Raw genomic sequence first — 57671 nt, 5'->3', positions numbered from 1 at the left:
GGGTCGGGCTCCTGCAGCAGGACGCGTGTCCCGGCGCGCTCGCTGCCGAGCACGGCGAGGAAGCTGCGCCGGCGGATCACCTCGTGGCCGCGGGAGCTTCCGGTCGCGGCCCAGAACGCGGCGGAGTTGCGGGCCTGGCGTATCACCGCGTCGTCGAAGGCTGCGGGGTGATCCGGATGGTCCTGCCTGCTTCGACCCTCGACACGGACGTCGGGGGTGGTCTGCCGGGTGTTGGCCACGGGTGGCTCCTGTTCAGTGACTGTGCGGTGATCCGGGCGAAGGAGCAGACGGGGCCCGAGTGGAAGTCGACTCGGGTCTTCGTCGCGCCTCCGGCCCAACCACGTAATGTCTCTGATGGCTGAACAGATCTCAACCGAGATTTGCTGAGCACGGCGCTGTCGTGGACGGAGGAGGGCCGGGGCGCGCCCCGACCCTCCAGCCGGGTTCTGCTACGGCCAGCCCTGCAGCACCTTGGCGGGGGCGGTGTTCCAGCTCTTGGGTATGAACGTGATCATGTAGGTTCCGCGGTCGAAGTCGGCGTACCCGGCGGACCAGTTCCGGAACTTGCTCTCGTATACGTGCATGGGGCCCAGGCCACTATTGGGCGAGTGATAGTGGTCGCCGTGGGTCCATACCGTCTTGTCGGCATCCGCTTCCGTTTGGGCCCCGAACCAGCCGTAGTCGAAATTGACCCAGCTCTCGCCGGGGTTGGCGGGGCTGCGCGGGATGCTCCTGTCCTTCGACATGTCGACCAGGCCGGTACGCTGGTCGGGGCGGAAGGCGTCCGGGTCGCCGTACTTCCTCTTGTCGGAGGGGCCCTGTTGGTTCTGCCCGCTCCAGAAGTGCTTCGAGTAGATCACCGCCTTCATCCTGGACGGGTCGTAGTTGCCTCCGTCTCTTTCTTTGAAGGACGGTGTGTTCCTCAGTGCCGAGTAGAAGTTCGAGCGGCTGTCCTCGTGGAGCAGAGCGTCATTGCTGTTCGTGAGCTCCGTCTTGAGGTTGTCGATGTACGTCCCCTCGTCGTGGGCGCTTTCCAGGGCCTTGTTGAGGAGGGACGCCACATCGCGCGCCCGCTTGAACCCCTTCCCCTCGTCGAAACTGTCCTTGGCGATGCGACCCTCGAACTCCGCCCGGGTTTCGTCGCGTCGGGGGCTGGTGTTCTTGAGGTCGTTCTTGTACTTGTTCTCATCGAAGAACGCGAACGCCAGTTTGTTCGCCGGGTAGGGACCCGAGTTGACCCAGGTGACGCCGACGCAGCCGTAGGACAGCTTTTCTCTCTGCTCTTCGGTCATCTGCTGCTTCTTGCCGTCGCGGTGGCTGTAGACCTGCTGCCACTTGCGTATGTAGTTGTTGATGACCGTGGTGGCCCTGCCTCCGTAGGCCCGGTACGCGTCGGGCATCCTTTCGAGCGGCTCGGCCGGCGGGGTTTCCCTGTCGTCGGTGGAGCCGGGGGCCCGGAAGGACGGGCCGGCGCTCGGAGGCAGGGCGCTTTCGTTGAGCGCGTTGATGTTCTTGACGTCGTCCGCCGTCAGCCCGTGCGTTTCGGCGTAGGACCCCTTCTCTTCCCTGTCGCCGTTGCCGGCGGCCTGGCTGACCGACGGGATGAATCCGGCGGTGCATATGACTGCGCCCGCGGTGGCGAAGGTGAGGATTCTCAGGCGTTTTTGCATGGAAATCAGCAACTCCCTTGTGGTGAATGTCGGGAAACGAGGGCATGCGAGAGCGCGGCGCAATGGAGGGGGAGGGGGATTGCGGCGATCTGCCGACGGCAGGAAGGCCGCCGCCGCGAGGCGGAAGGGGCGGCAGCAGGCGGCCCGGTCGGGCGGGGCCGGGCCCGGTCGGGCGGGGCCGGCGCTACATCAAGGTCGTCGCCGAGGCGACGACGCGGGCCCGGCCCGGGTGGTCGGGGTTGCCGTAGCGGACCTCGACGCGCGGGTGGGAGCGCATGAACTCGGTGTCGACCAGGCGGACCTGGCCGGGGTGGTCGACCGTGCGCACGGCGATGTCCGTGTCGAGGAAGAAGCTGAACTCACCCGTGGCCGGGGCGTAGACGAAGAACTTACCGCCCTTGAACTTCTGCTGCGCGATGTCGTCCGTCAGGACCAGAGACCAGAAGCCCGCGCAGCGGCCTGCGGGACACATGAACCGGAAGTCGGCCCGCAGGCCTTCCAGTTCCATCCAGCGGAAGGGGTTGTCGTCCCTCGCGCCGGTCGTGGCGGGGGTGGCGGCGGTCGCCGGGGCGGTCGTGGCCGGGGCGGCGGCCTGGGCACCCTGGGCGAGGGGCAGGGCGAGGGCCGCGGTCACGGCGACGGTGGTGAGGGTGCGGAGAACGGTTCTGCGTATCACTTCTCGTCTCCTGGATGAGTGATCAGGCTGATACGAGCAGTGATCATGTCTCCGTGTTAACTTCCCGGCAACATCATGGCTTTGAAACCGGCCAATCTGCTGATAAGGCGGTATCTGGCCATGCGTCTGATCCGGCTGGGTGTGGGGGGAAGCGATGTTCGGCCGGATTCTGTCAGGGTTCGCCGACGGGTGTGCACCCTGCTGCGGTCCGGAGCGGGCGGGGGCGGGGCGGGCGCCGTGGACGAGTGCCGCGGACGAGTGCCACGGCGGGGGTGGCTGTACGTGTGGGCGGTGCGGGCGGTCGGCGCCCTTGCCACTGCGAGCGGAGACAGCGAACCGTACGCCGGCGGCAAGGGCGCCGGGGCCTCCCACGTGATGCAGCGCCCGTCGAGAGCGTGTTCCAGCCTGCGCCGGGCAGTGGCCGGGTCGCCTCAGCGACGGTGGCCGGGGTGATGCCGGGGGAGGTGCCGCGGGCCCGGGCGTTTTCGGTGGCCGCAGAGCCCGGCAAGGTGCCGACGACCTCCGCCGGTGCGGAGACCGGGGCTGTGGCGCGCCGCAACAGGTCACTGACGGGAGTTTCGCAGGCCGCGATGGTCGACTTGATGTCACCTTCGCCGTAATGGTTGAAAAGGACGTGCAGGGTGAGAGATTTGTGGCCGGCACGCTTGGACGGCGAGGTGGAGAAGGACGGCCCTGAGCAGGGTGCTTCCCGGTCGGCACGGGCAGGGCAGCGCTCCTGACCGGCGCGCCCGAAGCCGACGGCGTGGAACCGCAGAAGGACGCGGGGGAGGAGAGGCCTCGGGCTACCGCCCCGCGATCAGCGGCAGCAGCAGCGCCGCGGACCAGCTGAAATTGGGCGAGTTGAGGGCGGCTCCGCTCAGTGGGTCGTAATTCTCCATGATCGGCCCGTCGCCGGTCAGACCGGCCGCTTGCCCCGTCAGTCTCGTGGCCAGTGCGTCCGCGTCACGGCCGAATCCGTAACGGCGCAACCCGGCGATCGCGAAGTACGCCTGGTCGAGCCAGACGGGGCCGCGCCAGTACTGCCGCGCGGCGAAGTACGGCGAGCTCCTGGAGACCGTCGGCAGGGGCATCTCGGTGGCGAATTCGGAGGGATCCAGGAGCCGTCCGCGTACGGCGGCGGCCTGCGCCCGGGTCGCGACGCCACCCCACAGGGGGATCGCGCCCTCGATGCCCCGGCCCCGGTCCGTCAGCCGGGTGCCGGAGCCGACCGCGGTGTCGTAGAACCAGCCGGTCGCCGGGTCGTACATCCTCTCCCGTACGGCCCTGCCGGTCGCGGCAGCCTTGGCCCGCCAGCCGTCGGCGGCCGCCCGCTTCCCCAGCTCCGCGGCGACCCTGCCCAGATGCTCCTGGTCGACGGCGAGATAGGCATTGAGGTCCACGGACTCCTGGGTCAGCGAGTAGCCGATCACCTGCCCCGAGCCGTCCCGGTTCGGCACGACAGCGGTGCCCAATGCGGCGTCGAACCGGGGCGCGTCGTCCATGCCGCTCTCCCAGGCCGCGGCCAGCCGCCGCTGCCCGGGCGAGCTGTTGGCGGGGTCCACGGTCGCGCCGTACTCCGCGAGCCCGTTGTGGTCGTGGTCCCGGTTCCGGTACCACCACTCCTCGTACGCGGCCAGCTTCGGGTACACCTCCCGCAGGAAGTCCTTGTTCCCGCTCCGCTCGTAGACCTGCCACACCGACCAGGCGCCCAGCGGCGGCTTGCTGTTCCGCTCGTTCCAGTTGGTCCCGCCCCGCTGCGGGTCGTTGTAGAAGACGGCGTCCGGGATCATCCCCGCGTCCTGCGGGCGGGTCGTGGAGCCGGGACGTATCTGGTGGTCGAGCACCGAGCGGATCTGTGCCTCGGCGAGCCCCGTGTCGAAGCGTGCCGTGCCGACCGCCTGCTTCCAGGTGTCCCAGGCCCAGAATCCACCCGCGAACCACTTGTAGGAGAGGGACGGCGTGATCCCGTCGTGCGCGAGGCCGCCTGCGGCGCTGCGCCAGTTGGTCACCAGCGTCTCCAGCGCCTTGACGGCAAGCCGCCGCCGGCCGGCCGGGACCCCGGCGGTTACCCCGTCGACGTACCCGCGCCAGCGCGCGTCGCCCGCCCGGACCGTCCGCACCGGATCGGCGAGCACCCGCCGTGCCTCACCGGCTTCCGCGGCGCGCTCGGCCTCCGTGAAGGTGTAGCTCTCGGTCCGGTCCAGGGCGCGCGCCGCGCCGGGTGCGAGGGTGAAGGGCGCGGCCAGTTCCGTACGGTAGGAGTCCCCGTCTTCCGACACCGTCGTACGCACCGGGTCCCGGTGCCGGACCTCGAACCGTTCGGTGCCGTCGGTGAGGAAATCGTCCGCCGCACGCACCCTGGCGAAGCCGACGGCGACGCCCCGGGACGTGACGGCCAGCGATGGCGCCTGTCTCATGGGCGCCTCGGCAGGTCGCAGCAGACTTCCGGTCCAGGCGGCGCCGAGGGTGCGCGGGGTGCGGCCGGTGTTGCGCACCACGGCCCTCACCAGCGCGGTGCGGTGCGTGGCGTACCGAAGCTCAAGGGTGAGCCGAAGGCCGCCGCCGAGGTCGTAGGCCTGGCACAGGGATCCGGGCCGGGAGGTGAAGCGCGGCGGGCCGCCGCCGGCGAGGTCGAGCGCGTGGCCGCCCTCGCTCAGCCGGATGCGGCTGAAGGAGGTGCTCAACCACCAGGGGTACTCCTGCGCGATGTAGAGGGGGCCGGTGAATCCGCCGTAGCCGCCCGGGGCGTCGGCCGCCGGCAGGGCGTAGGCGTGCCAAGCCCCCCGGTCGGCGAAGACGTTGACGGGGTTGTTGTCCTTCTCGTGTCCGGGAAGTGCTGTCGTCGGGGCGCCCCGTAGATCGAGCACGTTGCCGTAGCCGTAGCCGTAGCCGTAGCCGGCACAGTCACAGTCGCGGCCGTGGTCGTGGTTCAGGGAGGCGGCCCGCCACGGTGGGGCGGCATCCGGCGGCTGGAAGGAGGTGGTGGCCACGGCCAGAAGAAGAGCGAGGGCGAACGGGGCGAACAGGGCGCACGAGCGAGGGAGCATCGGCGAACTCCAGTTCTTCCAAGGGGCTGGGGCCGGGAGGGACGGCATGCCGCGTTCCGGCTCTCAGGAGTGGACGGCCAGCGGGTTGGGGACGGGGACGTAGCAGGGGGCGGTGCCGTCCGCGTCGATCCAGCGGGACAGGAGGTTGGCCTTGCACGGGACCGTCGCCGCGGCCAGCAGTGCCTTGATCTCCGGGAGGCCGTGCTCTTTGCCGCACCGCTGGAACTCCCGCCGCGCCGCCGGCCACAGGGAACCGGCGGAGCGGGGGAAGCGGTGGGCGAGGACGTTCGCGATTTCGGTCAGGTTGTTGACGACAAGGCAGTACACCAGGCGCTGCCAGGCGCCCTCGCGGGGCGTCGCGGGGATCGCCCTGGCGCCTTCGGTGTCGCGGAAGACGGCCTGGACGGGGGCGCCGTCCGAGTCGACGGCGATCAGCGTGTTCTGGAGATGGCACTCGACGGCGATGCCGTGGCGGGCGTAGGCGTCCAGTACGGGCGGGACGACGCGGTCCAGGTAGGCCGACCACCACGGCAGCGGGTCGGTGAGGCGATCGAGCGGATCGCCGTCGAAGCCCTCGGTGAGGGCTGCGGCCAGTATCGCGGTGGCGCCCGGGAGCACGTGGTCGTCCAGACCGTCGCGGACGAGGACGGGGAAGGTCTCGTCGAGGCCGCGAACCGTACGGTGCCCGCGTTCGCTCAGCCATGCCGCGGGGCCGTCCACGGCCCGGAAGGCCGCAGTGATCAGCGGGTCGGTGCGGCGCACATGGCGGAGCTCGTGCCGGCGGATCCGCCGGACGTCGTTGGTGATCTGCACTTCCAGGCTGAACTTCAGGAACAGGTCCCCGGGCGCTCCGGGGCGCTCGGGGCCGCCGGGGACGTGGACCGTGCGCACCGAGGCCGTGGCCCGGGCGTCCCAGGGGGTGCGGCCCAGGTGGACGAGGCGGCCCTCGGCAAAGGCGGCGCGCACGGCGGGCAAGTGGCGGGTGAGGTCGAACTGCCAGGGATGGACGGGTAACAGCCGGTAGCCGTCAGGTGCCCGGCCCAGGGTGTCGAGGGCGCGGGTGTCGCCGTCGTCGACTGCCGCGTCCTCGCGCACGCCCAGCAGGACGAGGGGGAAGCGGGCGTACGTCTCCGGCGCGTAGCGCAGCCAGGTGCTGGGCGGGCCGCCCCCGCTGCGGGCCTTGGGGGCCGGGTGGTAGGGGTGGCCCATGACCAGGGCCTGTTCGGAGCGCAGCCACGGGCTGTCGGGCGGGGTGGCGTGGGCGCGGGCGGCGAGGAGGGCCTCGACGGCTTCGCGGCCGGCGGTCATCTCGGCGGGCAGGGCGGCATTGGAGCGTCCGGTGACGGCACGCATCTCCTGGGCGGCGAGGTCGATGAGGCCGCTGTGGCGCATGGGTTGCCAGGTGGTGCCGGTCCAGAGCTCGGGTGCTCCGGGCCGGTGGCCGGTGCGGACGCTCAGGAGCCTGCCGGTGGCGTGCAGGAGGTGGACTGCGCGGCCGGCGACCGGCTCCCCGGCCGGTGCGGAGGCTTCCCTCAGCAGGCAGTTGAGCAGAGGCACCATGGCCAGGGCGTCGGCTTCGCGGGCGATGGCATTCATCGATCACCAGTATGTGTGACGTGCGTTCGCCTGCGGTAGGACATACGCGTGTGCGACACACCCGCCGAGCGCGAGCTCGCCGAGGAACTGGAGAGCGTTCGCCGCGAGTCGGCGTCCGCCTACCTCGCTGCCCTGCCGGGGGCCCGGGCGGCGGTGCTGGCGCGGCTGTGGCGCGGGCTGGTCCATGAACCGCTGCCCTGGATCGCGGCCCGTGTCTCCGGGCGTGACGGGATCGTCCTGCGCCTCGTCGACGGGCGACGGCTGCACGGTCCGCCGTCCGATCCGTGGGCGACGGGAACGGCGGTCGCCGCCGTGGAGCTGGACGGCGTCCCGTACGGTCATCCCGCACTGCTGATGGCGGCGCTGCGCGTACCGGGCGGCGCGCCGTTCGCCGCCGAGCTCGACCACAGCGTCGCCTCCTTGGCCCTGTCCCGGACAGCTCCTCGTCCGGCCGGGCCTCCGGCGGAGCCCTGGGAGTGGGAGCAGCGGTCACCGGACGGCCACCCGTACCATCCCACCTGCCGCTCCCGGCCCGGCTTCTCGGCCGCCGAGCAGCTGGCCTACGCGCCCGAGCACCGGCCGGTGGTGGGTCTGCGGCTCGCTCCCGTGACGGGAGCGACGGTGCGGGGGCCGTGGCCTGCGGAGTGGCGGGACGGGGATGCCGTGCTGGTCCCGGTGCATCCCTGGCAGGCCGGGCACGTCCTCGGCGGCCGGAGGACGCTGCCCGGGCCGCCGGCTCATCCGCTGCTGTCCCTGCGGACGCTCGACCTCGGCGCCCGAATGCACGTCAAGACCGCGCTGAGCACACGGCTCACTTCCCAAGTGCGGGATATATCGGCCTATTCGGTGGAATATGCCTTGGCTACTTCCGAGGTGGCCGAGCGAGTCGCGAACGGTCTGGGCGGCCGGCTGCACATCGCGCGGACGCTGGCGGCGGCGGGGGCGGGCACGCCGGACCTGGCGGCGGTACTGCGCGAATCACCGTACGTCCACGCCGGAACGGGGGAACAGGTGATCCCCGTGGCCGAGCTGCCCGGGCACTACGCCTCCCACAGCCCTCACGAGAGACTGGAGCGCATCACCGAGTTCGCGCGACTGGCCGTCAGCGTCTGCCTGGACCTGCTCGACGTGGGGGTGGTCCTGGAAGCGCACGGGCAGAACCTCCTGGCGGTCGTCGACGGGGAGGGACGGCCCCAGCGGCTCGTCTACCGGGACCTCGCCGACATCCGCATCAGCCCTGCCCGGCTGGCCCGGCACGGCCTCCCGCCACCGCCGCTGACCGGCCGGCTCCTCAACGACGACCCCACCGCACTCCGCCGCAAGGCTCTCAGCTGTCTGATCACGGGTGCACTGGGCCCCCTGGCCGGGAACACCACGACGCTGGGCACCCTTCTCGAAGCCGCCACCCGCGACCTCCCCCCTACCCCGGACCTGCGGGCACTGCGGACGGAGGAACTTCCGGTCAAAGCACTGACACTGATGCGGCTGTCATCAAAGGACGACCAGTGGGCGCTGCTGCCCAACCCCATGTCCGTCAAGAGGCGCCGCGGAAAGGTGAGCGGATGACCCAGCCCGCCCCGCTCGAAGCACTCACGGCATGGAACGGCGAAGCCCTCGACGAGGCGGACTGGCTGATGCAGTTGCCACCCGCCTGCTCACACGCACTGGACGACCGGGACCGGAGAGAGGACACGGGACCCGCTGGAGCACTCACCAGGGCGGCACTGGCGGACCTGACCACGGGTGTCGCCCAGCGCCTACGGAACAGCCGCGGGTTCGTCGTGATCCGCGGCCTGCCGGTGGATGGCCGCACCGACCAGGAGTGCGCCGCGATGTGCCGGCAATTCGCCGCCTCGCTGGGCACTCCGCGGCCGGCGGACCCGGGCGGCCTCGTCACCGTGACCGACAACGCCGGACTGGGCAAGACCAACCTCGCTCTGGCCCCGCACACGGACCGGACCCCGGCACCCCATCCGCCAAGACTGCTGGGGCTGCTGTGCGTGCGACAGGCGGCACAAGGCGGGGAGACGCTGCTGGCCAGCGGCCACACCGTGCACAACAGGCTGCTCACCGACAACCCCTGGGCCCTGCCCCGCCTCTACCAGGACTTCCACTTCGGCCGGGGAACCGGCTTCGACCGGCTCCGCCCCGTCTTCCAGCGGCACGACGCCGACCTGCGCGTGCACTACAACAGGCGCGGCATCGAACGCGCCCACCACGAAGCCGGCGTCCCCCTGACCCCCGATGAGCAGGCGGCCCTGGACGCTGTCGACCAGATCCTGTCCGACCCGCGCACCGTCCTGCGTATCGCCCTGCGCCCGGGAGACCTTCTCTGGCTGGACAACACCATCGTGCTGCACGGCCGCACCGCCTTCACCGACCCGCCCGCCCCGTACGGCCGGAGGTGCCTGGCCCGCGTGTGGGCGGACTGAAGCACCTCCAGCACCCGGCCTTACTGGTCAGGACGAACCGCCGGCCCCGGTCCGCGAGGGCACGCGGCAGCGCGGCCGCCCCGCCCGCCGTGCGTACGCCGATCGGGCGCGTCGCGCCTCAGTAGTCGAGTCCGGCGAACCACTCGCCCCGGCCGCGGGTGGTGAGGTCGAGGACGTGCCACACCGGGCTCATCAGGTCGATGCCGCGCTGGTCGATGTCGTCGGCCATCCGGGGGTGCGCCGAGTAGAAGTGGCGTACGGCGCCTTCGCCGTCGCGGGTGAACACCGAGACCGTCGAGTCCTGATTGCCCTCGGCGTCCTCGCTCCCGAGGTCGTACTTGAAGGTCCCGGACCCGGCGCTGAGCAGGCGCAGGTTCGTCCACTGCCGCTTCCGCGCGTACGCGCGGAGCGTGGGCAGGTCGGCGGCGGCGACGATCGCGAAGTCGACGTTCTGGGCGATGTGGCGCGCCACGCCGTTGATCCCGTCGATCCACATGGTGCACATGGGACACGCCGTGGTCTGCCGCTTGCCGAACATGAAGTGGTAGACGACCAGGTCGCGGCCGGGCCCGGTGAACAGTTCGCTCAGCCGGACCGTCGTCGCCGGTGTGTCACCGTCCTGCAGGTCGGCGGGGCCCTCCTCGAAGACGTAGTCGTCGAGGACCGGTCCGAGCGGCAGCCGGCGGCGCTGCTCGGCGACCCGTTCGCGGTGACGCATCAGCTCGATCTCGGCCTGCCGCAGCTCTTCCCGGGCGCGGACGTACTCCTCCGGCTCGTCGCTGAGGTTGGTCATCCGCATGGCAGCCTCCCTGTGCTCTCGCCGTCATTGTCCGCTCGGGCCGGAAGGGCCGCCACGCGGCACGGTGCGGTGGTGTCGTGGATGACTCGTAGCCGCAGGTCCTGGCCCTGTCCGCGTCCGTTTCCCGGCGGCTTGCGGCCTGATGAGTCACGGGCACGACTCCTGGTCAGCCGCCTGCCGGTCCGCTGGTGAGTGCCGGCTCCAGGACGGACGGACGGGAACGGCAGAGGGCGTTCCGCCGCGGCGTGCCGGGCGGCTCCGCAGCCGGGTCGCGTCTCGCGGGCCGGCAGCCCCGCTGACTCCGGCCGCGCTGGATGCGACGGCCGCCGCTAGTCGGCCCCGCCGCCCCACGGCCGCAGTTTTTCCGGGTTGCGGATGACCCAGATCCGGGTGACGCGCCGGTCGGAGATGTCGAACGAGGCTACGGTCACGACGGCGCCGGCACGCTGGGCCACCAGGCCCGGCACACCGTTGACCGACCGCTCCAGGAGTTCGAGCCCCGGAGCCTTCTCGGCCATGGCGACCATGTACTGGGCGATGCGCGCGCCGCCCTCGAGCGGGCGCAGGATGGTGCCGACCATGCCGCCGCCGTCAGCAGTCATCACGGCAGCCGGGTTGAGGAGACCGACGAGGGCTGTGATGTCTTTGGATTCCCATGCTTCTTTGACGCGCCTCACCACGGCGGCCCCGCCGGTCGCCGTCACCGGAGGGCGTGCGTCGCTCACCCGCCGCCGGGCGGAGGCCGCCAGTTGCTTGCAGGCCGCAGGGGTCCGGCCGAGTACGCCGGCGATCTCGGCGTACGGGTACCGGAAGACCTCGTGCAGCACGAATGCCACCCGCTCGGCGGGCGTCATCGTCTCCAGGACGACGAGGAAGGCCATGCCCACCGACTCGTCCAGAATGATCTGGTCGGCCGGGTCTGCGGGGCCGGTGGGGTCGGCGCCGCCCGCCCGGTCCCACTCGGTGCGGTCGGGCAGCGGCTCGGGCAGCCACGCGCCGACATAGTGTTCACGGCGGGCCCGCGCGGACCCGAGCAGGTCCAGACAGATGCGGCTGGTCACCGTCGTCAGCCAGGCGCCGGGGGAAAGGATCTCCTCCCGCCGGCTTCGCGGCAGTCCGTACCAGCGCGCGTAGGCAGCCTGTACGGCATCCTCCGCCTCGGTCACCGAACCGAGCAACCGGTACGCGACGTTGATCAGTTGACGCCGCTCGCCGGCTAACTCCTCTGCTCCGGCCCCGCCCGTCCCCATGCTTCCGGCCGCCCCCTTGCCTTACCTTTCGCAAGCCCGCGTCGTCGGACTGGTGAGACCTTATCGAGCTTCTGCCCGCGGGCGGAGAAGGGAGACCGTGACATGGCCACCCAGGAGATGGCGAAGACACGACGCGGCTTCTCGTTCCTGAAGATCGCGATCACCTTGCAGACCCTGACCGTCTTCCTTCAGGCGGTATCCGCCGGCCTGCTGCTGACCTCGTCCTACGGAGAGACGCTGCACAGCGTCGGAGCACGCGTGATGTACGGGGCGTCGATGCTGTACGTGCTCGCGGCGGTGCTGGCGTGGAAGCCGGGCGGCGGCTCGCCCCGGCCTGTCCGGCACGCGTCAGGGTTTCTCGTGCTCGCCTCGGTCCAGGTCGTGCTGGGCATCGCGCATGTCCCAGCGGTTCATGTTCCCCTGGGCGTATTGATCTTCGGTCTGAGCGTGCTGGCGCTGGCCCGGCGTTGAGGTCCGATGAGTGATGAGTGATGAGTGTGGCGAAGGGCGTGTACGCCGCGGTCAGGGGCCGGTCCGGCGCGATGGGGAGCTGTCCTCCCGCATCATTTACTCGAAGTGAACGCCACCTTCCGGACCGCGGACACCCCGCCGGAGCTCACCTCGCCCCGCGGCGACGCCTACCGCTACCTCGCCACGCACGAGTCCACCGGCGGCGAGTACGGCCTGTACCAGGTGGACCTGGCAGCGCGGGCCGCCGGTGCCAAGACCCACTTCCACAAGGCGATGTCGGAGGCCTTTTACATCCTCTCCGGCGAGCTGGAGCTCTTCAACGGCGACAAGCGGGTGACGGGCCGCACCGGCGACTTCCCGTACGTTCCGCCCGGCGGCCTGCACGCCTTCAAGAACGTGACGGACGAGCCCATGCCGATGCTCATGCTCTTCACCCGGGGGCCCCGCGCGAGGAGTTCTTCGAAAGGGTCGCGGAGATGTCGCAGCGCGGCGGCGAGGAGCTCAAGCAGTTCCGTGTGCGGCACGACAGCTACTTCGAGGAGGACCTCGGGCCCGGGGCGTCGTAGCGGAGGCACTGCGGGCACCCGAACGGACGCACGCACGGCGACCAGAGCCGCCTCGGGTCGTTGCCCATGCCATGACGGATTTCACTGAGTGGATGACCGAGGTGGCAGCGCAACCCGGCCCGGGCGAAGAACGCCTCGACCAGCTGCGCGCCGGGGGCAATCTGACAGACGCCGAGGCCGCGGCCTGGCTGGTGCAGGTCATGGCCGACTACCACCGGCAGCCCGTCGGCTGGAAGGTGGACGTGGCGGTGGGGCGGCGCGAGGGACCGGAACGCACCCGGTCCGTCTCGGTCGACGGCCGGCTCCCGCAGATCGTCGCCGGCGTCATGGACCAGGCGCAGACCCTCGCCAACACGACGCGCCGGCCCGTGAAAGTGATCCATGGCGTGGACAGCAAGCCGGAGCACTTCCTGCGCACGCTGGCCGAGTACGGCGACGGCATGGGCACCTTCACCTCGCCGGTCTGGGTAGCGCTCCCCGAACCGCTGTCTCCCGACGACGAGCGCACCACCACGCCGGCCTTCCGGGGCCCTGCTCCGGCGGCGGAATGACCGTCCGCGGGCCGGTCCCCGGATGCGGCAGCCCGGCCTGATCCCGGCAGCGGGATCAGGCCCCGGCCGTCCCGGCGCCGCACCGGGCGCCACCGTAGAAGGCGGGCCGGTTTCCCTGTTTCTCTGAGCGGCGTACCGTCCACCGGGCGGGCCCGGCCGGAGACGGAGGGCTGCCGGCCAGTCGGGAGACGGCCGCTGTTTCGGCCACGCAGGCGCCCGATGGCGCGCGATGCCGTGTTGCCCGGCGTGGAGGCTTCGGTTCGACTGACCGGTATGGCCCCCAGAGAACTGGTCCTGATGACCGATCACAGCTCGACCGAAGGCAGCCGGGAGATGCTCGTCGCCGCAGCGCGCACGCTCACCGGCCGGGATCCGGTCCTGATGGATGCGCGGCACTTCATGAGCGGCGGGAGCGGCCGGATCGCAGCGGATGACGACGGGCTGCTCCTGGAGGCCGGCGGGCTGATGGTGGCCACGGACACCGTGCTGGTCTACGAGATACCACCCCACCGGCGCCGGGACTTCGAGGGCTTCCAGCGTCTGCTGCACACCTACGGCGCCCGGTCGCTGGGCACTGACGAGCGGGCGTGGCGGGTGGCGACCGAGAAGGACCTCACCACGGAGTGCTTCGTTCGCGACGGCATTGCGCACATGCCCACCGTCGCCTTTTCACGGCCCACCGCGAACGAGGCCGCCGAGGCGTTCGAGCACCTCGGCCGTGATGTCTGGGCCCGGCCGGCCATCGGCATGGGCGGCCACGACGTCTTCCACATCACCACCCGCACCCAGCTCGCCGCCGCCGCACAGCATTACGCCGCCGTCGGAGCCGACTGGCTGATCTCCCGCGACGCCGCCAACTTCCTCCCGGACGGACGACGCCACCAGTACCGGGTCGTGGTACTCGGCGGGCGCGTGCTGCGCGCGGTCGAGCACGTTCAGCCGGACCCCGACGCGCCCTGCAACGAGAGCCGGGGCGCCATTTCCACCCTCCTCCACGAGGAAGACCTGCCGCCCGGTCTGGCCGAGCTCGCGGTGTCCGCGGCCAAGTCGCTCGGCCTGCCCTTCGCGGGAGTGGACCTGGCGGCCGAAAGCGGCGGCGTGGTCTTCGAAGTCAACGTCCACCCCATGTTCGGCACCGTCCGCGGCCTGGAGACCGTCGCGATACCGTACGTCGCCGCCCACCTCGACCCGGCCTGACCCTCTCCTCATCCACACGGTGCGCGAGGCGTCGTACGAGCCCTGCCCTTCGTTCCTGCTCGGCGGGCTGCAGAGCAGAGTAGAGCAGAGCGGGGCTGGTCGTGCCGGGCCAGCCCGTGACGGTACGGGCCGGGTGCTCCAGCGCCGAGGCTTCGATGACTTCCTCGACGTCGCGCAGCGTTTCGTAGCTGCCCGGCCGCCGCACGGTGACGGCGAGGCCGGAAAGGTCGACGACGCGCCCGGCCCCTGCGTCGGCGGCGCGTTCCATGAAAGCGCGTGCCTGACGTACCGCACGTTCCGGGTCGAGCGCTCCGGACAGGTAATAGTCGAGCACCCCGGACAGGTAGTAGACGCCGTCCACTCCGCCGGGTGCCGCCGCGGCTCCCGTACGTTCGGTGAGGACGCCCGCCACCACCTCGACGGCATCGGGGAACCGCGCTCTTCCGGGTGGCAGGGCCGCGGCTGACGCGCGCCGCGCCTACCGCTGAGAAACTCACCGAACGAGACATGGCACTGCTTCCGGCGTGCGTCGCCTCCGGGGCGTCGGCCGGTCGTTGAGGGGCGCTGTCCATCGAGTGTTGAACTCGTCCGCCTACGGTCCGGGCATCACCACCCGCACTCGTAGAGGGATGGAGCATCCGTTGCACAGACATGTCGTCACGCCGGCGCCCGCTCCGGGCCACGGCCGGTGACGACCAGGGTGTTTCTCCCCGTCCTCCTCTCCGACCTCGCCGAAAGGCCCGTTCATGCGCATCCGCAACCTCTCCAGCACGGCCGCCGTACTGGCCGCCGTCGCCGGCCTCACCGGAGGCCTCACCGCCACGGCGGCCCACGCCGCCGAACCCCTGCCGGAATCCGGCGGCACCTACCGGATATCCAGTTACGCGGGCGGAGCCCTGCAGTGGGACGGCCCCCGCAACGGCGCCGGCGTGCGCGTCAAGGACTGGAACGAGAGCCTGACCGAGCAGACCTGGACCGTCACCGACGACGGCACCGGGAACTGGAGCGTCAGGATCCCCGGCACCAACTACGCCGTCGACCGCGACCTGGGCAACAACTCCGTCGCCGCCTGGAACGACATCAGCAGACCCAACCAGCGGTGGTGGCTGCAGAACCTCGCCGACAGCCGCGCCTGGCTTCTGCACAGCAGCGACCGCACCGGCGGCGACACCTGCCTGACCAGGCTCCCCGACCTGGCCACCGCGGCCCGGCCCTGCAACGCCGGCGACAAGGCGCAGCAGTGGAACCTCGACAAGGTCACTGCTCAACCGCCCACGCCCACCGTTCCCGTCACGCTGCAGATGGTCGACTCCGGCGGCTACGACCCCAACGCCCTGCGCTCGTGGTTCGACAGGAGCAGAGGCCTCCTCCAGGACCAGTACGGGAAGATCAAGCAGTTTATGACCGGCGGCGCGTACGAGGTGAAGCCCGGCATCAACGTCGTCTTCGACGCCCGGCACCCGAGCTTCGGCAACCCCGGCGTCGCGGCCGTGTTCGATCCCAACGCCAAACCCCAGTACAACAACGAGAAGTCGATTATCCTTCGCCCCGACTACGTGATGAGGAACCCGGGCGACGTCGGGTCGCTCATCCACGAACTCACCCACCAGGTGCAGGACGCCGCCAACGGCGGCTGGCTGAACGAGGGCCAGGCCGACTACTACCGCAAGTACGTCTACAACGTGAAGGAGAAGCCGGGCGTCGACCGCATCCGCGGCACCGACTACAACCGCGGCTACGACTCCACCGCCTTCCTGCTCAACTACATCGCCCACAAGCACCCGGCGGGCGAGAACGTCATCCAGAGGATCAACAACGAGGTGCACCGGCAGGGCTTCGGTGCCGACGGCGACCGCGTCCTGACCGAGATCACGGGTAAGGGCGGCCGGCAGTGGTGGACCGAGATGTGGAACGACATTCAGGCCAACCCGACCAGGTGGACCAACCCGGCCTTCCGCGACTAGAGGACCGGTGACGGTCCACGGTTCCGGCCCCGCCGGGTGAGTGGCGGGGCCGGAACCGTGCCGGCGGGGAGCCTCGACCGGCCCCGGCCTCAGCGCACGAACTTCCAGGTGATGCCGTTGACCACGCCGCGGTCGAGCGGTGCCAGCTTCTGGAAGGCCGGCCGGCCGAGGTCGATGTGGTTGCGGTCGCACGAGAGGCACTTGTCCCTGACCGGCACCCTGATGGTCTTGCCGTTGTAGCTGACCTCGACCGATATGCCCTTGCAGAGCGGGTCGTTGTTGGGATTGGCGGAGGTCCACCACGAGGGCGAGACCGCGACCAGGTCCTGGGAGTTCGCGTCGATGTCCGTCCCGCAGGCGCCGAATCCCCTGTCGGTGTAGTAGGTCATTTTTCCGTTCATCGGCCGGCCGATCGGCACGTCGGCGGCCGCCGGGCCCGCGGCGACGGCAATTCCGGTGGCTGCGGCGGCCAGGACGACGGCCGCGGCGCGCGCAGTTCTGTTTCCACGCATGGTCTCTCCTCAGTTCAGAGGTAAGTAACGCGGGCGGATGAGCTCCACGGACCGACCGTGGAGCGAGCGCCCCGGAAACCGGCATCAGGGAGCCGTCACGGCTCGCCGGTCAGGAAGACGAAGGACAACGGCATTTCTTCGGCACGCGTCCGTCTGTCGATCCATGATTGCCATGCGGGACGACGCCTACGCAAGTCCCTGCAGCGACAGTTGTCCGGAACCGGTTGCCGAATGCGCCTGGTTCGGCCGCCCCCGACGCGTGTCGTTGACAACGAAGTTGAAGGGTTATTCACTGCGCAAGGGTGATGGCCGCAGCGCTTCCGCCTTCCGCCCTCTGTCTTCTGCCTTCCGTCGGCCCGGCCTCGGCCCCGGCCCCGTCGCCGTCGCGCTTCGAGTGAGCGAGCGTCACCTCGCCGATCACCCGCTGATCGCTCACCGATCGCTCACCGATCGCTCATGGATCACCTCACCGATCGCCTCAGCGATCCGACTCCGAAGGAGCCGTCATGAGAAGAAACCGCTTCGCCACCTTCCTGCTGGCCTTACTGGCCCTGGTCGGTACGGTCCTCCTCGTGCCCTCCGGCACGGCGAGTGCCGCCGCCGGCTCGTGCGACAGTGCGTCCAACTGGACGGCCGGAACCTGGTATCCGGCGGGCACGGTCGTCCGGTACACGGACGGCAAGTACTACGTCGCCGAGCACGACAATCCCGGCTACGACCCGCTCATCAGCACGTGGTACTGGGATCCGTACACCTGTCAGGGAGGCGGGAACCCGGGGACCGGAAAGTTCCCCGTGACGGAGGCCCAGTTCCAGCAGATGTTCCCCGGCCGGAACTCCTTCTACACGTACAACGGGCTGATCGCGGCGCTGTCCGCGTACCCGGGATTCGCCGGCACCGGCAGTGACCAGGTCAAGCGGCAGGAGGCCGCGGCCTTCCTGGCCAACGTCGACCACGAGACCGGGGGCCTGGTCCACATCGTGGAGCAGAACACGGCGAACTATCCCCACTACTGCGACCGGAATCAGCCCTACGGCTGCCCGGCCGGTCAGGCCGCCTATTACGGCCGCGGTCCGCTCCAGCTCAGCTGGAACTTCAACTACAAGGCGGCGGGCGACGCCCTCGGAATCAATCTGCTGAACAACCCGTCGCTCGTCCAGACCGACGCGGCCGTCTCCTGGAAGACCGCCCTGTGGTACTGGAACACCCAGCGCGGCCCCGGCAGCATGACGCCGCACGACGCGATGGTCGGCAGCCGTGGATTCGGCGAGACCATCCGCAGCATCAACGGCGCCGTGGAGTGTGACGGCCGCAACCCCGCCCAGGTGCAGAGCCGGGTGAACAGCTACCAGCGATTCGCACAGATGCTGGGCGTGGCTCCGGGCGGCAACCTCTACTGCTGAGCCCCGGGAAACCGCCGGGCCTCCGGGCGTCTTCCCGATTGAGTCTAACTACCCGTCAGCAGCTAGGCTTTGGTTGTTCTTGGGAAGGGGCGCTGATGGGCACCAGGTTTATTGAGGTAGACGAATCGCGGCAGGGCGAGCCGGGAGTGCGGAAGGGAGGCAGAACGCTGACAGTGGGAGACCAGTCCGTCACCCAGGAGACATGGGTGAAGGTCGAAGCCTACGACGACCTCGATCCGACCGTGACCGAGGACGTCCATCCGCACACGTTCGTGGTCCCGGGTATGGAAGTGCGGGCCGGGGCCGCGCAGGACGATGAGGACGGAAGCAGCGAATTCGAAACCAGGCTGATCCCATCTGTCCAGTATTACCAGATTGATCTCGGGCCCGACTCGCTGAACAAGCTCCATGAAGCGCTCAAGCCCTTCATTGCGGCCGCGCAGGAATGCGAGCCGCCGAAGGGCGGCCGCAAGGCACGCGCCAAGTAGCCCTTAATGTCCCCTCCCGCGAGGGGGCATTTCCCTGCGGGCCGGGGTGGAGCGGAGTGCGGATCGCCGCTCACCGGGTGTCTTCCAGGAACGGGACGAGCGCGTCGATGAAGGGCTCGTTCCGGTCACCGGCCACCATGTGCCCGGCGTCGGCCACATCGACGTGGCGCGCGTGGGGAACCCTGGCGCAGAACTCCGCGGCTACGTGCTCACTCACCACGTCGCTGAGCCCGCCTCGGACGAGCAGGATCGGCACCTCGGTGTGCCGGGCGGCTTCGAGGAGACGTTCCGCCATGCCGGGCGGGTCCATGCGGTCCTCGAAGTGGTCCAGTATCCGGGGGTCCCAGTGCCGGACCCAGCGGTCGCCGTGGCGCCGCAGGTTGCTCCGCAGCCTCTCGGGGTCGTACGGGCGCGTGCGGTGCGGCAGGTAGGCGGAGACCGCTGCCGCCGCATCCTCGACGCCGGCGAAGCCGTCCGGCTGACGGCGCATGAACTCGACGATCCGGCGGGCGCCGCCGGGATCCGGTCGATGGGCGACGTCGACGAGCACCAGAGCGCGGATCGCCGCCCTGGGTGCCTCTCCGGCGGCGAGCAGCGAACTCAGACCGCCGAGCGAGGCTCCGACGAGCAGCGGGCGGTCACCGAGCTCGGTGACGAGTGCCCGGACGTCCTCGGCGAACAGACCGAGGTCGTAGTCTCCGTCGGCTGACCATTCGCTGGTGCCGTGCCCGCGCAGGTCCGGAGCGACGACCCGCCACCCCAGCGCAGCCAGCCTGGGGCCGGCCCGGCCCCAGGAGTGCCGTGTCTGGCCGCCGCCGTGCAGCAGGACCAGGGGTGGTGCGGACGCTTCACCCCACGTGTCCGCCGCGAGCAGGATCCCGTCACGGCCCACGAAGCTTCGGGGGTGTGACGGTGCGCCGGCCGTCATCCCCTGCCCCGGGTTCGCAGCGGCGCCAGCAGTTCGTCGCGGTGGGGATCCGCGGCCGCCGCGGCGACCGCGACATCCAGTGCGAGCAGAGCGCGCGCGAGGAACCGGTCGTCGTCGATCAGCGCGGCGACCCACTGGTGCAGCGCGCCCACGCACGCGGTGCCGACAACGGCGGCCAGTCCGCCGATGGCGATGTCGGCGCGCAGGATGCCCTGTGCCTGCGCCTCGGCCAGTGCCCGGCGGAGCTGGGTGAGCGGACTGCGGTCGAGTACGAGGCCGCTCGCCTCCCACTCGCGCACCATGCGGCGCGACACGGCCGGGTCGCTCACGAACAAGTGCACGGTCGACCGGATGACCTCGTGCGGGTCGCCGGCTCCCGGCGCCGCCAGCCGGTGCTCGAGTTCGTCCATGAACCCGGCGGCCAGCGCCTCCCAGATCTTCTCTCGCGGTCCGATCAGGTTGTAGACGGTGGCCGGGGAGACTTCCGCCCGCTCGGCGATCCGCTCGGTACTGATCACTGATTCCGGGTTGTCCCGCAGGAGTTCGCGCGTCGCTTCGAGGATCCGGCTGCGTCGCCGGGCCTTGTGCTGCTCACGCAGCCCTCCTTCGACTGTCCGCATGCGCGCACGCCCCTTCGTCAGACTTAGAGAGCTCTCTAAAATTAGAGGACCCTCTGAACGAGGGCAAGGGCTGCGGCGGCGCGGACCGCCGGATCACCGGACCACCGGATCACCGATGAGGAAAGACTGCAGGCATGAGCACTCCCTATACAGCACCCGTGCCCGTCATACCGCGAGTGGGCGGGGCGGCTGTCACCGGTGCGGTCCTGGCCACCGGTGCCGAGCAGTTCATGTGCTGGGCCGAGCGTCGCAGCGCTCAGGCATGTGCGACGACGGACGGCCTCTGTTTGACGTGGTGGGACTTTGCTGCCCTACCCCTCGCCTTCACAACGGCCCTGATCGTCCTGCTCCTCGTTTACAAGCGGCTGGGCATCCGGCCACGGTCCGTGGTCATCCTGCCGACGATCACGCTGGGGCCGTTCCCCATCGTCGTCGCTCACACGACCGCCGGCTGGTGGGCCGTCGCCCTCACCGGCGGAGCGTGGGCATGCTTCCTTGCGATGGCCGCGTGGAGCCGTTACCGGGTCGTGGGAGTTTCTGTCTCCGTCGTGCTTCTCTTCGCGTCCCTCGTCATCTTGTACCGCTGACGCCGACGGGCGGCCGGTTGTTCGTCATCGTCAGCGGTGGTCGACGGGTTCGGCTGCGGTGAGCATCGGCGGTGGGGTGGTGGCCCCGGCAGTCCTGTTCTCCCACCAGATCATCGACTAGACGGACGCGGGTGCCCGAGGTCGTCCCGGCGCGCATGGTCCGGGCTGTCAGCCGGCCCGGACCATGCAGGTGCTGATCGATCAGTACTGGATGGTGTGGTTGTAGAGGATGTTCCGGGCCTTGGGGCCGGTGTCCAGGCCGTAGTCGGGGCGGTCGGTGAGGAAGTACTCGCGGAAGCTGGACTGCCAGGTCTTGGACATCATGGTGTTGCTCTTCGTCCAGCCGCTGTCGATCTGGGACCAGAGGTCGACCAGCGCGGTGGCGACGCGGGCCTCGCAGGCGTCGCTTGCGTCGATGCCGGTCGTGGTGCGGTCGTTGGCGAGGTTCAGGGAGCTGCCGTTGCCCCAGTAATAGGTGGTGTCGTTGAAGGTGTGGAACGCCACCGCGTTGGCGAAGCCCTCGGTCCAGCCGCAACTGGTGGAGGAGGTGCGGTTGACGTAGTGGGGCGAGCAGTTGGTGACGTTCGGCCACCAGCCGTTGTAGAGCTTGCCCATGAGGGCATGGCCCGCCTCGTGGACGGTGGTGTGCTCGGAGTCGGGGTCGTTGTCCGCGAGGTGGATCTTGTCCTCGGTGGTGGTCCAGTACGTGCCGTCGGTGGAGCCGGGGTACCACTGGACGGTGATGGGGGTGCAGCGGTTGTCCTGCTGGCTGCTGGCCCAGCAGGTGCTGGTGGACCCTCTGTTCCACCACAGCTTGTTGAGGGTGTCGAGGGCGTGCCAGGCTCGGCTCTGCCCGGCGTTGGCGTACACGTTGCCGAGGCCGGTACTGCGGGAGACGTTGTCCAGCGAGTAGGTGGCGGTGGTGTAGAGGCGGCCGTTGCCGTCGACGACGGACCACATCCCGCCCGCCTGTGTCTGGAACTCCACCCAGACCTTAGAGGTGACGGAGGTGGTGGGGGAGTAGCAGAGGTTGAACGCGCCGTTGCCGTTGCCGGTCATCCCCGTGGCGAGCTTCTGCGTGCTGCTGTTGGCGGTGGGCTTGCCCCACAGGGTGATGTTGGCGTTGCTGACCGGCTCGTCGCGGTCGGCCTTGCCGTTCCAACTGCCGCCCTCGGCGGACTGGAAGCGGTTGCGGTAGGTGCCGCTGACGCAGACCTGTGCGGAGGCGCTGGCCGAGGCGGTGGCGCGGGGAGAGGACGGGCCTGAGCCGGGTGAAGCGGCGGGGGCCGGGGCAGGGGCCTTGGGAGCGACCGGGCGTGCCGTGCGGTCGTCGGTCACGGGGCCGTGGGCCGAGGTCGCGTCGGCCTTGGTGATGGAGATGCCCTTGGTGGAAGAGCCCTTGGCCTTGCCGACGGTGATCTCCACCGAGCCGTGTCCGGCGCGGCTCGGGTCGGGACGGTCGATGTCGCTGACGTCCGCCTGGATCTGGACGGGGCCGGCGGTGACCGCCTCGACCTGAAGCGTGAGAGCCCGGGTGCCGGGGGTGAGGGCGAGCGTCCGGCTGGTGCGCTGCCCGAAGGTGTCCGTCGTGGGAGCGGCGAACCCGGAGCTCTCACCCGTCATCCGGAGCGCGGGCGGTAGTTGGACGGACAGGCCGGCGCGCTTGACGTCCGTCTGCGCCTTGACGTTCACGGTGAGCGTGGCCCGTTCGCCGACGGCCGGCAGACGGTCGAGGGAAGCGGTGACGCCGAGACAGCTGAGCGGTGCCTCGGGGTTCTTCCCTGCGGGGCGGATCGTACAGGTCTCGCCGTGGGTGGGGGTGGCCGCGGAGGTGGATGGCAGGGCGACAGCCGCCAGGCAGGCGAGTGCGCCGGCCGTCGCGGTGAGAACGGCGGGTCTCAGGACTCGTGTTCGGGGCCGTATTCGAGGCCGTATTGAGGACATAGACATGCCTTCCTGCGACGTGCACGGCCGATTCGGTGCACGTCGGCAGAGCTGTGAGGGGGGTTGGTTACTGACCCCCGGTCACTACAGCGGTCAATCATTGGCCATAGCGAAACCGTGGGTAACAGTGGCCGGAACCCTATACCTCGGGGCGTGTGCATGTCACTGCTGTCGGCGGTGTGTCGTCCTTGCGTTGCTCGTCGAACGCGGGCAAGCCGACAAGGACGCCCGACTCGGGTCTGAGGATGAGCGAGGCGACTTGTCGCAAGACTGAGTACGTGTACTCATGCACCCGGCTGCTCGGCCCCGGAGAGTGGAAGCACGATGACAGTCCGAAGGGGAGGCCGTAATGGCCTGGTGGCACCGAAGACGCAGGAAGTGCGTTCGCGCGGGTGCGGTGTTGCTCGCTTTCGTCCTCACGGGCGCGGCCGCGGCGTGCTCACACAACCCGCCGGACAAAGAACTGCGCTCCATGGCCACTTCTCAGAAGGCCCAATCGCGCCGCGACTCCGAGGATCAGAAGACCCACGCCCTCATCGCCCGCCTCGCCACCGTCGACGGGCTCCACCATGTGGTGACCCGCTTCAGCGACATCTGCGCTGCCGGGTCCGAGGGATCCCTCTTCGAGAGCCCGTCGTCGAACGTGCTCGGCTGCGACATGGAAGCCGCCGCATACTTCGGCGTCCAAGGCGACATCACCGACGTGCTCCCCAGGATCCGCGCGGCAGGCATCGCCACCTGGGGCCCGCAGCAGGACGGGCAGGACCAGCCGTACGCGGGCGGCACCATCCGCTATGCGCTGGAGTACCACCACGCCCACGGCCGCTACCCCGACGGGCGCCTGATGCCCGGGCCGAATCTCACCGCGCCAGGACTCGGGATCGAGTGGGACCGACCGCAGGACCTTCCTCTCCCGAACCAGATCAAAGATCTGGTGCCCTGCCCCTCGCCCTACCCCGTCTACTTCCGCTGCTCCCTGACCCCGGAGCCCCGGACGAGCCTGGCCGTGGCGCGTGCCCGGTACGGCACCATCCTCGTGTTCACGGCGTCGGCGCGCGACTACTTCACCGTGCCACGCCGCAAGTGACCGCCCCCGGCGGAGCCGAAAGCCGACCATGCCCCCCGCATCTGTGGGACCGGTTGCCCGTCAGCAGTGGTCGACGGGTTCGGCCGCGGTGAGTTTGTACGTTGCCCTGGCATCCAGCAGCAGGGGAACCAGAGATCGCAGCGGCTGCTTCATGGGTACCAGTGCGCCGCCCGCACGTGACGGGATGGTCTTGATGCCGTGCAGGGCGAGTTCGTCACCGGTGTCCGTGTATTGCTCTGCGGTGAGCCGGTAGGCGCAGGGCGGGTCGGTCAGGGTCCGGCCGGCGGGTGCGGGTTCGTTGTCGGCGCCGCCGAGGTGGACCGGGCCCCGGTCGGCGAGGCCTTTGATCCGTGCTGCAGCCGTGGCCGATGCGATGTGGCCGCGCCGTTCGTCCACGAAGGCGAACATCCCGTCCAGCGCGGCGAGGTGGGACCGTACACGTCGCCGGTTGTTCAGGGAGGGGTCCGCCTTCTCCGCTTCCGTCAGCGGATTGATGCGGCTCTCGATGAGCAGGCCGATCGCGTGCTTGACGCCCGCGGTGTTGCGCAGAATGCGCTCTTGTCCGTCGCCGGCGACCTGTTTGACGGGGCTGCCGGTGGCGGGGTCGGTCCAGATGCCGTAGGTGCCGGTGCTGTGGCCGGCGTCCTCGGCGGCGGGGCGCACGTATGCCGACGAGAGGATCTGCGCCTCCCGGTGCACACGGGCGTCGGTGTTGAGGTTGCGCGGCCAGAGGTCGAACAGGTCCTTGTCGTAGTAGGGCGGGGTGGCACCGTACTCGTGCAGGTCGTAGACGATGCCGGGCCGGTGGTCCCGGATGACGGCGGCGAGGGCGCGGCTCTCGGCGGTCCTGAGCGCGATGTGGTCGCGGTTGACGTCGATGCCGTCCGCGTTGGTGCGGGTGTCCGCGGCGCGGCCGTCGGGGTTGGCCGTGGGGACGACCAGCACGGTGGCGTGCGCGAGGAAGCGCAGCGTGGCCGGGTCCGTGGCCTGGGCGAGGTCGCGGATGCGGGTGAGGCAGGCTTCCCGGCCGGCGGGCTCGTCGCCGTGCTGGCTGCAGGTGAGGAGAACGGTCACGGCGGTGTGGTGGGCGGCGCCGACGCGGACGAGCTGGAGCGGCCGGCCCTGGCGGGTGGTTCCGATGCGGCGGACGGTGACGCGGTCGCTCGACCGGTCGAGGGCGGTCAGGAGGCGCTGTTCCTCGGCCTGGGTGGTCCAGCGGGCGCCGTTGCTGAGTTCGAAGCCGGTGCGGTACGGGGTGTGAGCGGCTTGCACGGGTGTCTGGAGGAGCGCCAGGGCGAGTGCGGCGGTGGCGACTCCGGTCGCGAAGGCACGGATGCGGGACCGGCCGTCCGGTCGGAGGCGGCAGCGGCCGAGAGCCGCTGCCACGTGGGATCTGTACGTCATGCGGCAGCTTCGTGCGCGAATCCCCATGGGGCGGGAAGGTACCCCCGTCCACGCCTGCACAACAGAGCGCCGGATCCGATCTGATCGTCTTCTTGTCGAGAGAGTGTCAGAATCGCTCGCCTTGGGTGAGGGCCCGCGTTTAGATGAAGCCGTTCGGTTTCCGCACCGGGACGCCGGACTTCAATCCTGGGAATGGAGGAACCATGAAGATGGTCAAGGCGTTTGTGAAGCGGTTCAAGAAGGACGAGGACCTCGCCAACCACGCGTGGGTTCTGCACGTCATCTGACGCACCGCCGTCGGCGGAGGACGCGGCCGTGCCGCTGCCTCCGCCGACGCTGCACCGTGCCCCCGGCCGCCGGGCCGCGGCGGCCGCGACCGTGTCGGATTCCGCCGCGGAAATGCATTACATGGCCATGTCAATGAAGGCGGGATTCCCGTGGAAGAAACGGTGCCGGCGGCAGTGCGCGACCATTCCGTCGTGTACGCCCCGCGGATTCAGGAATTGCTGGCCAGGGAAGAGAAAGTCTTCCGGATCGACGCGACCACGGTCGGCGTTTCTGACTGCGACCTGATGGCCGAAATCGTCGCGGCGCGCCCCGTGCTGTCGACGGAGCGCTCGGTCTACAAGCCCGCCGCAGGCGCCGACATCCACCACGACAGCGCGACACGGACGATCCGCGCGCTGGGGCAGGACGTCATGGCCGGCATCCGGACTCCGCCGCCCCCGGCGCGCGGCCTCTCCGGCGCCTGGCCCTACGCGCCCACCTCGTACCTGCGCCGGTGGCTCTTCTCGTCCGACCCCCTGCCGGTCTCCCTGCTGTCGAAACGCGGCGTCACGCGCTCCGGCACGCTCTCCAGGATCGTCGACCGCACCGTCACCGTCTGGCCCGGACCCCGCACCGAGGGCGGGGGCACCGCGCTCGCCGAGCAGATACGCGAGGCCTCCGGCACCCGGGACAGGAGACAGGCCATCGCGCTGTACCGGCGAGCGACAGCCACCCTCTGCGACGGCGTGGCCGCCCTCGCCGGCAACGCCCTGTGGCTCATGGGACCGGCGCGGGAACAGGAGAGAGCCCGCGCCGACCTCACCGCGGTCCTGTGGGAGACGCTCCGGCTGCTCCCGCCCGCATGGATGCTCTTCCGCAAGGGCGGCGACGCGTACACCGCACTGCACCCCGAGATCCGTCCCACCGACAACGTCGCGCTCTTCCCGCTCCTGATGCACCGGCACTCCGACTACTGGTCCGACCCACTGGAGTTCCGGCCCGGACGATGGGACGCGGTGGAGGACCCGGAGAAGACGCCCGGATTCATGCCGTTCGGATACGACGGCGCCCGCTGCTGGGCCAAACACCTCGTCGTGCCCCTGGCCGAGCGCCTGCTGACCGTCGCCCTCGACAACCGGCTCGTCATCCGCAGCCCGCGGCAGGACGCGGAAGTCCCCCTGCGCTCCCTGCTCTCCGTGCGGTTCGAAGCGGAGATCCGGGCATGACCCGGCGCCGCACCGTTGCACCGCCCGCCGCCGCTTCCCGCCGCGAGCACCGAACACCCTGACACCACGGGAAACACCATGGATTCGCCCACGCTCGCCGGCTGGGTCGGCGACGTCGAGACCTTCACCGGCCACCAGTGGCAGCGCGAGCCCGCCGTCTTCACGCCGGAGACACTCGCCTCTCCGTTCGGCCTCGACGAGCTCGACGCCGCCTTCGACGGAGGGCTGCTGCGCACCCCCTACCTGGAGATGGTCCGCTCCGACAAGGTCGTCGTCCCGCCCGACGCCTACACCACCTCACGCGTGGTCAACGGCACGACGTACGACGGCTTCGCCGACCGTGCGAAAGCCCTCGCACTCCTGCGTTCCGGGGCGACGCTGCTCCTGCGCCGCGTCGACCAGTGGCACCGCCCGACGGGCGAACTGGTGGCGCGGCTGTCCGAAGAGGTCGGACGGCGCGTGGAGGCGTTCTTCTTCGTCACACCCGCCGGAGGCCAGGGGCTCGCGGTGCACCGCGACGACGCCGACGTGTTCGTCCTCCAGGCGGCCGGCCGCAAGACCTGGTACGTCCACGGCGCACCGGCGGTGGCGGACTGGGCGCTGGGGGAGCTTCCGGACGACGAGCGCTCCCCGCTGCTCCTGCGCAGCGTCCTCGAACCCGGCAGCGTGCTCTACGTCCCGCGCGGCTTCGCGCACCGCGCGGTCGGCGCCGCCGGACTGTCCGCCCACCTGTCGCTGACGATCCGTGACGTCTCCCTGCAGGACCTGCGCACGGCCCTGGAACAGCAGTTGACCGAAGGGCTGGACCTCCCGGCGCGCCCGCTGGGCGAGGCGGCGATCGCCGATGCCTGTGCCACGCTGCTCGGCCACGTCCGGGCGAGGCTCGGCACGATCGGACCGGAGGACCTGCGGGCCGCCGCACGGGCCGCGCAGGCGCGGCAGCCGGTCGCGTCACAGCATCCGGACACGTCACCGCAGCCGGAGACGTTCGCCGAGACGGCCCGGAACTGGGACGGTGCCACCGGTGCCGGGCGTGCCGGGCCGGCGGTGTCTGTCAGTCGCACGTGGCGCCGGTTGCGCGACGCGGCACGCAGCGCGCGCTGACGCAGCCCTCCGACTCGCGGAGTCCCCGTCTACCAGAACTGCGGCCGCCACTCGAAGAGCAGGATGGTCGCGTCGTCCCGCAGCTGGTTGCGCTGGTAGTCGAGGATGGCGTGGATGAGCAGCCGCAGGACCTCGGCCGGGCGCTGGCCGGCGGCGGAGGAGCGGATGATGAAGTCGGTGAACCGGTCGAGGCCGAACTCCGCACCGTCCGCGTCACGGGCCTCCACGACGCCGTCGGTGTAGAGCAGGACGCAGTCGCCCGGTTCCAGTGTCGCTTCGTGGACCTGCCGGGCTGCCGGCGCGAGATGGCCGGCCAGGCCGATCGGGGGCTGCGGGGGACTGTCCAGCACCCCGTCGAGCACCCGCTCGGCCCGGATCAGCAGCGGTGGGGGATGCCCGCAGTTGACCCAGCGCAGTTCCCCGGTGAGCGCGTCGAGCCGGCACAGCACGCCGGTGCAGAAGTGGTCGGGCAGCCACTGGGCGAGCGCCTGGTCCACGGAGCCGACGACATCGGCCAGGTCGCCGCCGCCGCGGCGGGCGTTGCGCGCCGCCGCCATGGCGACCGACGTGGTCAGGCCGGAGTTCAGGTCGTGCCCCATGGAGTCCAGAATCATGGTGTGCAGGATGTCCTTGACCACCGAGTGGTCGAAGGCGTCGCCGGCGACGTCGTACGCCGGCTCCAGGACCGCGGTCGAGACGCACCGGGCGCTGCCGATGGTGTGGGACGGCAGGAAGGCCCGCAGCATCTCGGTGGGCAGCCGCATGGTCGAGGTGCGGGCGCGGGCGGCGAGCCAGTCGCTGTAGGCGCGCTTCGAGGTGATCAGCATCGCGAACAGGAAGGCCAGCATCCTGCTGCGGCGCATCCGCACCCCGTCGAGCGAGGGGGTCCGCACCGCCAGCACGCCCAGCCGCTCCGCACCGTCGATCAAGGGCATCCAGACCATCACGTCGTCGTCGGCATCGGCCACGCGCGGCGTGACCGTGCGGTACGCCCAGCCCGCCGGCGAACGGTCCACCGGCAGCGGCTCCAGGCTCTCGTCGAGCGGGATCAGCAGCTGTTGCTGCAGGTCGACGAGGTAGATCAGCGCCGTGCCCAGGCCGAGGGCCGAGGCGCACCGGTTCGCCAGGTCGGGCAGTTCGAACGGCAGGGCCGTCTGCGCCTCGACGATCAGCTCTTCCAGGCGGTTCTCGTCGACGGCGGTGTCGGGCCCGGCGGACGCGTGCGGTGGGTCCGGCACGGGGATCACCCCTTCCGGTCCCAGTCTCACACCGATCCCGGCCCGCCTCATGTCGGGCACGGTCGCGTCCCGTGCCGGGCACGGCGGGGTCGGGAAACCCCTGCGCGCCGATCACGGTACGTCGTGGCGTCGCAGCCCTCCGTCACGCCCGCGGCCCGCGCCCGAAGACTCTGAAATTCCGTAGCCCGCTCCGTGATTCCGTGAGCCTGCCGACCGTTGGGTGAGGACTTGCGGCCCTCGACCGGCTTTGTCCGTGGCAGTGAAAGGGGACCGAATGTCCAAGCGCGCGCTGATCACCGGAATCACGGGACAGGACGGCTCGTACCTCGCCGAGCATCTGCTCGCCGAGGGCTACCAGGTGTGGGGCCTGACCCGAGGACAGGCCAATCCGCGCAAGGACCGGGTGGCCAAGCTGATACCCGATCTGTCCTTCGTGGACGGTGACTTGATGGACCAGGGCAGCCTGGTGTCGGCCGTGGACCTGGTGCAGCCGGACGAGGTGTACAACCTCGGGGCCGTCTCCTTCGTGCCCATGTCCTGGGTGCAGCCGGAGCTCGTCACCGAGGTCAACGGCACCGGGGTGCTGCGCATGCTCGAAGCGATCCGGATGGTGAGCGGCCTGGGCAAGTCCGCGGGCGGAGGTGATGGTCACGGTCACATCCGCTTCTATCAGGCCTCCTCCTCGGAGATGTTCGGGAAGGTGGTGGAGTCGCCGCAGAGCGAGCGGACCTCCTTCCACCCGCGCAGCCCGTACGGGGTGGCCAAGGCGTACGGCCACTACATCACCCAGAACTACCGCGAGTCCTACGGGGTGTTCGGAGTCTCGGGGATCCTCTTCAACCACGAATCACCCCGCCGCGGCGCGGAGTTCGTGACCCGGAAGATCTCCCTCGCGGTGGCGCAGATCAAGCTGGGCCTGCAGGAGAAGCTGCTGCTCGGCAACCTGGACGCGGTGCGCGACTGGGGCTTCGCGGGGGACTACGTCCGCGCGATGCACCTGATGCTGCAGCAGGACGCCCCCAGGGACTACGTGGTGGGCACCGGCCGCATGCACTCGGTGCGGGACGCGGCGCGCATCGCCTTCGGGGCCGCCGGCCTGGACTGGGAGGAGCACGTCGTGGTGGACCCGGCGCTGGTGCGGCCCGCCGAGGTCGAGACGCTGTGCGCCGACTACGGCGACGCCCGCGGGGAGCTGGGCTGGGAGCCCGAGGTCGGCTTCGAGGAACTGATGCGGATGATGGTGGAGTCCGACCTCCGGCAGGCCGGCCTCGAACGTGACCACGGCGAGCTGCTCGCCGCGGCGAGCTGGTAGGGCCCGCCGGAACACACCTGCTCACCCCCCATCGCGACGCCGGAGCGGCGGCCGGGACCAGGACCGGAACAGGGCCGGAACAGGGGCCCGGAACAGGGCCAGGACCGGCACCCGGACCGGCCGACTCTACGGGTTTCCGTGGACACGCCCGCCGAGACTGGGCGCGTGGTGTGAGGGAAGCGGAGCAGTGCCCCCTGAGGGGGCCTCCAGATGACTCGTTCGCTGTGGGAAAGCCATCCGTCCCGGGTGCCGGAAGTCCACATCGAAATCCCCTGCTGTCCGTCGGTCTTGAGATGGGTTGAGTTGAACGTGGCGAAGGTGGACAAGGAACAGAAGCTCCGGGACTACCTGAAGCGGGCGAGCGCGGATCTGCGGCGCTCCCGGCAGCGGGTGGGCGAACTGGAGGCCGCGGCCCGCGAGCCCATCGCGATCGTGGGCATGAGCTGCCGTTTCCCCGGGGGCGTGTCGACGCCCGAGGAACTCTGGTCCATGCTCGTCGCGGGCGGGGAGGGCATCACGGAGTTCCCCGCCGACCGCGGCTGGGAACCGCTGACGGAGGACGCGGGGGAGACGCGGGGGTTCTCCGGCGGGTTCCTGCGCGACGCGGCCGAGTTCGACGCCGGGTTCTTCGGGATCTCCCCGCGCGAGGCGCTCGCGATGGACCCCCAGCAGCGGGTGCTGCTGGAGTCCTCGTGGGAGGCCTTCGAGCGCGCCGGCATCGACCCGGCCGCGGTCCGGGGCACCCGGACGGGCGTGTTCGTCGGAGCCATGCCCCAGGAGTACCGGGTGGGCCCGGACGACGACGCCCAGGGCTTCGTCCTGACGGGCGGCGCCACCAGCGTCCTGTCGGGCCGGCTCTCCTACTTCTTCGGGGCCGTCGGCCCGGCGGTGACGGTCGACACCGCCTGCTCGTCCTCCCTGGTGGCCCTGCACCTGGCCGCCCACTCCCTGCGCCAGGGCGAGTGCTCCCTGGCGCTGGCCGCGGGCGTCACGGTGATGTCCGCACCCACGACGTTCGTGGAGTTCGGCCGCCAGGGCGGGCTGGCCGCCGACGGGCGCTGCCGCTCCTTCGCCGACTCCGCCGGCGGCACCGGCTGGGCCGAGGGCGTGGGCGTACTGGTCCTGGAACGGCTCTCGGAGGCCCGGCGCAACGGGCACGAGGTCCTCGCCGTCATCCGGGGCTCCGCCGTCAACCAGGACGGCGCCTCCAACGGCCTGACCGCGCCCAACGGCCCCTCCCAGCAGCGGGTGATCGAGCAGGCGCTGGTCAACGCGCGCCTCTCGGCCGGGGAGGTCGACGTCGTCGAGGCGCACGGCACGGGCACCACCCTCGGCGACCCGGTCGAGGCCCAGGCCCTGATCGCGACCTACGGCCGGAACCGCACCGCGGACCGCCCGCTGCTGCTGGGATCCGTGAAGTCGAACCTCGGCCACACCCAGGCCGCGGCCGGCATGGCCGGCGTCATCAAGATGGTGCTGGCCATGCGGCACGGCGCCCTGCCCCGCACGCTGCACGTCGACACGCCGTCCTCGCACGTCGACTGGTCGGCGGGGACCGTACGGCTGCTGACCGAGCAGGTCCCGTGGCCGCAGGGCGAGCAGCCGCGCCGGGCCGGCGTCTCCTCGTTCGGGCTCAGCGGCACCAACGCGCACACGATCCTGGAGGAGGCGCCGGCCGAGCGGGTCGCCGGGCCCGGGCAGGAGGGCGGCGTCGACGAGGGGCCGGAGGAGACGGAGTCCGCGGCCGTCGAAGCCGGCGCCCCCGTCGAGCCCGTCGCCGCAGGCCCCGTCCCGTGGCTGGTTTCCGGCCGCACCCGGGAGGCCCTGCGCGCCCAGGCCGCCAGGCTGCTGGACCTCCTCGCCTCCCGCCCCGGCCTCGCGCCCGCGGACGTGGCCTACTCGCTGGCCACGACCCGTTCCGGCTTCGAGCACCGCGCCGCGTTCACCGCCGCCGACCGCGACCGGGCCCTCGAAGCCCTCGCCGCGCTGGCCGCCGGCGAACCCGCGCCCCACCTGACCCGGGGCACCGTGCAGGGCCGCGCCAAGCTCGCGTTCCTCTTCGCCGGCCAGGGCTCCCAGCGGCCGGGCATGGGGCACGAACTCCACGCCCGTTTCCCCGCCTTCGCCGCCGCGCTCGACGAGATCGCCGCCCACTTCGACCAGGGCCTCGAACGCCCCCTGAAGGACGTGCTGTTCGCCGCCGAAGGCACACCCGAGGCCGAGCTGCTGAAGGAGACCGGCTACGCGCAGCCCGCCCTGTTCGCGGTCGAGGTCGCCCTGTACCGGCTGGCCGAGTCCCTCGGCGTCAGGCCGGACTTCCTCGCCGGTCACTCCATCGGCGAGATCGCGGCCGCCCACGTGGCCGGGGTCTTCCCGGCCGCCGACGCCGCGGCCCTGGTGCTCGCCCGCGGCCGGCTCATGCAGGCCCTGCCCGCCGGCGGCGTCATGATCTCGCTGGAAGCGACGGAGGACGAAGTCCTGCCCCTGCTCCAGGACCGGCAGGACCGCGTCTCGATCGCCGCGGTCAACGGCCCCGCCGCCCTCGTCGTGGCCGGTGCCGATGCCGACGCCGAAGCCGTCGCCGCGCACTTCGCCGCGCTGGGCCGCAAGACCAAGCGGCTGCAGGTCTCGCACGCCTTTCACTCCCCGCTCATGGAACCCGTGCTGGAGGAGTTCCGCGCCGTCGTCTCCGGCCTCGCGCCGCAGGCGCCCGTCATCCCGGTCGTCTCCGGCCTGACCGGCACGCTCGCCACCGTCGAGCAGCTGACTTCCCCCGACTACTGGGTGGACCACGCCCGTCACGCCGTTCGGTTCGCCGACACCGTGGCCTGGTTGAGCGGCCACGGCACCGGCACCTTCCTCGAACTGGGCCCCGACGGCGTCCTGTCCGCCATGACCCGGGCATGCCTCGACGACACCGACGACGACACCCGTCACGGCACTGGTGACGACACCCGTCACGGCACTGGAGACGACACCAGGCACGACATCAGGCGCGACGCCCGTGACACCGGCGCCCACGGCACCTCCGCGACCGTCCCCGCCACGCTCGCCGTCCTGCGCCCGGGTCGCCCCGAGGCCGAGACGCTCACCACCGCGCTTGCGAGCCTGTACGTCCGGGGCACGGCCGTCCGGTGGGAGCCCTGGTTCGACGGCACCGGTGCCCGGCGCACGGACCTCCCCACGTACGCCTTCCAGCGCCGCCGCTACTGGCCCAAGGGCACGCCCGCACACGGCGCAGACGTCCGCGCCGCGGGCCTGGGCGCGGCCCGCCACCCGCTGCTGGCGGCGGCCGTGTCGGTCGCCAACTCCGACGGCCTGCTGCTGACCGGCCGTCTGTCCTTGCGCACCCACCCCTGGCTGGCCGGCCACGCCGTACGCGGCACGGTGCTCCTCCCGGGCACCGCCTTCCTGGAGCTGGCCGTCCGCGCGGGGGACGAGACCGGCTGCGGCCGCGTCGAGGAGCTCACCCTGGCCGCACCCCTGGTCCTGCCCGCGGAGGGCGGTGTCCAGGTGCAGGTGTGGGCCGGCAGCCCGGACGGGTCCGGCCGCCGCGCCCTGAGCATCCACTCCCGCCCCGACGGGCCCGAGGAACTGCCCTGGACGCAGCACGCCGCCGGCACCCTCGTCGCCGGCGAGCACCGTACCGGCTTCGACGCCACCGCCTGGCCACCCGCCGGCGCCCGGCCGCTCGACCTCGACGGCTTCTACGACCGGATGGCCGACGGCGGATTCGCGTACGGCCCGCTGTTCCAGGGCCTGCGCGCCGCCTGGCGCGCCGGTGACGACGTGTACGCCGAAGTGACGCTGCCGGAGACCGACGCCGCCGGCACCGGCTCGTTCGGCATCCACCCGGCCCTGCTGGACGCCGCGCTGCACGCCACGGCCTTCGCCGGCCTCGGCGAGCAGGGGCAGGGCGGCCTGCCCTTCTCGTGGCAGGACGTGACCCTGCACGCGAGCGGGGCGACGACGGTACGGGTGAGGCTGACCCGTACCGACGACGACGCGGTGGCGATCGCCGTCGCCGACACCACGGGCGCCCTCGTGGCCTCCGTCGGTTCGCTCGTCCTGCGCACCGTGCCCGACGGAGAGCTGACCGCCGCCTCTCTTGCCCGTGACGCCCTGTTCGAGCTGCGCTGGACGCCGCCGGCGGACCCCGCCGGCACCGGGCCCGCCACGGTCGGTGTCCTCGGCCCGGACCCGTACGGTCTCGCCGAGACGCTGACCTCGCCCGACCGTACGGTCACGGCCCTGCCGGACCTGGATGCGGCCGGCGCCGTCCCGGCCATCGTCCTCGCCCCCGTCCCCGGGACCACCGGGGACGATCCCGTCGCCTCCGCGCACGCCCGCACCGCCCTCGTCCTGGAGCAGCTGCAGCTCTGGTCGGCGAGTGAGCAGTCCGCCGCATCGCGCCTGGTCTTCGTCACCCGCGGCGCGGTCGCCACCGATGACCTGCAGGCGCCGGACCCGGCGGCCGCCGCCGTCTGGGGCCTGGTGCGCACCGCACAGGCCGAACACCCGGACCGCTTCGGCCTGCTGGACCTCGACCCCGCCGGTCCCACCGGCTTCACCACGCCGCAGCTCGCACGGGCCCTGGCCACGGACGAGCCGCAGACCGCCCTCCGTGACGGCGCCGTGCTCGGCGCCCGGCTCGCCCACGCCCAGGCGCCGGAGAGCGGCACGCGATGGAACCCCGAGGGCACCGTCGTGCTCACCGGCGCCACCGGCGGCCTGGGCCGCGTGCTGGCCCGGCACCTGGTCGCCGAGCGCGGCGTACGGCACCTGCTGCTCGTCAGCCGCCGGGGCGCCGCCGCCGACGGCGCGGACGAGCTCGTCGCCGAACTGGTCGCGCACGGCGCGCAGGTCGCGGTGGAAGCCTGCGACCTCGCCGACCGCGCCGCCGTCGGGCGGCTGCTGGCGGCCGTGCCCGCCGACCACCCCGTCACCGCCGTCGTGCACAGCGCCGGCACGCTCGACGACGGCGTCATCGAGTCGCTGACCCCCGAGCGCATCAGCGCCGTGCTGCGGCCCAAGGCCGACGCCGTCTGGCATCTCCACGAGGCCACCCGGGGGCTGGACCTGGCCGCCTTCGTCGTCTTCTCCTCCCTCGCCGGCACCGTGGGCACGGCGGGCCAGGGGAACTACGCCGCCGCGAACGCCTTCCTCGACGCCGTCGCTCAGCTGCGCCGCGCCGAAGGGCTGCCGGGGCTCTCCCTGGGCTGGGGCCCGTGGGCGCCCACCGGTGGCATGACCGGTGGCATGACCGAAGACGACCTGCAGCGCCTGGCCCGCATGGGCACGCCCGCGCTCACCGCGGAACAGGGCGTCGCGCTCTTCGACGCCGCGACCGCCGGCACGGCCGCCGTCCTGCTGCCGGTCAGGCTGGACCCGGCCGTCCTGCGGGCCCGGGGCGAGGTGCCGGCGCTGATGCGCGGCCTCGTCCGCACCCCCGTCCGCCGCTCGGTGGTCTCCGGCTCGGAGACGGCCGTGAGCCTCGTCCAGAGGCTGTCCCGGCTGGAGGAAGCCGACCGCGACGAGGTGGTGCGCGACCTCGTGGCCGGTGAAGTGGCCGCCGTGCTCGGCCACTCCGGCGCCGCCGAGATCGACACGGAGCGCCCGTTCCGGGACCTGGGCTTCGACTCGCTCACCGCCGTGGAACTGCGCAACCGGCTCCGCGCGGCCACCGGACTGCGCACCGCGGCCACGGCGATCTTCGACTACCCGACCGTCACCGCGCTCGCCGCGCACGTCCTCGGCGAGCTCATGGGCTCCGAAGCCGCCGCCGCGGCGGCCGCCCCCCGGGCCGCCGGCGACGAGGACCCCGTCGTCATCGTCGGCATGAGCTGCCGCTACCCGGGCGGCGTCGCCTCGCCCGAAGACCTGTGGCGGCTCGTCAGCGAGGGCACCGACGCCGTCTCGGGCCTGCCCACGGACCGCGGCTGGGACCTGGACGCGCTCTACGACCCGGACCCGGACCACATAGGCACCTCGTACACCCGCTTCGGCGGATTCCTGCACGAGGCCCCCGAGTTCGACCCCGCGTTCTTCGGCATGAGCCCCCGCGAGGCGCTGGCCACCGACTCGCAGCAGCGGCTGCTCCTGGAGGCGTCCTGGGAGGCCTTCGAACGCGCCGGCATCGACCCGGTGTCCCTGCGGGGCAGCCGCACCGGCGTGTTCGCCGGCGTCATGTACAACGACTACGCCCAGACGCTCGCCGGCGGGCAGTTCGAGGGTCACCAAGGCAGCGGAACCTCACCGAGCATCGCCTCCGGCCGCGTGTCCTACGCCCTCGGGCTGGAGGGCCCCGCCGTCACCGTCGACACGGCGTGTTCGTCCTCGCTCGTCGCCATGCACTGGGCGATGCAGGCGCTGCGCGCGGGGGAGTGCTCGCTCGCCCTGGCCGGCGGCGTCACGGTGATGTCCACGCCGGGCGCCCTCATCGAGTTCTCCCGCCAGCGCGGCCTGTCCCCGGACGGCCGCTGCAAGGCCTTCTCCGACAGCGCCGACGGCGTCGGCTGGGCCGAGGGCGTGGGCATGCTCGTCCTCGAACGCCTCTCCGACGCCCGGCGCAACGGGCACCGGATCCTCGCCGTCGTACGGGGCTCCGCCGTCAACCAGGACGGCGCCTCCAACGGCCTGACCTCCCCCAACGGCCCCTCCCAGCAGCGGGTGATCCGCCAGGCGCTGGCCGGCGCCGGCCTGTCCGTCGCGGACGTCGACGCGGTGGAGGCGCACGGCACCGGCACCACGCTCGGCGACCCCATCGAGGCCCAGGCCCTGCTCGCCACGTACGGGCAGGACCGCGACCCGGCACAGCCGCTGCTGCTGGGCTCCGTGAAGTCCAACATCGGCCACGCCCAGGCGGCGGCCGGCGTGGCCGGCGTCATCAAGATGGTCATGGCCATGGGCTACGGCGTGCTGCCCCGCACCCTGCACGCCGACGAGCCGTCCTCGCACGTCGAGTGGGACGCCGGAGCGGTCCGGCTGCTCACCGAGGAGACCCCCTGGCCGCAGACCGGACGGCCGCGCCGGGCCGGCGTCTCCTCCTTCGGCTTCAGCGGTACGAACGCGCACCTCATCGTCGAGGAGCCGCCGGCCGTCGCCGAGCAGCGCGAAGAGCCCGCGCTCACCCCGGCCGTCGTGCCCTGGACGCTGTCGGGCAAGAGCCGGGCCGCGCTGCGCGACCAGGCCGCCCGCCTGCGGTCCTTCCTGGACGAGCGCCCCGCCCTCGCCCCGGCCGACGTCGCGCTCTCCCTGGCCACCACCCGCTCGGCCTTCGACCAGCGCGCCGTCGTCGTCGGCGACCGCGACGAACTGCTGCGCGCCCTCGCCGACCTGGCCGCCGACCGGCCGGGTCCCGCGCTCACCGAGGGCGAGACCGGCGGCGCCGGCAAGCTGGCCGTGGTGTTCTCCGGGCAGGGCAGCCAGCGCCCCGGCGCCGGCCGCGAACTCGCCGCCCGCTTCCCCGCGTTCGCCGCCGCCCTCGACGAGGTGACCGCCGCCGTCGACCCGCACCTGGACCGCCCCCTCAAGGACGTCCTGTTCGCCCCGGAGGGCAGCCCCGAGGCGGCGCTGCTGGACCGCACCGAGTGGACCCAGCCCGCGCTCTTCGCCATCGGCGTCGCCCTCCACCGCCTGCTGCGCACGTGGGGCGTCCGCCCCGGCGTGCTGCTCGGCCACTCCATCGGCGAGATCACCGCCGCCCACGTCGCGGGCGTCCTCTCGCTGCCCGACGCGGCCCGCCTGGTGGCCGCGCGGGGACGGCTCATGGAGGCGCTGCCCGCCGGCGGCGCGATGATCTCCCTCCAGGCCGGCGAGGACGAGGTCGCGCCGCTGCTCGCCGGGCGCGAGCACGAGGTCTCCCTCGCCGCCGTCAACGGCCCCCGCAGCGTCGTGGTCGCCGGCGAACTTGCCGCCACCGAGGAGATCGCCGCCCACTTCGCCGCCCAGGGCCGCAAGACCAAGCGCCTGACGGTCAGCCACGCCTTCCACTCGCCGCTCATGGAACCCGCGCTCGACGGGCTGCGCGAGGTCGCCGCCGGGCTCACCTACCACGCGCCGGACGTGACCGTCATCTCCGGCCTGACCGGACGGCCCGCCACCGACGACGAACTGCGCTCCGCGGACTACTGGGTCGCGCACGCCCGCGGCGCCGTCCGCTTCGCCGACACCCTGCGCGCCGCGCACGACCGCGGCGCCGGCACCTTCCTCGAAGTCGGCCCCGACAGCGTGCTGTCGGCCGTCGCCCAGGAAGCCCTCGGCGACACGGCGGACGCGCACATCGTCCCGCTGCTGCGCGCCGGGCGCGGCGAGGAGCGCTGCGCCGCCACCGCCCTCGCCACCCTGCACGTGCACGGCACGGCCGTCGACTGGTCCGCGTACCTCGCCGGCACCGGCGCTCGTACGGTCGAGCTGCCCACGTACGCCTTCCAGCACGAGCACTACTGGCCGGAGGCCGTCCCGGCCGCCGGGCCGCGCGCGGCCGACCCCGCCGACGCCGAGCTGTGGGGCGCCGTCGAACGCGGCGACGCCGCCGGGCTCGCCGGGCTCCTCGGCCTGCGCGACGAACAGCACGCCTCCCTCTACGCGCTGCTGCCCGCCCTGTCGTCCTGGCGCCAGCTCCGGCAGGAGAAGGCCCTGCTGGACTCCACCCGCTACCAGGTCGCCTGGCGCCCGGTCCGCCCGGCCGCCGCGCCCGTCCTGGACGGCACCTGGCTGGTCGTGACCACCGAGGGGGCCGACGGCGACGAGGTCCTGGACGCGCTGCGCGGCCACGGAGCCCGGTTCGAGACGCTCGTCCTGGACGCCGCCTGCCGCGAACGGGCCGCACTCGCCGCCCGCCTCGACGCCGTACGCGATCCGGAACGCCCCCTCACCGGGGTGCTGTCCCTGCTGCCCCTCGCCGACGGGCCCGGCCCGCTCGCCGCCGAACCGCCGGCCGGGCTCGCGCTCACCCTCCTCCTGATCCAGGCGCTCGCCGACACCGGTCTCGGCGCCCCCGTACGGACCCTGACCCGGGGCGCGGTCACCACCGGCCCCGCCGATCCGCTCACCAGCCCCCTCCAGGCCGCGGTCTGGGGCCTGGGGCGGGTCGCCGCCCTGGAGCACCCGCAGCTGTGGCGAGGCCTGATCGACCTGCCGGCCGTCCTCGACGCGCCCGCCGGCCAGCACCTCGTCAGCGCCCTCGCCGCACCGGGCGGCGAGGACCAGCTCGCGATCCGCACGGCCGGCGCGTACGGCCGGCGCCTCGTCCGCCGGCCGCTCGCCGAACTGCCCCCGGCCGACGCCTTCACCGCCCGCGGCACCGTGCTCGTCACCGGCGGCACCGGAGCGCTCGGCGCCGAGGTCGCCCGCTGGCTCGCCCGCAGCGGCGCCGAGCACCTCCTGCTCACCAGCCGGAGGGGCCCCGACGCACCCGGCGCCGGTGAACTGGCCGCCGAACTGGAGGACCTGGGCACCCGCGTCACCCTCGCGGCCTGCGACACCGCCGACCGCGACGCCCTCGCCGCACTCCTGGAATCCGTACCCGACGAGCACCCGCTGACCGGTGTCGTGCACGCGGCCGGCGTCGGCCAGGCGGCCCCCCTCACGGACACCCCCCTCGACGACGCCGCGGCGACCATGGCCGCCAAACTGGTCGGCGCGGCCCACTTGGACGCCCTCCTCGACGGCCACGACCTCGACTTCTTCGTCCTGGTCTCCTCGATCGCCGGAGTCTGGGGAAGCGCCGGGCAGAGCGCCTACGGCGCCGCCAACGCCTACCTCGACGCCCTCGCCGAGCACCGGCGCGCCCGCGGCCTGCCCGCCACCTCGGTGGCCTGGGGCCCCTGGGCCGAGGCCGGCATGGCCGCACACGACGGCTTCGCCGACCAGCTCCGGAGGCGCGGACTGCGCTTCCTCGCCCCCGCGACGGCCCTCGCCGAACTGCGCCGCGCGGTCGTCCAGCAGGACGTCACCGTCACGGTCGCCGACATTGACTGGGAGCGCTACCACCCCGTCTTCACCTCCGCGCGCCCCAGCGTCCTCTTCGACGAGCTGACCGAGGTCCGGGCCCTGGCGCGCACCGGCGGCGAGAGCGCCGCGCCCGAGTTCGCCGCGCGTCTGCGGGGCCTCGACGAAGCCGGCCAGGAGCGGCTGCTGACCGACCTGGTGCGCGCCGAGGCGGCCGTGGTCCTCGGCCACGCCTCCGCCGAGGGCGTCGCCGAGCGGCGGGCGTTCCGCGAGGCCGGCTTCGACTCGCTGACCGCCGTCGAACTGCGCAAGCGGCTGGCCGCGCTCACCGGGCTGCCCCTGCCCGCAACCCTGGTGTTCGACTACCCGACCCCCGCCGCCCTCGCCCGTCACCTGCGCGCCGGACTCCTCGGAACGCAGGCGCAGCAGGCGCCCGTGACCGCACCGTCGCCGGGCGGCTTCGACGAGCCCGTCGCCATCGTCGGCATGAGCTGCCGCTTCCCCGGCGGCGTCCGCTCCCCGGAACAGTTCTGGGAGCTGATCTCCGACGGCGTCGACGCCATCACCGACTTCCCCGTCAACCGCGGCTGGGACACCGGCCTCCACCATCCCGACCCCGACCACCCCGGCACGACGTACTCCACCCAGGGCGGCTTCCTGCACGACGCGGGCGAGTTCGACGCCGGCTTCTTCGGCATCTCACCGCGCGAGGCCCTCTCGATGGACCCTCAGCAGCGGCTGCTGCTGGAGACCACCTGGGAGGCCTTCGAGCAGGCCGGCATCGACCCCACCGCCCTCCACGGCAGCCCGACCGGCGCCTTCATCGGCTCCACCTACCAGGAGTACGGGTTCGGCGTCGGCGACAGCTCCGCCGGCCACCTGGTGACCGGCACCAGCCCCAGCGTGCTCTCCGGCCGGCTCTCGTACCTCTTCGGGCTGGAAGGCCCGGCGGTCACCGTCGACACCGCCTGCTCCTCGTCCCTGGTCGCCCTGCACCTGGCCTGCCAGTCGCTGCGCAACGGCGAGAGCACCCTGGCCCTCGCCGGCGGCGCGACCGTGATGACCAACCCCAGCCCGTTCATCGCCTTCAGCCGGCAGCGGGCCCTCGCGGGCGACGGCCGCTGCAAGGCCTTCGCCGACGGCGCCGACGGCATGACGCTCGCCGAAGGCGTCGGCATCCTCGTCCTGGAGCGGCTCTCCGACGCCCGCCGCAACGGGCACGAGGTCCTCGCCGTCGTCCGCGGCTCGGCCATCAACCAGGACGGCGCCTCCAACGGCCTGTCCGCGCCCAACGGCCCGTCCCAGCAGCGCGTCATCCGCCAGGCCCTCGCCAACGCCGGACTCGCGCCCGGCGACGTCGACGCCGTCGAGGCCCACGGCACCGGCACTGCCCTCGGCGACCCCATCGAGGCCCAGGCCCTCCTCGCCACCTACGGCCGCGACCGCGACACCGCACACCCGCTGCTGCTCGGCTCCGTGAAGTCCAACATCGGCCACACCCAATCGGCGGCCGGCGTCGCCGGCGTCATCAAGATGGTCATGGCCCTGCGCAACGGGCGGCTGCCCCGCACCCTGCACGCGGACACCCCCTCCACCCACGTCGACTGGACGCCCGGCACGGTCTCCCTGCTGACCGACGGCGCCGACTGGCCCGAGGGCGAGCGCCCCCGCCGCTGCGCGGTCTCCTCCTTCGGCATCAGCGGAACCAACGCCCACACGGTCCTCGAAGAGGCCCCCCGGCAGCAGGAGACCACCCCCGCGCCGGAGACCGGGCCGGTGCCCCCGGCCGGCGGCGTCATCCCCTGGGTGCTGTCCGCGCGGACCGCGGGAGCCCTGCGCGCCCAGGCCGCCCGCCTCGCCGGCCACCTCGACGCCGGAGCAGCGACCGCCCTCGACGCCGGTCACTCCCTGCTGACCTCCCGCACGCTCTTCGAGCACCGCGCCGTCGTCATCGGCACCGGCGGCGACGAGGCGAGGGCCGCCCTCGGCACCCTCGGCGAGGGACGGTCCTGCCCGGGCGTCGTCCAGGGCGCCGCCGACACCGACGGCAAGACCGTGTTCGTCTTCCCCGGTCAGGGCTCCCAGTGGGCCGGCATGGGCGCGCGGCTGCTGGAGGAGTCCCCGGTCTTCGCCGAGCGCCTGACCGAGTGCGCCACCGCCCTGTCCGCCTTCACCGACTGGTCCCTGCTCGACGTCATCCGCCAGGCCGAAGGCGCGCCCACCCTGGACCGCGTCGACGTCGTCCAGCCCGCCTCGTGGGCCGTCATGGTCTCCCTGGCCGAGATGTGGCGCGCCCACGGCATCACCCCCGACGCCGTCGCCGGCCACTCGCAGGGCGAGATCGCCGCGGCCGCCGTCGCCGGCGCCCTGTCACTGGAGGACGCCGCCCGCGTGGTCGCGCTGCGCAGCCGGGCCATCGGCCGCGTGCTCGCCGGATCCGGCGGCATGATGTCCGTCCCGCTGCCCGTCACCGAAGTCGAGCGGCGCCTGCGCTCCTACGAGGGCCTGTCCGTCGCCGCCGTCAACGGGCCCCGGTCCGTCGTCGTCTCCGGCGCGCCCGGCCCGCTGGACGCCCTGCAGGCCGAGCTGACCGCCGAGGACGTCCGCGCCAAGCGCGTCGCCGTGGACTACGCCTCGCACTCCGCACAGGTCGAGCTGCTGCGCGACGAACTGCGCGAGGTCCTCGCGCCCGTCCGCCCCCGCCCCGCGCACGTACCGTTCTTCTCCACCGTCACCGGCGACTGGCTGGACGCCGGCTCCGCCGGCCTCGACGCCGAATACTGGTACACCAACCTCCGCACGACCGTCCGCTTCGAGCCCGCCGTGCGCGAGCTCCTCGCCCAGGACCACCGCTTCTTCATCGAGGTCAGCTCCCACCCGGTGCTCGCCATGGCCGTCCAGGAGACGGCCGAGGACGACGGCCGCCCGGCCGTCGTCCTCGGCACGCTCCGGCGCGACACCGGCGGCACCGACCGCTTCCTGACCTCCCTGGCCGAGGCGTTCGTCCGGGGCGCCGGCGCCGACTGGAACCGCGTCCTCGACGGCACCGGCGCCCGGCGGGTGCCCCTGCCCACGTACGCCTTCCAGCGCGAACACCTGTGGGCCATCCCCGCCGAGCCGCGGAGCACGCACGCGGAGGCCCCCGCCGACGCGGAGTTCTGGACGGCGGTCGAGGACGAGGACGTCGACTCCCTCGCCTCCAGCCTGCGCCTCGACCGCGCCCAGCTGGCCCCGGTGCTCCCGGCCCTGTCGCACTGGCGCAAGCACCGCCGCGACCTGTCGACCGTCGACTCCTGGCGCTACCGCGCCACCTGGAAGCCGCTCACCGGCCTGCCCCCGGCGAACCTGACCGGCACCTGGCTCGTCGTCACCGCCGACGACGCGGCCGCCGGCGAACTCACAGAAGCCCTCGCCGCCCATGGCGCCGCACCGCGCACCCTTGTCCTGAACGACGCCTGCACCGACCGCACGGTCCTGGCCGCACGCCTCACCGAGCTCGGCGACCTCACGGACCTCACGGGCGTGGTGTCCCTGCTGGCCGCGGCCGAGGAGCCCGACCCGCAGCACCCGGCGCTTACCTCTGGGCTCGCCCTGACCGTCGCGCTCGTCCAGGCGCTCGGTGACACCGGGACCGACGCACCCCTGTGGTGCCTGACCCGCGGTGCCGTCTCCACCGGCCGCGCGGACCGGCTGACCCGCCCCGCCCAGGCCCAGATCCACGGCCTCGGCTGGACGGCCGCCCTCGAACACCCGCAGCGCTGGGGCGGCGTCGTCGACCTGCCCGAGCACCTCGACCGGCGTGCAGCCGAACGCCTGGCCGCCGTTCTCACCGGCCGCACCGGCGAGGACCAGCTCGCCGTCCGCGCCTCGGGGGTCCTCGCCCGCCGCGTCGTCCGCGCCACCCCCGCGGACCCCGCCCCGGCCACCCCCTGGACGCCCCGCGGCACCACCCTCGTCACCGGAGGCACCGGCACCCTCGCACCCCACCTCGCCCGCTGGCTCGCCGCGCAGGGCGCCGGGCACATCGTGCTCACCAGCCGCCGCGGCCCGGCCGCACCCGGCGCGGCCGACCTCCTCCAGGAACTGGCCGACCTCGGCTGCGAAGCCACCGCCGTCGCCTGCGACCTGACCGACCGCGACGCGGTCGCCGGAATGCTCGACGCGCTCAAGGCCGGCGGACACACCGTCCGCACGGTCGTGCACACCGCCGTCACCATCGAGCTCGCACCGCTCGCCGAGACGACCCTCGACGCCTTCGCGAAGGTCGTGGACGCCAAGGTCACCGGCGCCCGCCACCTCGACGAACTCCTCGACGACGACGAGCTCGACGCCTTCGTCCTGTACTCCTCCACGGCGGGCATGTGGGGCAGCGGGGCGCACGCCGCCTACGTCGCCGGCAACGCCTACCTCAACGCTCTCGCCGAGCACCGCCGCGCCCGCGGCGCCCGCGCCACGGCCGTCTCCTGGGGCATCTGGGCCGACGACCTGAAGCTCGGCCGCGTCGACCCCGGCCGGGTCCGCCGCAGCGGACTCGTCTTCATGGACCCCAGGCTGGCCCTCACCGGACTGCGGCAGGCACTCGACGACGACGAGACGGTCCTGGCCGTCGCCGACGTGGACTGGGAGCGCTACCACCCCGTCTTCACCTCGGCGCGGCCCGCCCCCCTCTTCGAGGACCTCCCCGAAGTCCGGCAGCTCACCGAGGACGGCGACCACGCCCCGGCCTCCGGCGGCGAGTTCGCCGCCCGCCTCCTCGGACTCCCCACCGCCGAACAGGACCGCCTCCTGCTGGACCTGGTGCGCACCGAGGCCGCCACCGCCCTCGGCCACGCCTCGCCCGACACCCTCTCCGAGCAGCGGGCCTTCCGCGACGTCGGCTTCGACTCGCTGACCGCCGTCGACCTGCGCAACCGGATCGCCGCCGTCACCGGGCTCGCCCTGCCGAGCACGATGGTCTTCGACTACCCCAGCCCGCTCGCGCTCATCGCCTTCCTGCGCGACCGGATCGCGGGCACCCGCACCGGGCCCGCCGCCGTCGCCCAGGCTCCCGCGGCCCCCGGCGCCCACGCCGACGGCGAGCCCATCGCCGTCATCGGCATGAGCTGCCGCTACCCGGGCGGCGTCGCCTCCCCGGAGGACCTGTGGCGGATCGTCACCGAAGGCACCGACGCCACCGGCGAGTTCCCCACCGACCGCGGCTGGGACACCGAGGGCCTCTACGACCCCGACCCCGACCGCCCGGGCCGCACCTACTCCACCCGCGGCGGCTTCCTCCACGACGCCGCCGACTTCGACGCCGCCTTCTTCGGCATCTCGCCCCGCGAGGCCCTCGCCATGGACCCCCAGCAGCGCCTGCTGCTGGAGACCTCCTGGGAGGCGCTGGAGCGCGCCGGCATCGACCCCGCCGGCCTGCGCGGCAGCGGCACCGGCACCTTCATCGGCGCCAGCTACCAGGACTACGCCGCCCGCGCCGCGAGCCCCGAGGGCGCCGAGGGACACGCCATCACCGGCACCATCTCCAGCGTCCTGTCCGGCCGGCTGTCCTACACGTACGGCTTCGAGGGCCCGGCCGTCACCCTCGACACCGCCTGCTCCTCGTCCCTCGTCGCCCTGCACCTGGCCTGCCAGTCGCTGCGCAACGGCGAGAGCTCCCTCGCCCTCGCCGGCGGCGTCAGCATCATGGCCACGCCGTTCCCGTTCGTCGGCTTCAGCCGGCAGCGGGCGATGGCCGCAGACGGACGCTGCAAGGCGTACTCCGACCAGGCCGACGGCATGAGCCTGGCCGAGGGCGTCGGCCTCGTCCTCGTCGAACGGCTCTCCGACGCCCTCCGCAACGGGCACGAGGTCCTCGCCGTGATCCGCGGCTCCGCCGTCAACCAGGACGGCGCCTCCAACGGTCTGACCGCCCCCAACGGCCCGTCCCAGCAGCGCGTCATCCGCCAGGCCCTCGCCAACGCCGGAGTGCCCGCCGCCGAGGTCGACGTCGTCGACGGGCACGGCACCGGCACCGCCCTCGGCGACCCCATCGAGGCCCAGGCCCTGCTCGCCACGTACGGCCAGGACCGCGACCCGGCGCACCCGCTGCTGCTCGGCTCCGTGAAGTCCAACATCGGCCACACCCAGATGGCGTCCGGCGTCGCCGGCGTCATCAAGATGGTCATGGCCCTGCGCCACGGGACCGTGCCCCGCAGCCTGCACATCGACCGGCCCTCCTCGCACGTCGACTGGAGCTCCGGCGCCATCCGGCTGCTCACCGAGGCGCAGGACTGGCCCGGCACCGGGCACCCGCGCCGCGCCGGCGTCTCCTCCTTCGGCCTCAGCGGCACCAACGTCCACGCCGTCCTCGAACAGGCACCGGACCAGCAGCCGGAGGACGAGCGGCCGCAGGAGGAGACGACGGACCCGGCCGGCGCCCTTCCCCTGACGCTGTCCGCACGCACCGAAGCGGGCCTGCGCGCCCAGGCCGGCCGTCTCCTCACCCACCTCTCCGACCACCCCGGAACGCCCCTCACCGACCTCGCCTACTCCCTCGCCACCACCCGGTCTGCCCTGGAGCACCGCGCCGCCGTCGTCACCGACGACCACGCGACCCTCGCCCGCGCCCTGACCGCCCTGCGCGACGGCGCCCCCGACGCCGGCCTGCTCACCGGCGACCGCAGCCGCGGCCGCCTGGCCTTCCTCTTCACCGGCCAGGGCAGCCAGCGCCCCGGCATGGGCCGCGAGCTCTACGACCGCCACCCCGTCTACGCCGAAGCCCTGGACGCCGTACTCGCCCGCTTCGACCTCGAACTCGACCGCCCGCTGCGGGACATCCTCTTCGCCGAGCAGGGCACCCCCGAAGCGGCGCTGCTCGACGACACCGGCTACACCCAGCCGGCCCTCTTCGCCCTCGAAGTGGCGCTGTTCCGCCTCGCCGAGTCCTGGGGCCTGCGCCCCGACCACGTCGCCGGGCACTCCATCGGCGAGTTCGCCGCCGCGCACGCGGCCGGAGTCCTCGCCCTGGAGGACGCCTGCACCCTCGTCGCGGCACGCGCCCGGCTGATGGCCGCCCTGCCCGCCGGCGGCGCCATGGTCTCCGTCGAGGCCGCCGAAGAAGAGGTGCTGCCCCTGCTCGCCGCGTACGAGGGGCGCGCCTCCGTCGCCGCCGTCAACACCCCGGCCTCCCTGGTCGTCTCGGGCGACGAGGACGCGGTCTTCGCGATCGCCGCCGGCTGTGAGGAACTCGGCCGCCGCACCAAGCGCCTGCGCGTCAGCCACGCCTTCCACTCGCCGCACATGGACGCGATGCTGGAGGACTTCGCCCGCGTCGCCGCCGGCGTCACCTACGGGACACCCTCGGTGCCGTTCGTGTCGACCGTCACCGGCGCGCCCGTCACCGCCGGCGAACTCCGCTCGCCGGACTACTGGACCGGCCAGGTGCGCGGCACCGTCCGCTTCGCCGACGCCGTGCGCCGGCTCACCGAGGACGGCGTGACCACTTTCTTCGAGCTCGGCCCGGACGGCGTCCTCTCCGGGGCGGTCCGCGCGACCGCCGGCGAGGAGAGCGGCGCCGCCGCCGTCCCGGCACTGCGCCGTGACCGCCCCGAGGAGCAGGCCCTCACCACCGCCCTCGCCCGGCTGCACGTGCGCGGCGCACGGGTCGACTGGAGCGCCGTGTTCGCGGGCACCGGTGCCCGCCGCGTCGACCTGCCCACCTACCCGTTCCAGCGCGAGCGCTACTGGCCCGAGACGCCCGCCGGGACCCCTGCCCCGGCCGGTCCCGCCGACGAGGCGGACGCCGCGTTCTGGTCGGCGATCGAGCGCGCGGACCTCGCGTCCCTGGGCACCTCCCTGGACCTGGACGACGCCACCCTCACCACCGTCGTCCCCGCCCTGGCCTCCTGGCGCCGCAAGCGCCGCGAGCACGCCACCGTCGACGGCTGGCGCTACCGGGTCACCTGGAAACCCCTGACCGGCGCGGCCGTCTCCGGCCCGGCGCCCATGGCCGGAACCTGGCTCGTGCTCGCACCGACCGGCGCCGCCGACCCGGAGTGGCTCGACACGGTCACCGGCGCCCTCGGCACCGAAGCCGTCCGCCTCGACGTCGCCACCACGCGGCGCGAGGACCTGGCCGACCATCTGCGCCAACTGGCCGGGGACAGCCGGGATTTCACCGGCGTGCTGTCCCTGCTCGCGACGGACGACACGTACGACGAGAACGGGGTCCCCGCCGGCCTGCTGCTCACGACGACCGCCGTCCAGGCCCTTGGCGACGCCGGCATCGACGCGCCCCTGTGGTGCGTCACCCGCAGCGCCGTGGCGGCCGTCCGCTCCGAGCAGCTCGCCCACCCCGCCCAGGCAGCCGTCTGGGGCCTCGGCCGGGTGGTCGCCCTGGAACACCCCGAGCGCTGGGGCGGCCTCGTCGACCTTCCCGGCGAACTCGCCGGCACCACCCTGCACCGCCTGACCGCCGTCCTCACGGGCGGCACCGGCGAGGACCAGGCCGCCGTACGCGCCACCGCCACGTACGCCCGCCGCCTGGCCCACGACCCGGTCGGAGACACCCCGGCACCCGGCGAGTTCCGGCCCGCCGGCACCGTGCTCGTCACCGGCGGCACCGGCGCCCTCGGCGGCCGCGTCGCCCGCTGGCTCGCCGAGCGCGGCGCCCGGCACCTGCTGCTCGTCAGCCGCCGCGGCGCCGACGCCCCGGGAGCCGGAGAACTGCGGGCATTCCTCGAAGCCGCGGGCGCCCGCGTCACTCTGGCCGCCTGCGACACCGCCGACCGCGACGCGCTCGCCGCCGTCCTCGCCACGATCCCCGAAGAGCACCCCCTCACCGCCGTCTTCCACACCGCGGGCACCGTCGACGACGGCGTCGTGGACGCCCTCACCCCCGAGAAGTTCGCCGGCGTCCTGCGCGCCAAGGTCACCGCCACGCTCGCCCTGCACGAGGCGACCCGCGGCCACGACCTGACCGCCTTCGTCCTCTTCTCCTCCGTCGCCGGCACCCTCGGCGCGCCCGGCCAGGGCAACTACGCCGCCGCCAACGCCTTCCTCGACGCCTTCGCCGAACACCGCCGCGCGGCCGGCCTGCCCGCGACCTCCCTCGCCTGGGGCCCCTGGGCCGAGGGCGGCATGGCCGCCGACGGAGCCGGCACCGAGAGCCGGGTCCGCCGCGGCGGCTTCACCCCCATGGCACCCGCACAGGCACTCACCGCGATGCGTCATGCCATCGAGCACGACGCCACAGTGCTGACCCTCGCCGACGTCGACTGGGGCCGCTACGCCGACGCGTTCACGGCCCTCCGCCCGAGCCCCTTCGTCGGCGACCTCCCCGAACTGCGCCGCACCGGCGCCGCACCGGCCGCCGGAGCGCCTGACACCGCGCCGCGCGAACCGGCACTGCGCCGGCAGCTCACCGGGCTGTCCCCGTCCGCACGCCCCCGCTTCGTCCTGGACCTCCTGCGCGGGCAGGTCGCAGCGGTCCTCGGGCACTCCGGCACCGGCGCCATCGCCGCCGACCAGCCGTTCAGCGACCTCGGCTTCGACTCGCTGACCATCGTCGAACTGCGCAACGCCCTGACGGCCGCCACCGGGCTCAAACTGCCCGCGACGCTCGTCTACGACCACCCGACCCCGCTCGCCCTCGCCGGTTTCCTGCTCAGCGAACTCCTCGACACGCTGCCCGGCAGCGGTCCCGCCGCCCCGGCACCGGCCGAACGGGCCGCGGAAGACGACCCCGTCGTCATCGTCGGCATGAACTGCCGCTTCCCCGGCGGCGTACGGTCCCCCGAGGACCTCTGGCAGCTGCTCGTCCACGGTGAGGACGCCATCTCCGGATTCCCCGCCGACCGCGGCTGGGACCTCGCCGAGCTCGCCCGGGGCGCCTCGGCGACCCTCGAAGGCGGATTCCTCGACGGCGTCGGCCTCTTCGACGCCGCCTTCTTCGGCATCTCGCCCCGCGAGGCCCTCGCCATGGACCCGCAGCAGCGGATGCTGCTGGAGACCACCTGGGAGGTCTTCGAGCGCGCCGGGATCGACGCGACCACCCTGCGCGGCAGCCGCACCGGCGTCTTCGTCGGCACCAACGGCCAGGACTACGTCAACCTCCTGCGCCGGGGCACCGCCGACGTCCGCGGCCACGTCGCCACCGGCAACACCGCCAGCGTCATGTCCGGCCGCCTCTCGTACGCCTTCGGCTTCGAGGGCCCGGCGGTCACCGTCGACACGGCCTGTTCGTCGTCGCTCGTCGCCCTGCACATGGCCGCGCAGTCCCTGCGCAGCGGCGAGTGCACGCTGGCCCTGGCCGGCGGCGTCTCGGTGATGTCCAGCCCGGACTCCTTCACCGAGTTCACGGTCCAGGGCGGGCTCGCCCCCGACGGACGCTGCAAGGCCTTCGCCGACGCGGCCGACGGCACGAGCTGGTCCGAAGGGGTGGGCGTCCTCGTCCTGGAACGGCTCTCCGACGCGCGCCGCAACGGGCACGACGTCCTGGGCGTCGTACGGGGCACCGCCGTCAACCAGGACGGCGCCTCCAACGGTCTGACGGCCCCCAGCGGGCGAGCCCAGCAGCGCGTCATCCGGCGGGCCCTCGCCGACGCCGGCCTCGCCCCCGCCGACGTCGACGTCGTCGAGGCGCACGGCACCGGCACCCGCCTCGGCGACCCCATCGAGGCCCAGGCCCTCATCGCCGCCTACGGCCGGGACCGCGAACTCCCGCTGCTGCTCGGCACGGTCAAGTCCAACCTGGGACACACCCAGGCCGCCGCCGGCGTCGCCGGCATCATCAAGACGGTCCTGGCCATGCGGCACGGCGTGCTCCCGCAGAGCCTGCACATCGACAACCCCACCGGGCACGTGGACTGGACGGACGGGGCCCTCTCGCTCGTCACCGAACGGCAGGAGTGGCCGCGGACCGGCCACGCCCGGCGGGCCGGCGTCTCCGCCTTCGGCGTCAGCGGCACGAATGCCCACGTCATCGTCGAGCAGGCGCCGGAGGAGGCGGAACCGGTCACGGACGAGCCCGCTGACACGCCGGGCCCGGTGCCCTGGCCGGTGTCGGCCAGGTCCGAGGCCGCGCTGGCCGCACAACTGGAGCAGCTCTCGGCACTGACCGGCCGGCCGCCGGCCGACGTGGGGTACTCCCTGGCCACCGGCAGGGCCGCGTTCGCCCACCGCGCGGTGCTGCTGGCCGACGGCGAGCGGATCACGGAACTCGCGCGCGGCACCGCCCAGGACACCACCGGGAAACTCGCGGTGCTCTTCTCGGGCCAGGGCTCGCAGCGCGTGGGCATGGGCCGGGAACTGTACGCGCGCTTCCCCGTGTTCGCCGAAGCGCTCGACGCGGTGGCGGCCCACTTCGGCGCCGAGCTGGAACGACCGCTGCACGACGTGCTGTCCGGCGCCGTGGAGGGCCTGGACGAGACCGGGTACACGCAGCCGGCGCTGTTCGCCGTCGAAGTGGCTCTCTTCCGGCTCGTGGAGTCGTGGGGGATCCGTCCGGACTTCGTCGCCGGTCACTCGATCGGTGAGATCGCGGCGGCACATGTGGCGGGGGTGTTCTCGCTGGAGGACGCGTGCCGCCTGGTGGCGGCGCGGGCGCGGCTGATGAACGCGCTTCCTGCGGGTGGTGCGATGGTTGCGGTCCAGGCGGCGGAGGATGAGGTGGCCGCGCGGCTGGTGGACGGTGTGTCCGTCGCGGCGGTCAACGGCCCCGAGACTGTCGTCCTCTCCGGCGAGGAGACCGAGGTCCTGCGGATCGCGGGGGAGTTCGCCGCCGAGGGGCACAAGACGCAGCGGCTGCCGGTGAGTCACGCGTTCCACTCGCCGTTGATGGAGCCGATGCTGGACGAGTTCCGCCGGGTTGCCGAGGGAGTGTCGTTCAACAGGCCGGTTATTGCGGTGGTTTCGAACGTGACCGGCGAGCTGGCCTCTGAGCAGGTGCTGTGCTCGGCGGAGTACTGGGTCCGGCACGTCCGTGAGACCGTGCGCTTCGCCGACGGCGTCCGCGCTCTCGCCGCTGAAGGGGCCTCCGTCTTCCTGGAGCTGGGCCCCGACGGCGTCCTCACCGCCATGACCCAGCACGTCCTGGACGGCACACCGGTCGCGGTCCCCGCCCTGCGCAAGGACCGCCCCGAGGAGACGTCCCTGCTGACCGCCCTCGCACGCCTCCACGTGACAGGCATCGAGGTGGACTGGTCCGGGTTCTTCGCCCGGACCGCCGCCCGCCGCACCGACCTGCCGACGTACCCGTTCCAGCGCGAGTGGTACTGGCCGGAGACCGCCCCGGAGAGCACTCAGGACCCCGTGGACGCCGAGTTCTGGGCCGCGGTGGAGCGCGGGGACCTGGAGTCGCTGTCGGCCGGCCTCGACTTGGACGACGCCTCGCTGTCGGCCCTCGTGCCCGCCCTGTCCACGTGGCGCCGCAAGCGCGTCGAGCGCTCGACCGCCGACGGCTTGCGCTACCGGGTGACGTGGAAGCCGCTCACCGGGACCACTTCACGCACCCTCCCCGGGCCGTGGCTGGCGCTCGTCCCGGCAGGAAGCGCCGACGACGAGTGGACCGCCGCCGTGATCGAGGCCCTCGGCGATGACGCCGTACGTGTCGAAGCGGACGTGACGGATCCGGCCGCACTGGCCGCACGTCTCACTGAACTCGCCGCCGGGAACAGTGGTTTCGCGGGTGTCGTCTCGCTGCTCGCCGCGTCCGACGCCGAACCCGTACTCGTATCCGTACCTGTGGGACCGGCCCGGCCGGACGAGACACTGCGGGCACTGGCGGACGCCGGCGTCGACGCCCCGCTGTGGTGCGTCACCCGCGGCGCGGTGTCCGTGGGCGATGCGGACGCCGACGTGAGCACCGCCCAGGCCTCGGTGTGGGGGCTCGGCCGCGTGGCGGCCCTGGAGCACCCGGAGCGCTGGGGCGGTCTCGTCGACGTGACGGACGTGCTCGACGAGCGCTCGGCGGACCGGTTCCGTACCGTGCTCACCGGCACGGACGGCGAGGACCAGGTGGCGCTGCGGCCCTCGGGCGCCTTCGGACGCCGGCTGGTACGCGCCACGGCGGACGCCCGTACGGAGTCCTGGCAGCCGTCCGGCACGGTCCTCGTCGTCGGCGAAGCGTCCGGCTCCGGCGGCCACGTCGCCCGCTGGCTCGCCGAGCAGGGTGCCCGGCACGTCGTGCTGGCGGCCGGCCCGTCCGCACCGGACGCGGGGGAGGAGCTGAGCGCCGGACTCGACGGCACGGGCGCCCGGTTGACGCTCGCCGACTGCGATCCGGCCGACGGCGACGCGCTGCTGACCGTGCTCGCCGCGGCCCCGGAGCCCCTGACGGCGGTGGTGTACGCCGACGGGCCCGGAACGTCCTCCACCGACGACCTGGCCGCGCAGCACACGCGCGTCGAGAACCTGGCGGCGGTCGCCGGGGCGGCGGCCGGTGACCGGCCCCTGGACGCGTTCGTCCTCTTCGCAACGATCGCCGGCACCTGGGGTGCGGGCGGCAGGGGAGCGGAAGCGGCGGCCGGAGCCCTGATGGACGCCCTGGCCCTGCGGTACCGCGCACGCGGGCTGCCCGCCGTGTCGGTCGCGTGGGGCGCCTGGGCGGACACCACCGCCGGCAGCCTGACCGCGCACCTGCGGGCCAACGGGCTGCCCGCGGTGGACTCCCGGCCCGCCCTGGCCGCCCTCGCCCGCTCCGTCGGTGACGACGCCGCTTCGGTGACGGTCGCCGACGTGCAGTGGGACCGGTTCGCACCGGCCTTCACCCGCAACCGCCGCAGCGCCCTCTTCGCGGACCTGCCCGAGGCCCGCGAGGCCCTGGCGGCATCCGGCGGCACCGGCGCCGACCCGGCGGCCGCCGCGTCCGGGCTCCGGGCCGGCCTCGCGGCCCGCCGGGCCGAGGAGCGGACCGAGGCGCTGCTGGCCGTGGTCCGCGCCGAGGCGGCCTCGGTGCTCGGGTTCGCCGACGCCGACGCCGTCCCGACCGGGCAGCCGTTCAGAGACCTCGGCTTCGACTCGCTGACCGCGGTCGACCTCCGCAACCAGCTCGCCGCCGCGACGGGCCTGTCCCTGCCCGCCACGCTCGTCTTCGACTACCCGACGGCCGAGGCGCTCGCCGCCCACCTGATGGCCGGGCTCTTCGGCGAGGACGACGAGGAGCACACGGGGACGGTCGCCGCCCGCCCGCGCGGCGCCGCCACGGCCGACGACCCCGTCGTGATCGTCGGCATGAGCTGCCGCTACCCGGGCGGCGTCCGCTCGCCCGAGGAGCTGTGGGATCTGGTGGCGGCCGGCACCGACGCCATCGGCGGCTTCCCCACCGACCGGGGCTGGGACCTGGACGGCCTGCTGCACGGCGGCCCGGAGGGCCGCGGCCGCACCGTCGCCCGGGGCGGCGGGTTCCTCCACGACGCGGCGGACTTCGACCCCGGCTTCTTCGGGATCTCCCCGCGCGAGGCCATGGTCATGGACCCGCAGCAGCGCATCCTGCTGGAAGCCTCCTGGGAGGCCCTGGAGCGGGCCGGCATCGACCCGGCCGGGCTGCGCGGCGGCGAGACGGGCGTGTTCATCGGCGGCGGCTCGGGCGACTACCGGCCCGAGGCGGGCCAGCTCGGCCACGCGCAGACCGCCCAGTCGGCCAGCCTGCTCTCCGGCCGGGTGTCGTACTCGCTCGGTCTGGAAGGCCCGTCCGTCAGCGTCGACACGGCCTGCTCGTCGTCGCTGGTCGCCCTCCACCTGGCCGCCCAGGCCCTGCGCAACGGCGAGTGCCCGATCGCGCTCGCCGGCGGCGTGACGGTGATGTCCACCCCGGTGAACTTCATCGAGTTCGGGGAGATGGGCGCCCTCGCGCCCGACGGCCGCTGCCGGGCCTTCTCGGCGTCGGCCGGCGGCACCGGCTGGTCCGAGGGCGTGGGCGTCCTCGTTCTCGAACGCCTCTCGGACGCCCGCCGCAACGGGCACGAGGTCCTCGCCGTCCTGCGCGGCTCGGCCGTCAACCAGGACGGCGCCAGCAACGGCATCACCGCACCCAACGGGCCCTCCCAGCGCCGCGTCATCCGCCGGGCCCTGGCCGACGCCGGGCTCGCACCGGCCGACGTGGACGCCGTGGAGGCGCACGGCACCGGCACCACCCTGGGCGACCCGATCGAGGCCCAGGCGCTGCTCGCCACGTACGGGCAGGGCCGCGAGCGGCCGCTGCTGCTGGGGTCGCTGAAGTCCAACATCGGCCACACCCAGGCCGCGGCGGGCGTCGCCGGCGTGATCAAGATGGTCCTCGCGATGCGCCACGGCGTCCTGCCCCGGTCCCTGCACCTCGACGAGCCGTCGGCACACGTCGACTGGACCGCCGGCGCGATCGAGCTGCTGGCCGACGAGGCCGCCTGGCCGGAGACCGGCCGTCCGCGCCGGGCCGGCATCTCGGCCTTCGGCGCCAGCGGCACCAACTCCCACGTCATCATCGAGCAGCCCGAGCCGGCCGGGGAGGCCCCCGAGCCGGCGGAGGAGCCCCGCGGCCTGCTACCCGTACCCGTCTCGGCCGCCGTGCCGGACGCGCTGCGGGACCAGGCCCGGCAGCTGCACGCCTACGTGACCCGGCACCCCGGACTCGCCGTTGCCGAGCTCGCGCTGTCCGCCGCGACGACCAGGTCGGCCTTCCCGCACCGGGCCGCGGTCCTCGCCGACGGCCGCGACGACCTGCTCCGGGGCCTGGCCGCGCTGGCCGACGGCACCGACGCACCGCACGTCGTCCGGGGAGACGCCGGAGCGCGCCGCGGAAAGCTCGCGGTGCTCTTCTCCGGCCAGGGCGCGCAGCGGGCCGGCATGGGCCGGGAACTGCACGCGCGCTTCCCGGTGTTCGCCGAGGCCTTCGACGCGGTGCTGGCGCACCTCGACGACGAGCTGCGGGACGTGATGTTCACCGACGCAGAACGCCTGAACCGGACCGGCTTCACCCAGCCCGCGCTGTTCGCCGTCGAGGTGGCGCTCTACCGGCTCCTCGAATCGTGGGGCGTCCGCCCGGACTTCGTCGCCGGGCACTCCGTCGGCGAGATCGCGGCGGCCCACGTCGCCGGGGTCTTCTCCCTGGAGGACGCCTGCCGGCTCGTGGCCGCACGGGCGCGGCTGATGAACGGCCTGCCCGCGGGTGGCGCCATGGTCGCCGTACGGGCCTCCGAGGACGAGGTGGTGGCGCACCTGACCGACGGCGTGTCGGTCGCCGCGGTCAACGGCCCGGACTCCGTCGTCCTCTCCGGAGACGAGACCGCCGTCCTCGCCCTCGCGGAGAAGTTCACGGCCGACGGGCGGAAGACTACGCGTTTGCGGGTCAGCCATGCGTTTCACTCCCTGCACATGGACGCCATTCTGGAGGACTTCCGGCGGGTCGCCCGGGGCATCGCCTACGACGCCCCGGCGATCCCGCTCGTGTCCAACCTCACCGGCCGGGTCGCGGACGAACGGCAGGTGTGCTCCCCGGACTACTGGGTGCGCCACGTCCGCGAGGCCGTCCGCTTCGGCGACGGCGTGCGCACCCTCGCCGAGCGCGGCGTGAGCGTCTTCCTGGAGCTCGGCCCCGACGGCTCGCTGTGCGCCATGGCCCAGGACACCCTCGACGCCCTCTCCTCGCGAGCGGTGACCGTACCGGCCCTGCGCAAGGACCGCGGCGAGGAAGAGGCCGTCGTCACCGCGCTCGCCCGGCTGCACGTCGGCGGGCTGAGCCCGCGCTGGCCCGCCGTGCTGGGCACCGGCCCGACCACGCTCCGCCGCACCGACCTGCCCACCTACCCCTTCCGGCACCAGCGGTTCTGGCCGGAGACACCGGCCGCCGCCGGCCCCCGTACGGGCGACGGCGAGGACGACCGCTTCTGGTCGGCCGTGGCGGACGAGGACTTCGCCGCGCTGGAAGCGACCCTGAACGTGGACGGCGACGCGCTGTCCAAGGTGCTCCCGGCCCTCGCGGACTGGCGCCGCCGGCGCGGCGACGAGAACACCGTCGACGGCTGGCGGCAGCAGATCACTTGGAAGCCCTTCACCCCGGCGCCCTCCCGGGCCGGGGCGGGCAGCTGGCTCGCCGTGATCCCGGCGGTGCACGCGGACGACCCCTGGGTCGACGGCGTCCTGACCGCCCTCGGCCCGGACGTGACGCGCCTGGAGGCCGGCGGCCCCGGACGCGGGGAACTGGCCGCCCGGCTGCGGGAGACGACCGCGGGCGGACACGCGTTCACCGGCGTCCTCTCCCTCCTCGCCCTGGCGGCCGCGCCCGCCGAAGGGGCCGACGCCCCCGAGGGCCTGGCGCTCACCACCGCGCTGATCCAGGCGCTCGGCGACGCCGGCGTCGCCGCACCCCTGTGGTGCGTCAGCCGCGGCGCGGTCGCGGCCACGCCCGGCGAGCCCGTGCCCGGCCCCGCCCA

30 protein-coding genes (1 of these 30 running past the window's edge) are annotated in these 57671 nt (G+C 72.9%); 17 read left to right on the top strand and 13 right to left on the bottom strand.

The genetic code is table 11. From position 1 onward, the window contains the following. The 5 genes from B7P34_RS01860 to B7P34_RS01840 all read right to left on the bottom strand — a co-directional run. Positions 1 to 239, bottom strand: the 5' end (the start) of a protein-coding gene (locus B7P34_RS01860; protein WP_223267395.1) for a GNAT family N-acetyltransferase. 565 nt of this gene lie to the left of the window's left edge; the window shows 239 of its 804 coding nt (coding positions 1–239); its start codon is at positions 237 to 239; the stop codon falls past the left edge of the window. 210 nt (positions 240 to 449) lie between these two features. Then, complete coding sequence (locus B7P34_RS01855; RefSeq protein ID WP_106673985.1) at positions 450 to 1670, bottom strand: protein-glutamine gamma-glutamyltransferase; 1221 nt, start codon at positions 1668 to 1670, stop codon at positions 450 to 452. A gap of 184 nt (positions 1671 to 1854) precedes the next feature. After that, the gene (locus B7P34_RS01850) at positions 1855 to 2346 is read right to left on the bottom strand and encodes a hypothetical protein (protein WP_106673984.1); all 492 of its coding nucleotides are present in this window, start codon (positions 2344 to 2346) and stop codon (positions 1855 to 1857) included. 803 nt (positions 2347 to 3149) lie between these two features. Then, positions 3150 to 5393 (bottom strand): MGH1-like glycoside hydrolase domain-containing protein, encoded by a 2244-nt coding sequence (locus B7P34_RS01845; RefSeq protein WP_106673983.1) that lies wholly within the window; start codon positions 5391 to 5393, stop codon positions 3150 to 3152. Between the two features lie 63 nt (positions 5394 to 5456). Further along, a complete protein-coding gene (locus B7P34_RS01840) occupies positions 5457 to 6989 on the bottom strand; it encodes an IucA/IucC family protein (RefSeq protein WP_106673982.1) in 1533 nt (510 codons plus the stop codon). A gap of 48 nt (positions 6990 to 7037) precedes the next feature. Here B7P34_RS01840 and B7P34_RS01835 point away from each other — a divergent pair, with 48 nt between their 5' ends. Continuing rightward, positions 7038 to 8555, top strand: coding sequence for an IucA/IucC family protein (locus B7P34_RS01835; RefSeq protein WP_106673981.1), 1518 nt, complete (start codon positions 7038 to 7040; stop codon positions 8553 to 8555). After that, positions 8552 to 9421, top strand: coding sequence for a TauD/TfdA family dioxygenase (locus B7P34_RS01830; RefSeq protein WP_106673980.1), 870 nt, complete (start codon positions 8552 to 8554; stop codon positions 9419 to 9421). The genes B7P34_RS01835 and B7P34_RS01830 overlap by 4 nt, the downstream gene beginning before the upstream one ends. A 118-nt stretch (positions 9422 to 9539) precedes the next feature. Here B7P34_RS01830 and B7P34_RS01825 read toward each other — a convergent pair whose 3' ends face one another. Both B7P34_RS01825 and sigJ read right to left on the bottom strand, forming a co-directional pair. Further along, on the bottom strand, positions 9540 to 10220 hold the full coding sequence (locus tag B7P34_RS01825) for a DUF899 family protein (RefSeq protein ID WP_106673979.1): 681 nt from the start codon (positions 10218 to 10220) through the stop codon (positions 9540 to 9542). 329 nt (positions 10221 to 10549) lie between these two features. Beyond that, positions 10550 to 11470: an RNA polymerase sigma factor SigJ gene (sigJ, locus tag B7P34_RS01820; protein WP_106673978.1), complete on the bottom strand. Its 921-nt coding sequence runs from the start codon at positions 11468 to 11470 to the stop codon at positions 10550 to 10552. Between the two features lie 102 nt (positions 11471 to 11572). Here sigJ and B7P34_RS01815 point away from each other — a divergent pair, with 102 nt between their 5' ends. The 6 genes from B7P34_RS01815 (at position 11573) to B7P34_RS01790 (ending at position 16219) form a co-directional block, all read left to right on the top strand. After that, positions 11573 to 11941 carry a hypothetical protein gene (locus B7P34_RS01815; protein ID WP_106673977.1) on the top strand — a complete coding sequence of 123 codons (369 nt, stop codon included), beginning with the start codon at positions 11573 to 11575 and terminating at the stop codon, positions 11939 to 11941. A gap of 105 nt (positions 11942 to 12046) precedes the next feature. Beyond that, positions 12047 to 12595 carry a cupin domain-containing protein gene (locus B7P34_RS01810; protein ID WP_223267394.1) on the top strand — a complete coding sequence of 183 codons (549 nt, stop codon included), beginning with the start codon at positions 12047 to 12049 and terminating at the stop codon, positions 12593 to 12595. 4 nt (positions 12596 to 12599) lie between these two features. Then, positions 12600 to 13058, top strand: a complete 459-nt coding sequence (locus B7P34_RS01805; RefSeq protein WP_106673976.1) for a hypothetical protein — start codon at positions 12600 to 12602, stop codon at positions 13056 to 13058. Positions 13059 to 13331: 273 nt separating this feature from the next. Beyond that, entirely contained in the window at positions 13332 to 14255 is a 924-nt protein-coding gene (locus B7P34_RS01800; protein ID WP_106673975.1) for an ATP-grasp domain-containing protein, read from the top strand. A gap of 133 nt (positions 14256 to 14388) precedes the next feature. Further along, the gene (locus tag B7P34_RS01795; RefSeq protein ID WP_106673974.1) at positions 14389 to 14721 is read left to right on the top strand and encodes a hypothetical protein; all 333 of its coding nucleotides are present in this window, start codon (positions 14389 to 14391) and stop codon (positions 14719 to 14721) included. Positions 14722 to 15001: 280 nt separating this feature from the next. Next, on the top strand, positions 15002 to 16219 hold the full coding sequence (locus tag B7P34_RS01790) for a basic secretory protein-like protein (RefSeq protein WP_106673973.1): 1218 nt from the start codon (positions 15002 to 15004) through the stop codon (positions 16217 to 16219). An 89-nt stretch (positions 16220 to 16308) separates the two neighbouring features. On the opposite strand, the gene B7P34_RS01785 is transcribed toward B7P34_RS01790, so the two are convergent. After that, the gene (locus tag B7P34_RS01785) at positions 16309 to 16731 is read right to left on the bottom strand and encodes a cysteine/serine endopeptidase inhibitor (protein ID WP_106673972.1); all 423 of its coding nucleotides are present in this window, start codon (positions 16729 to 16731) and stop codon (positions 16309 to 16311) included. Positions 16732 to 17237: 506 nt separating this feature from the next. On the opposite strand from B7P34_RS01785, the gene B7P34_RS01780 reads away from it, so the two are divergent. Together B7P34_RS01780 and B7P34_RS01775 are read left to right on the top strand one after the other, a co-directional pair. Beyond that, complete coding sequence (locus B7P34_RS01780) at positions 17238 to 18134, top strand: glycoside hydrolase family 19 protein (RefSeq protein WP_106673971.1); 897 nt, start codon at positions 17238 to 17240, stop codon at positions 18132 to 18134. A 206-nt stretch (positions 18135 to 18340) separates the two neighbouring features. After that, positions 18341 to 18622: an Lsr2 family protein gene (locus tag B7P34_RS01775; RefSeq protein WP_146166697.1), complete on the top strand. Its 282-nt coding sequence runs from the start codon at positions 18341 to 18343 to the stop codon at positions 18620 to 18622. A 70-nt stretch (positions 18623 to 18692) separates the two neighbouring features. On the opposite strand, the gene B7P34_RS01770 is transcribed toward B7P34_RS01775, so the two are convergent. After that, on the bottom strand, positions 18693 to 19514 hold the full coding sequence (locus B7P34_RS01770) for an alpha/beta fold hydrolase (RefSeq protein ID WP_223267393.1): 822 nt from the start codon (positions 19512 to 19514) through the stop codon (positions 18693 to 18695). 32 nt (positions 19515 to 19546) lie between these two features. Then, positions 19547 to 20170 carry a TetR/AcrR family transcriptional regulator gene (locus tag B7P34_RS01765; RefSeq protein WP_106673968.1) on the bottom strand — a complete coding sequence of 208 codons (624 nt, stop codon included), beginning with the start codon at positions 20168 to 20170 and terminating at the stop codon, positions 19547 to 19549. Between the two features lie 134 nt (positions 20171 to 20304). Between B7P34_RS01765 and B7P34_RS01760 the strand changes: the two genes are divergently transcribed. Next, positions 20305 to 20757: a hypothetical protein gene (locus B7P34_RS01760; RefSeq protein WP_146166696.1), complete on the top strand. Its 453-nt coding sequence runs from the start codon at positions 20305 to 20307 to the stop codon at positions 20755 to 20757. Positions 20758 to 20958: 201 nt separating this feature from the next. On the opposite strand, the gene B7P34_RS01755 is transcribed toward B7P34_RS01760, so the two are convergent. Beyond that, on the bottom strand, positions 20959 to 22701 hold the full coding sequence (locus B7P34_RS01755; protein WP_106673966.1) for a mycolysin: 1743 nt from the start codon (positions 22699 to 22701) through the stop codon (positions 20959 to 20961). A 472-nt stretch (positions 22702 to 23173) separates the two neighbouring features. On the opposite strand from B7P34_RS01755, the gene B7P34_RS01750 reads away from it, so the two are divergent. Further along, positions 23174 to 23788 carry a hypothetical protein gene (locus B7P34_RS01750; RefSeq protein ID WP_223267392.1) on the top strand — a complete coding sequence of 205 codons (615 nt, stop codon included), beginning with the start codon at positions 23174 to 23176 and terminating at the stop codon, positions 23786 to 23788. 60 nt (positions 23789 to 23848) lie between these two features. On the opposite strand, the gene B7P34_RS01745 is transcribed toward B7P34_RS01750, so the two are convergent. Next, positions 23849 to 25174 carry a M14 family metallopeptidase gene (locus tag B7P34_RS01745; protein ID WP_223267391.1) on the bottom strand — a complete coding sequence of 442 codons (1326 nt, stop codon included), beginning with the start codon at positions 25172 to 25174 and terminating at the stop codon, positions 23849 to 23851. Between the two features lie 161 nt (positions 25175 to 25335). Here B7P34_RS01745 and B7P34_RS37130 point away from each other — a divergent pair, with 161 nt between their 5' ends. The 3 genes from B7P34_RS37130 (at position 25336) to B7P34_RS01735 (ending at position 27789) form a co-directional block, all read left to right on the top strand. Further along, a complete protein-coding gene (locus B7P34_RS37130) occupies positions 25336 to 25479 on the top strand; it encodes a hypothetical protein (RefSeq protein ID WP_189382346.1) in 144 nt (47 codons plus the stop codon). A 174-nt stretch (positions 25480 to 25653) separates the two neighbouring features. After that, positions 25654 to 26685 (top strand): cytochrome P450, encoded by a 1032-nt coding sequence (locus tag B7P34_RS01740; protein WP_146166695.1) that lies wholly within the window; start codon positions 25654 to 25656, stop codon positions 26683 to 26685. 78 nt (positions 26686 to 26763) lie between these two features. Then, the gene (locus tag B7P34_RS01735) at positions 26764 to 27789 is read left to right on the top strand and encodes a JmjC domain-containing protein (protein ID WP_106673962.1); all 1026 of its coding nucleotides are present in this window, start codon (positions 26764 to 26766) and stop codon (positions 27787 to 27789) included. A 29-nt stretch (positions 27790 to 27818) separates the two neighbouring features. On the opposite strand, the gene B7P34_RS01730 is transcribed toward B7P34_RS01735, so the two are convergent. Then, positions 27819 to 29027 (bottom strand): PP2C family protein-serine/threonine phosphatase, encoded by a 1209-nt coding sequence (locus tag B7P34_RS01730; protein ID WP_223267390.1) that lies wholly within the window; start codon positions 29025 to 29027, stop codon positions 27819 to 27821. Between the two features lie 274 nt (positions 29028 to 29301). Between B7P34_RS01730 and B7P34_RS01725 the strand changes: the two genes are divergently transcribed. Together B7P34_RS01725 and B7P34_RS39240 are read left to right on the top strand one after the other, a co-directional pair. Further along, the gene (locus tag B7P34_RS01725; protein WP_106673961.1) at positions 29302 to 30339 is read left to right on the top strand and encodes a GDP-mannose 4,6-dehydratase; all 1038 of its coding nucleotides are present in this window, start codon (positions 29302 to 29304) and stop codon (positions 30337 to 30339) included. A 318-nt stretch (positions 30340 to 30657) separates the two neighbouring features. Next, positions 30658 to 57671: type I polyketide synthase (locus tag B7P34_RS39240; protein ID WP_106674096.1), on the top strand; the 27014-nt coding region annotated here is incomplete at its 3' end.

This window comes from Streptosporangium nondiastaticum, from assembly GCF_003011965.1.
Lineage (GTDB): Bacteria > Actinomycetota > Actinomycetes > Streptomycetales > Streptomycetaceae > Streptomyces > Streptomyces nondiastaticus.
Note: the sequence above shows the minus strand (reverse complement) of the source record. Positions and strands in the feature narration are given on the sequence as shown.

Excerpts from the sequence above, each read along its gene's own strand:
- B7P34_RS01855 (WP_106673985.1), bottom strand. The coding sequence starts at position 1,670 with ATGCAAAAACGCCTGAGAATCCTCACCTTCGCCACCGCGGGCGCAGTC.
- B7P34_RS01845 (WP_106673983.1), bottom strand. The coding sequence starts at position 5,393 with ATGCTCCCTCGCTCGTGCGCCCTGTTCGCCCCGTTCGCCCTCGCTCTT.
- B7P34_RS01840 (WP_106673982.1), bottom strand. The coding sequence starts at position 6,989 with ATGAATGCCATCGCCCGCGAAGCCGACGCCCTGGCCATGGTGCCTCTG.
- B7P34_RS01830 (WP_106673980.1), top strand. The coding sequence starts at position 8,552 with ATGACCCAGCCCGCCCCGCTCGAAGCACTCACGGCATGGAACGGCGAA.
- B7P34_RS01825 (WP_106673979.1), bottom strand. The coding sequence starts at position 10,220 with ATGCGGATGACCAACCTCAGCGACGAGCCGGAGGAGTACGTCCGCGCC.
- sigJ (WP_106673978.1), bottom strand. The coding sequence starts at position 11,470 with ATGGGGACGGGCGGGGCCGGAGCAGAGGAGTTAGCCGGCGAGCGGCGT.
- B7P34_RS01815 (WP_106673977.1), top strand. The coding sequence starts at position 11,573 with ATGGCCACCCAGGAGATGGCGAAGACACGACGCGGCTTCTCGTTCCTG.
- B7P34_RS01805 (WP_106673976.1), top strand. The coding sequence starts at position 12,600 with ATGACCGAGGTGGCAGCGCAACCCGGCCCGGGCGAAGAACGCCTCGAC.
- B7P34_RS01800 (WP_106673975.1), top strand. The coding sequence starts at position 13,332 with ATGGCCCCCAGAGAACTGGTCCTGATGACCGATCACAGCTCGACCGAA.
- B7P34_RS01790 (WP_106673973.1), top strand. The coding sequence starts at position 15,002 with ATGCGCATCCGCAACCTCTCCAGCACGGCCGCCGTACTGGCCGCCGTC.
- B7P34_RS01785 (WP_106673972.1), bottom strand. The coding sequence starts at position 16,731 with ATGCGTGGAAACAGAACTGCGCGCGCCGCGGCCGTCGTCCTGGCCGCC.
- B7P34_RS01780 (WP_106673971.1), top strand. The coding sequence starts at position 17,238 with ATGAGAAGAAACCGCTTCGCCACCTTCCTGCTGGCCTTACTGGCCCTG.
- B7P34_RS01765 (WP_106673968.1), bottom strand. The coding sequence starts at position 20,170 with ATGCGGACAGTCGAAGGAGGGCTGCGTGAGCAGCACAAGGCCCGGCGA.
- B7P34_RS01760 (WP_146166696.1), top strand. The coding sequence starts at position 20,305 with ATGAGCACTCCCTATACAGCACCCGTGCCCGTCATACCGCGAGTGGGC.
- B7P34_RS01755 (WP_106673966.1), bottom strand. The coding sequence starts at position 22,701 with ATGTCCTCAATACGGCCTCGAATACGGCCCCGAACACGAGTCCTGAGA.
- B7P34_RS01750 (WP_223267392.1), top strand. The coding sequence starts at position 23,174 with ATGGCCACTTCTCAGAAGGCCCAATCGCGCCGCGACTCCGAGGATCAG.
- B7P34_RS37130 (WP_189382346.1), top strand. The coding sequence starts at position 25,336 with ATGAAGCCGTTCGGTTTCCGCACCGGGACGCCGGACTTCAATCCTGGG.
- B7P34_RS01735 (WP_106673962.1), top strand. The coding sequence starts at position 26,764 with ATGGATTCGCCCACGCTCGCCGGCTGGGTCGGCGACGTCGAGACCTTC.
- B7P34_RS01725 (WP_106673961.1), top strand. The coding sequence starts at position 29,302 with ATGTCCAAGCGCGCGCTGATCACCGGAATCACGGGACAGGACGGCTCG.